Genomic DNA, 53,949 nt, shown 5'->3' with positions numbered 1-53,949 from the left:
CGGTGCGCATCGGCAAGCAGTACCGGATCGCCCGTGAGGACCTGGAGGCGTTCATGGGCGGTGCCGCCGAGCCGGCCGCCGAGACCGCCGGGCGGCGTCATATGGAGGCGTCGAGCATCGTGCAGATCGACGCCATCTCGCCCGAGGAGATGATGAGCCTGGGCAACACGCTGGTGGCCGCCGCCGTGAGCCGTAGCCCCGCCGAGCGGCCCCTGCGCGTCGAAACGATCTACGACGAGGAGAGGGCCAGCATGAAAATCATCATCGTGGGCGGCGTGGCCGACACCGCCGAGATGTTCCGGCTGGTCACCACCCTGGTGAAGGAGCCGGCCTGACCGCCGCCCGGCCGGAGAGGATGGTCGCCGCGTGGTCGTGGCCGAGTGGCGGGCGGCCTGCCGGCGATCGGGTTTCCATCGTTGGCAGGCCGCCCGCCTCAGAGGCCGGCCGGGCAGGTGCGTCACAAGGACAGAGCAGCTGTCGTCCAGGAGTTGCCGAGGACGCCGAACCTCTGGATGGCCGTGGTCTCGTCCTGGAGGGCCTGGGTCAGACTCCGAACGCCGCCGGGTAGCGGATGGTGCCGGTCGGCACAGGCCGGGAGGGGTCGAAGACGAGCGCCATCATGTACTTGTCCTCGACGTCGAAGGGCGGCCGGATGAAGTGGCTGGAGGCCGGGACGAAGCCGAAGCGGGGGTAGTACTCGGCGTGGCCGAGTACGAGCACGAGGTTCTCGCCTTGCTCACGGGCGGCGTCGAGGGCGGCGTGGACGGCGGCCGAACCGGCGCCGCGCCGCTGGTGCTCGGGCCTCACGGCGCACGGGCCCAGAGTGAGGGCCGGAGAGTCGTCGACGTGGCAGCGGGTGAGCAGCGCGAACCCGGCGATGGAGCCGTCGGGCGCCTCGGTGACCCAGGACAGGCCGGGGATCCACGCCTGCGTATCGGCGCGCAGCGCCTCGACCAGGTCGGCCTCGTGAGAGGTGGGGAAGGCGGCGAGGTTGACCTCGCGGATCTGGGCGAGGTCGGCGGCGGTCTCGGGGCGGGTGATCCAGGAAGTGGTCATGGAAGTGTTCGCGTCCGTTTCTGTGCTTGCCTGGGGGCGCAGGACGTAGCCGGTGTACTGGTAGTCAGTGCCGTGCTCGTGGCGCAAGGTGATCTCTTGCAGGGTGGCCGCGACCGCTTCGCGCATCCCGGTCACGGTCAGGTCGGCTGAGCGGGTTCGTTCCGACAGCGGCGTGTAGTACTCCTCGAACCAGTCGCGGTCGGGGAGCGGGCGCAGCGCGGCGACGGCGTATCCGGCAGCGCGCGCCGCGGCGGCGTTCTGGTCTCGGGTGCGCAGCCGGTAGTGCCGGTCCCAGAACGCCCGTGCCTCGGCGGACGGGGAACGGGTGGTCCATTCGCATCCGGTGACGACCAGGGTGCCGCCGCGGGCGAGCAGCCGCCGCCAGGAGCGCAGGGCGGTGTCGAAGCCGATGTGGTGGGCGGATCCTTCAGCTTGCGGCGTTGATGGGATGCGGTCGGTCATGACTGCTGGTCCCTGAACTTGTAGGTGGCGCGCAGATGGCTGGTGATGGCCTTCTGCCGGTTGGTACGCTCGCCGCGTAGCCGGGCATCGGTGCGCGAGGCCGCCCACGCGTTCTCGCGTTGTAGCTTGCGGTAGCTGCCCAGACGGCGCTCGGTCAGCTCGCCCGCCTCGATGGCGGCCAGAACCGCGCAGCCCGGTTCGGCGTTGTGGGAGCAGTCGCCGAAGCGGCAGTCCCGGGCGAGGCGTTCGATCTCGGCGAAGACCTGTTCCAGGCCGTCGGCGGCGTCATAGAGACTGATCCCGCGCAGGCCGGGCGTGTCGATGAGGACACCGCCACCGGGAAGGGGAACCAACTCGCGGCGGACGGTGGTGTGGCGGCCCTTGCCATCCTGCGCCCGTACCTCGCCGGTGGCCAGAATCTCGTCGCCGAGCAGCGCGTTGCCTAGTCTGGACTTGCCCGCGCCGGAGGATCCGAGCAGGACCGTTGTGCCGCTCAGCAGCGCGGTCAGCACATCGATGTTCTGACCGGTGGCCGCGCTGGTGATCAGGATGTCCACGCCCGGTGCCAGCGTGCTCGTTTCGGCGTGCACGGCGGCGGCGTCGGAGGCCAGATCCGCCTTGGTCAAGACGATCAGCGGCCTGGCGCCGCTGTCCCACGCCAGGGCCAGCAGTCGCTCCAGCCGGGCCGCGTCCAGCGGAGCGGTCAGTGAGACGGCGACGACAACGGTGTCGACGTTGGCGGCCAGCACCTGCGCGTGGGAAGTGCGCGACGACGACGAGCGTACGATCGCGCTACGACGCGGTAGCAGGGCCACCAGCCCCGGTTCGCGACCCGGGCGCAGTGCGGCCCAGTCGCCGGTGCAGGGCGCCAGGAGCGGGTCGGGAGAGTACAGCGCCGTGAGGGTGGCCCGCACCGGGCCGGACTCGGTGACCGCGTCACACAGGCCGCGATCCACCCGTGCGATCCGGGCCGGTACCAGGCCGGCCTCGCGGTGTTCGGCGAAGGCGTTGTCGAGTGTTTCCGTCCATCCGTACCGGGTCAGGCCGACGTCGGATGGATCCGTGAAGAGGTTTGGCAACGTGAGACACCTTGCGGGAAGGGGCCCCGACGAGACGCAGACACTACCCTGCCTCGTAAGCCGGACGGCTCACGGCGAGGGTAAGAAGTGGGTCAGACCGGGGCCCGGGACGTGAGGAATGTCCGGGCGCTGCACACGGCAGCGGTCTTCACCGCGGTCATCAAACCTCACCTCCCCCTCATCCGGAAATCCAACACCAACGATCAGCAGCCTAGCACTCCCAGCAGACGCCCTCGCCGAGTTCATCCGCGAACTCATCATCGAAGGCAGCCACGCGGGCCTGGCCGCAGCCAAGGCCCGCGGGGTGCGTCTCGGGCGGCCACCCGCGATGACCCCGAACAGGTCCGGCACGCCCGCGCCCTGCTCGCCCAGCCCGACGCCACCGTCTCCTCCATCGCCCGGCTCCTGGGCGTCAGCCGCTCCACCATCTACACGTACGTCCCCGAACTGAAGCCCGGCGGCGACCGCCGGCTCCAGACCGACGTACCCGAACCACGCGCCGAGCTCAGCCCGCCCACTGATCCTCGACCCGTTGACCTGCGCTGACCTGTCTACGTAGCGAGCCGTCCAGACGATCACAGACCGTGGCTGATCGTTACCGGAGAAGGCTCCTTGTCAGGTTGCCGGCGCGTCCTCGGTGATCCACTGGATCCCATGTGGGATGAGGAAGTCGAGGAAGGCGGTCGGGTGATAGGCCTGGGCGGGTGCGAGTACTCCCGGCTTGGCGGGGTCAGCGATGAGACGGCGGGCGCTTTCGACGGCGATCACCGCGGTCGTGCCGTAAGTGTCGGGGCCCTGGACGATGCCGCGGGCGCGGCGGCCGTCGATACTGGTGGCGTCGAGCACGTAGGTGAAGTGCTGGGTGCGGCGGCTGTCCTCATCGGGTCCTTCCGGCAGGCTTTCGATGATCTCCGGTGTGAGCGGGGTGTTCAGCCGGTCGCCCAACGCGGCCTCGGTCAGGCCCTGGACATGCCGGACGTGGATGTGACGGGGAATGGTCACCACCTCCGGCACAGGGAAGGCCATCACCGGGGTTGCCTCCGACTGTCCCGGCAGCCTGATCGCAGTGTGGCGGGCGGGCATGCCGGGGCGCCAGTCGCCGTTGTCGTAGGTCATGCCTCCCGCCTTGATGGCGTCGATCGTTTCGACCAGCGAGCGCAGCGAGCCGCGCGACATGCCGCCGCCCCCGACGATCACGTGGGTGATGATGATCTCTTCGACCGATTCAAGGTGGTCGGCCAGGATGTGGGCCATGAGGTCTACCGGGACGCAGCCGTCGTTGGCGGCGGGTACGACGGTGACCCCGGCGTTCTCCGCCTCCGTGGTGAAGGTGTCGAAGATTTTCTTGATGTAGAGCTGCTCGCCTGAGGTGTCGACGTAGTGACAGCCGGCGGCGATCGCGGCGCGGACCACGGCTTCACCTGAGGAGGTGAAGGGCCCGGCGCAGTTGATGACGCCGTCGCAGCCGCGGAACGCGCGCACCAGCGCCTCATGGTCGCTCGTGTCGGCCACGCGTCGTTCCGCGTCGGGGAGACCGGCCGCCGAGGCGGCCTCCTCCAGGCGCGCCAGATCACGTCCGGCCAGGACCGTCTCGATGTCGCGTCGTGCCAGTTCGGTGAGCACGAGCTTTCCCTGGTATCCACTCGCGCCATAAACGGCGATCTTCATGTCGTCTCCTCACGATGGGAGCTGCGCGGTCGCTCAGCCAACAGCACAGTAAGGCGCCGACACAAGACGATTGAATGCGTGATGCGCTTCAAAGTTTGCGTCATCGTCTTCGCCGAGGGCATTGGTAGTTACACTGGCTGCGTGGATGTTCTGTCTGATGTGGTGAGTGCGGCGCGGACCGGTCGACCCCACTCGGGCCGGGTGACCAAGTCCGCTCCCTTCGCCGAGCGGTTTCCGCCGGTGCCGGCCGCCGGGTTCCACATCGTTCTCCAGGGAACGTGCTGGCTTCTCCCGTCGCAGGGTGAGCCGATCGTGCTCGGGCCGGGCGACGTGGCGTTCCTGCCGCGCGGATCCGCACACGGTCTGGCCGACGACCCGTCCACCCCGGCAAGCGAGCCGCCCACAACGCTCACCGGAGTCGATGATGACCGCAACGACGAAACGTCAGCCGACCGGCCGCCGACGGTGGTCATGCTCTGCGGCGCCTACCTCCTGGACGGCTCCGGGCCACATCCGCTCCTGAACGACCTGCCCGAGGTCATCCACCTGCCGACGCGGGTAGGGCGCCACAGGGAACTCCGCGCCGCGATCGAACTCCTCGGCGTGGAACTGGACAACGACGCCCGCCCAGGCTCCGACACGATCCTGCTCACTCTGCTGGATCTTCTCCTGCTCTACATCCTGCGCGCGTGGTTCGAACAACAGCGCGTCTCCGGCCACTCCGCCACCGGCTGGGCCGCGGCCCTGCACGACCCCGCCGTCGCCACCGCCCTCCGCGCCATCCATGAAGACCCCAGCCGGCAATGGACCGTCGAGGAGTTGGGCGCGCAGGCACGCCTGTCCCGCGCCGCCTTCGCCCGGCGATTCACCCATCTGGTCGGCCAGCCACCGCTCACCTACCTGACATGGTGGCGGATGACCACCGCCGCCCGGCTCCTGCGCACCTCCGACGCCCCCGTCAACACGATCGCCCAACAGGTCGGCTACAGCTCGCAGTACACCTTCACCCATGCCTTCAAACGCCAGTACGGGTCACCGCCCGGCAGTTACCGGCACCACGCCGGCTGAAGCACGACACCCGCGTCGGGATCTTCGAGGTCTGGCGGCCTATGACACGTTGGTTAACGGCACCCCGAGACACCGCACTGTCGATTGAACTACGACGCGTCGTCGGTGTGAGCGTGCGCGCTGCTCGCATCCGGGGCTCTGCGTAGATCCCGAGCTCGGATTATTACGCTGGATCCGCAAGCTGGGGGAGGTCGCGATCAGTATGGGCAACGAGAACGCGACTGGACGGTCTGAGCTCGAGGACACGCTCGGAGCCGAATGGGAGAGGCACCGGCCCGCGGTTTTCGGCGTGGCCTACCGGCTGCTGGGCAGTGTGGCCGATGCCGAGGACGTGACCCAGGACGTGTGGCTGCGGGCGGCCGGAACAGATCTGCAGGACATCGATGATCTGCGGGCCTGGCTGGTTACGGTGGCCGCACGGCGGTCGTACGACATTCTCAAAAGTGCCCGTTTCCGCCGGGAGACCTATGTCGGGCCGTGGCTGCCGGAACCGCTGCTGACCGGGCCGGACGCGTCCGAGCCGGTCCTCGTCGACGAGTCCGTCGGCTCGGCGATGCTCCTGATCATGGAAGAGTTGAGCCCGCTGGAGCGGGTGGCCTTCGTCCTGCACGATGTCTTCGGCCTCGAGTTCGTCCGGATCGCCGAAGTGCTGGATGTCTCCGTGCCGGGTGCCCGGCAGTTGGCCTCGCGGGGGCGGCGGCGGGTGACCAACGCGAAGCAGTCTTCGCCGCAGGCGTCGAAGGCGGAGCGTGAACGTGTGCTGGCGGCCTTTCGCGCCGCCTACGAGGCCGGGGATCTGGCCGGCCTGGTCAGGCTGCTGCATCCCGACGCCGTCTACGTCACCGATGGCGGCGGCAAGGTCGCCGCGATGCGCAAGCCCGTCTACGGTGGTGAACGCGTCGCTGAGGTGATGGTGCGCGTGGGCCGCCAGTGGCGTCCGGACCGCATCGACCTCGTCGAGGTCGGCGGCGAGCTCGCCCTGGTGTGCCACCGGGAGGGCCGTGTCTACTCCGTGGACACGCTGCAGATCACAGACGGTCTGATCACCGCCTACCGCAGGGTCGTCAACCCGGACAAACTTTCCCACGTCTGAGCTGTCACACCTCGAGGGGCCACCTCGTCTCCCTGACGAGAACCCAAACGGGGCAGACGAAGGAACGCTCGTGAGCAGATGAGATCGATCATGCCGGACTGCACGCGCCCACCTGGTGCGTTCCTCCGACGAGCCGCGATGAGCCCTGCGATACAGATGACCGAGGAGACAATTCCCATGAAAGCGATCGTGGTGACGGACCAGGCTGCGGGAACGGCCGGGATGACGCTGGTGGAGCGGCCCGAGCCGCCGGCGGCGATAAACGACGTCGTCGTCGAGGTTCATGCGTCGGGATTCGTCCCGACTGAGACGGCGTGGCCCTCGACCTGGACCGATCGCCGCGACCGTGACCGAACACCGTCGATTCCCGGGCACGAGCTGGCCGGATTGGTCACCGCGCTCGGGTATGGCACGACGGGGCTGTCGGTGGGACAACGGGTGTTCGGCCTCACGGACTGGTATCGCGACGGCACCCTGGCGGAGTATGTGGCAGTCGAGGCACGCAACCTCGCGCCGCTCCCGGGCGACGTCGACTTCACGGTGGGCGCGAGCCTGCCGATTTCGGGGCTGACCGCATGGCAGGGACTGTTCGAGCACGGCCGCCTCCAGGCGGGGCAGAGCGTCCTCGTGCACGGCGCGGCCGGCGCAGTCGGGTCGATGGTGACGCAGCTCGCACGTGAGTTCGGCGCGTACGTCATCGGCACCGGACGCGCTGCCGACCGTCAGAAGGCACTCGACTTCGGCGCGATGGAGTTCGTCGATCTTGAGAACGACGCTCTGGAAGACGTCGGCGGCGTCGATCTGGTTTTCGATGTCATCGGCGGCGACATCCAGAAGCGATCCGCGGGTCTGGTTCGAGCCGGAGGAACATTGGTGTCCATCGTCGGGCCGCCCGAGGCGCGGCCTGCGGACGGCCTGGCGGTCGACTTCGTCGTCGAGGCCGATCGTGCCCAACTGAGTGAGATCGTCCGGCGGGTGCGTGACGGACGGCTGCGGACGAACATCGGCACCATCGCAACCCTCGACGATGCCGTCGCCGCCTTGAATCCGACCGAGCGGATCAAGGGGAAGACGATCATCCGCGTTCGTCCCTGAGGACTCGGGGCGAGGGGAACCGCCATGACAGCCGGCGACCTGGAGGGTTGGGCGAGGTACGGCTTCAGTGAAGAACTCGTCAGAGCCTTGTTCCACGGACTGCGTGTGGGTCTCTACGTGGTCGACCATACGGGGAAGATCCTCATGGTCAATCCGTATGCCGAGAGGCTGCTCGATCGTCCCGCACGGCAGTGGATCGGGGCCGACTCCCACGACTTGCTGCACCGCAACGCCGACGGAAGCCCGATATCCCGGGAGGACTGCCAGATTTCGGGCGCGTTTTCCGAGGGGGTGTACGTCCGCAGCGAGGAGTCATGGTTCACTCGCGGGTCCGGCGGCCTGGTCCCCTTGGGCGTGATGGTGGCTCCGCTCCCATTGGGCGGGGAGGAGGACATGGGCTCGGTGGTCCTCTTCTACGACCTGTGGCGGCACAAGGCCGTGGAACACAAGCAGGCGTCCGCCCTTGCGTCACTGGAAAAGCTGACCGACCGGTTGTCACTGATGGCCGAGACCAGCACCGTGCTGGCCTCCACGCTGAAGGTGGATGAGGCGCTGCGGCGGCTGTCCCGTCTGCTGGTGCCCCAGCTGGCCGACTGGGCGATGATCGACCTGCTCAGTCCCAGCGGCAACGGGGTGGACAGGGTGGCGGTCGTGGTCAAGCAGGGCCGGAGCTGTGTCAAGTGCAAGCAGTTGGAGGGGCCGCTTCCGGCGTTTCCGGAGACCTCCCAGGCGCCGATGGCGCGAGTGCTGCGTGGCGGCCCCGCGGTGCTGTTGGGCCCTGAGGATCTGGCCGAGCGAATTGACCCGAAGAAGGAGCGCAGCGTCCAGCGGCGGCGGCCGTACGAGGAGTTGGGCGCCCATTCGGTCATCGTCGCGCCGCTGCGAACGCCACAGCGGGTGCTGGGTGCGCTCACCCTGGCCCGGTACGAGACCTCCCCGGTGTACGATTCGGCCGATCTGTCCCTTATCGGCGACATCGCCAGCCGGGCCGGGCTCGCCGTGGACAACGCGGACATGTGCGAAGAGCAGCGCCGGTTCGCCTCCACCACATCGCACGAGCTCAGAACGCCGCTCGCCAGCCTTTGCGCCCGGTTGGACGAGGCGGTGCTCTACCCCGCCGACGTCGACCCGTACGAGACCATCAGGGAGGCCCTGACGGTCACCGATCGTTTGAAAAAGATCGTCGACGACCTGCTGGTGCTGGCTCGGCTCCGCGGCGGCGACCCAGCCGCGTACGAGCCGATCGACGTCGGCGCGCTGGTGACGGACGAGGCGGCGGCTCTGGCGGGCGGCGTTCCGGTCCACGTCGAAGCCGACCGCGATGTGAACGTTCTAGGCAATCGGATCCAGCTGATCCGGGTCATCGACAACCTCCTGGTCAACGCTCGGCGGCATGCCGGCACAACAGTCGAGGTCACCGTGCGACGAGCGGCAGGCTCGGCCGTCATCACCGTGCAGGACGACGGTGCCGGAATCGCGCCGCAGGACCGAGAGCGCGTCTTCGAGCCCTTCGTCCGACTGGACGACAGCCGGCGCAAGGAGCCCGGAGGCAGCGGGCTCGGCCTGGCCATCTCACGCGACATCGCGCATACCCACCACGGCACCCTCACGGTCGAGGACTCGCCACGTGGGGCCAGGTTCGTGCTGTGGCTGCCGCTCATCAGTGGAGGTCCCGCAACGGCAGGGGGGGAAGGCACCTGACCCGCACCAAGAGCCACATTTACAGATTGGTCGGCTGGCTGTGCCTGTTGGCTCATAGCGACGCCGTCACCGAATCCGCGCCGAGCACCGTTCGGCGACGAAGCCGAGGAGAGGTAGCGTAGTGGGCGGCGCCGCGGACACGGTCCAGCCGCGTGGTCGTCGCCGACCACGTAGCAGTCATCGGCGGTGGCCTCGACACCGATGGTGGAGCATGACCTGACCCTTGGCGTCGGTTGACGTTTCGAGTCCTACATCGAGCGATATAACCGACGCGGTAGGCGAGAATCTTATGGAAATACGCCGCATCGGAAAAATAGTGCATAGTGCGGGGATTTCGACCATCCGGTATGGGCTTGTGATCAACCTTCTGGAGATCGGGCGAATAAAATTCGAAGACTACGAGGTAGATAATATTCGCCCCCTCGTAACCTCAAGCCCCCCGCTCGCGTGGCTTATCGCCAGATTGGGGGAGAAGAAGGTCGCTAGATTGCTCGGCGTCACTGAAATCGTTCTGGGCTCGCTGATCGGAGCAAAAGCGATTGCGCCGCGAGCGTCAGCCCTCGGCAGCCTCGCCGCCGTCGGCATGTTCGCCACCACCCTCAGCTTCCTGGCCACGATGCCCGAGGCGTGGCAGGAGACACGCGGGGAGCCGAAGCTGTCTCTCGCGGGGCAGTTCCTGGTGAAGGACGTCGTGCTTCTTGGAGCCTCCTTGCTGACGGCCGCGGACGCCCTGCAAGCCGCCGAGCGCCGGTAGCTCAGGGCCTGGCCGGACACCGATGCGGTGTCCCGGTGAGCGTGAGGCTCTCGGTCCACGTGGACGCGTTCGCCTCGGGCGGGCGGAGCGCTCGATTTTCATGCCTTTACCGCGATTTTCCGGCCCGTGCGTCACATCGTCGTCTTCTGCGGGTATCGGGCGCTGATGAGCACCACACCCATCGCCGACCTCGCGTTGGTGTCCGATCGCCATTCCGCCGGCCTCATCAGCCGGGACGGATCGGCCGAGTGGCTGTGCTTTCCCCGCTTCGACGGGCCGTCCGTCTTCGCCCGCCTGCTGGACGACGAGGCCGGGCACTGGGCGATCCGCCCGGCCGTCCCGTACGAGACGACGCGCCGCTACCTACCGCAGACGATGGTGCTGGAGACCACCTTCCGCACCGGGAGCGGCACGGTCGTTCTCACCGACGCCCTGCTCACCGGGCCGGACGACGGCGGCCACCGGCTCGGCGTCGGTGTGCCGCACCTGCTCGCCCGACGGGTGTCCGGCCTTGGCGGCGAGGTGCCGATGGAGATCGAGTACCGGCCCCGGCCGGAGTACGGCCTGATCTGCCCGATCCTTTCCGTCGTCGACGGCGGCGTGACCGCCCGCGGCGGCGCCGACTGGCTCGTGCTGACCACGCCGGTCCCCCTCGGCATCGGCGACTGCAGCGGATACGGCGTGTTCACGGTGCGAGAGGGCGAGACACGGCACTTCGGGATGCACTGCTCGACGCTGCAGGAGACTCCCGCGCGGGTGTGGGCCCAGGCGGAACTGGCGGCCCGGCTGGACGACACGATCGTCGCCTGGCAGTCGTGGTCCAGCCTCCACCAGGCCTATGACGGCCCGTGGTGCGACCTGGTGCACCACAGCGGGCGGGTGCTGCAGGCGCTGTCCTTCCAGCCCAGCGGCGCGATCGTCGCGGCCGCCACGACATCGCTGCCCGAATGGGCCGGTGGCGAGCGCAACTGGGACTACCGGTACACGTGGGTACGGGACGCGTCACTGACCATGGGCGCCCTGTGGGTCGCGGCCTGCCCCGACGAGGCGAGCGACTTCTTCGCCTTCCTCACCACCGCGGCCCCATCCCTGGACAAGGACCGCGCGCTGCAGATCATGTTCGGCGTCCGCGGCGAGCACGACCTGAGCGAGCGCACCCTTCCGCACCTGCGCGGCTGGCGCGGCAGCCGGCCGGTACGCGTCGGAAACGACGCGTGGAACCAGCGGCAGATCGACGTGTACGGCGAGCTGCTCGATGCGGCCGTGCGCCTCGAACACCAGATCTGCGACATCGACGACGACGTCCGGCGCTTCCTCGTCGCCTGTGCCGACACCGCGGCCGAGCGCTGGATGGAAAAGGACCAGGGCATCTGGGAGATACGCGGGGAGCCACGCGACTTCCTGTACTCCAAGCTCATGTGCTGGGTGGCGCTGGACCGCGGCATCGCCCTCGCCGGCCTCCTGCGGGCGCAGGATCGTATGGAGTCCTGGCGGCGAACCCGCGCCGAGATCCGCGACACTCTGCTGCGCGAGGGCTGGAACGACCGGGTGGGGGCGTTCACGCAGGCCTTCGGCTCCGACGAGCTGGACGCCAGTGCTCTCATGGTGCCGATCACCGGCTTCCTGCCCGCCGGCGACCCGCGGGTGCTGGCCACGATCGACGCGGTCGCGGACCGGCTCACCGACGACCAGGGCCTGGTCTACCGCTACCGCACCGCGGACGGCATCGACGGCCTCGCCGGCGGGGAGGGCACCTTCCTGCTGTGCTCGTTCTGGCTGGCGCAGGCGCTCGCCATGTCCGGGCAGGTCGGCCGGGCCAGGGAGGCATTCGAGCGAGCCGCCGCGTACGCCAACGACGTGGGCCTGCTGTCGGAGGAGGTCGACCCCGGGAGCGGCGAGCTGCTCGGCAACTTCCCGCAGGCGTTCAGCCACATCGGGCTCATCAACGCCGCCTGGGCCATCGACGAGGCCGAACGAACCGCGCGGGCCGGCGGGGCGACCGGCGCGGGCCGCGGGAACGGCAATGGTCGGATGGCGTGAGGTCACCGCCGAGTTCGCCGGCACGGCGCTCCTGCTCGTCGTCAGCGCGATCGTCGCAGCCTTCGCACCCGGCCCGCCGCTCGTCGATACGGTGCCGAGCGAGGACCTGCGGCGGCTCCTGACGGGCGTCCTGACCTTCTACCGTGGCGGCGGGGATCATCTACTCGCCGCTTGGCCGGATCGGCGCCGGCGGCGAGGTGGCCGAGGTGGCTGGGATGGCTGGGGTCAGGCACGGCTCGGCACGGGGCGGTCCAGTTCCGCGAGGCGTTGCAGCGCCGTCGCGTCGTCCTCGGCCACGGGCAGGAAGACGACGAGGTGCTGGGTGACGTCCTCGGTGACGGTCAGCTTCGTGTAGTTGAGGCTGATCCGCCCTGCCCGCGGATGGTCGAAGTGCTTGGTCGCGGAGGCGAACGCCCGGATGGGATGGGCCGACCACATCGAGGCGAACGCGGGACTGGCCGCCAGCAGCGCGTCGACCAGCGCGATGGTCCGCGGGTCGTCGGGGTTCTTGTCGGCCGCGGCCCGGAACTGCCCGAGGATGTCGCGCGCCTCGCGCTGCCAGTCCACCAGCAGCGTGCGCATGCCGGGGCGGGTGAACAGCAGCCAGACGCTGTTCCGCTCCTCGTCCGGCAGGTCGTCCAGCCCGCCGACCAGGCCGGCGTACGCGCGGTTGTACGCCAGCAGGTCCCAGCACGGGCTGATCACGTGGGCCGGGTTGGGTTCGAGTGTCTCCAGCAGGGTCCGCAGCGTCGGGCTGACCGGCATCCGGCGTGCCGGTTCGGCCGGCAGGGGCGCTCCGGCGAGTGCGAAGAGGTGACCGCGCTCGGCCGGTGTGAGCTGCAGCGCGCGCGAGAGGCTCTCGAGCACCTGTCTCGATACGGTGATATCCCGGCCCTGTTCCAGCCACGTATACCAGGTGACGCTCACCCCGGACAGCTGCGCGACCTCCTCGCGCCGCAGGCCGGGTGTGCGCCTGCGGGAGCCGCCGGGAAACCCGGCCGCCTCGGGGCTGAGGGACTCCCGGCGCGAGCGGAGGAAGCCCGCCAACTCCTTACGCCTCGTCATGCCGACCATGAAACCGCAATCGGGCTTGTTCAGCCGGGTGGGATTTATACCAGCATAAGTACAATCTGTACCAGGATAATCGCCCGCCCAATGATGGCCGGGTGAGCACACAGCAAACGGCGACACCAACCGGCCGGACGAGCACCGCGAACAGCGCCTGGGTCAGGCAGGTCACGATCCTCGCGGTCGGATCCTTCGCCATGGGCACCGACTCCTTCGTCCTGGCCGGCATCCTGCCGCAGATTTCCGGGGGACTCGGCCAGACGGTCAGCGCCACCGGCCAGGCCATCACCGTCTTCTCCCTCACCTACGGCGTGACCGCGCCGTTCCTCGCCGCGTTCACCGGCAAACTTCCCCGTAAGCCGCTGATGGCGTTCGCGCTGGCCGTGTTCGTCGCGGCCAACCTCGCCTCGGCCGCCGCGCCGACGCTGGCGCTCCTGCTGGTCGCGCGGGTCGCGGCCGGCGTCGGCGCCGCCCTGTACACGCCGAACGCGAGCGCGGCGGCCGCCACGCTCGCAGGGCCGGCTCATCGCGGCCGTGCGCTCGCGGCCATCCTCGGCGGGTTGACCGTCGGCACCGTTCTCGGCGTGCCCGTCGGAACCTGGATCGGCCAGAGCCTGTCCTGGCAGGCGAGCCTGATCTTCGTCGCGTGCGTGGGCGCGCTCGCGCTGGTCGGCCTGCTCACCGTCCTGCCTGCTCTGCCACTGCCGCCCGCCGTGCCGCTCCGCGCCCGGTTCGCGGTGCTGGCCCACGCCCGGGTGGTGGCGATCGTCGCGTTCATGCTCCTGGAGAGCGCGGCCGCCATCATGGTCTACACCTACATCGCCGACATCCTCGACGACACCGTGCACGCCCACGGGACGACCCTGACGCTGCTGCTGCTCGTCTGGGGTCTCGGCGGCGCCGTCGGCGCGTTCGGCAGCGGGCGGCTCACCGACCGCTGGGGCGCCGACCGCACGCTGACGGTCGCGACCGGCCTGCTCATCGTGACCCTCGCGGCGTTCGCCGTCTCGTCCTCGCTGCCGCTCGCGTTCGTCGTCATGGCACTCAACGGCGCGGCCGGGTGGGCGGTGTCGACGCCGAACAACCACCGGCTCACCGAGTTCGTCCCGCACCTCCCGAGCGTCGTCATCTCCTTCAACTCCTCGGGCATCTACCTCGGCCAGGCGATCGGCGCGGGGCTCGGCGGGGTCCTGCTCGGCGCGATCCCGGTGACCCGGCTGTGCTACGTCGGCGCCGGTATCGCCGTGGTGGCAGCCGTGCTGCACCTGCTCATCGTCCGCAGACCCGCGACGCCGCCGGCGCCCGGCGTTCACACGTGAGCCCTGGCCGGTGATGGGTCACCGGTGGAAGGACCCGTGAAGGGTCAGTCCCCGACCTGCCCGGTCAGGCTCGGGCCTCCGAGTCCGGCGAGCAGTTCGCGCAGCAGGTCGGCGAGCTGATCGCGGCGTTCGGGGGAGAGATGGCCGACGAGGCGGTCTTCGGCCACGAGCAGGTCGGCGACGACGCGGTCGAGCAGGGCGTTGCCCGCGTCGGTGAGGAAGACCGCGCGCGCGTGGTAGCCCGATCCGGCGGTGGTCCGTTCGACCAGCCCGGCCCTGACCGCCCGCTCCACGCGCTGGGTGATCGCGCCGCGCGTCACCATGCACGCCTCGGCCAGCTCGCCCGGGCTCATCCGGTAGGGCGGGCCGGAGCGCCGCAGCGTGGACAGCAGATCCAGGGTCGCGACGTCCACGCCCAGGTTCGCGAGGAGACGGCGGCGCTCATCGCCGAAGACCTTGGCGGCCCACCAGATCCGGGTGACGACCCCGATCGACTCCACCGGGACGCCCGGCAGCTCGCGCCGCCAGGCGTCCTGGATCGCGTCGGCACCGTCGCGCGGCGGCTCAGCGGCCACGTTCGGCCCCGCCGTTCACCTGGATGATCTGCGCGGTGACGTGCCCGCCCCCGGGCGAGGCGAGCCAGTGCACGGTCTCGGCGATGTCCTGCGGCGACCCTGCCCGGCCGGTGTGGGTCTGCCCGACGAGCATCGCGCGGCGTTCGTCGTCCATGGTGCCCCGGAAGAACTCGGTGTCCTCGATGAACCCCGGGGCGACCACGTTCACCGTGATGCCGCGTGGCCCGAGGGCGGCGGCGAGATCGAACGCGTACGGGTGCAGGGCCGCCTTCATCGGGCCGTACGAGGTGCCGCCCGAGCCGCGGAAGGCCGCGATCGAGCTGATGAACACGACTCGCCCGTTCGGGTTCAGCAGATCGCGGAACGCCTCGGTCGGCAGCACCGCCGTCAGCACGTTGGCCCGGAAGTTGCCGGTCCACCGCTCCGCGACGTCGCCGGAACCGCCGTGCCTCTCGATGTTGCCGCCCGCGTTGTTGACCAGCACGTCGATCGTGCCGAAGCGCTCGGCCAGGTCGGCGCGCACCCGCTCGACCTCCGCGGGCTCGCTCAGGTCGGCCGTCAGTGCGGCGCCGCCGATCTCCTTGGCCGTCCTTTCCAGGATGTCGGCGCGGCGGCCGACGATCACCACCTGGTCCCCGCCGGCGGCGAAGCGCGCCGCCACGGCCTTGCCGATGCCGGTGCCGCCGCCACTCACCACTATCGTGCGCGTCATTGCGATCCCCCATGAGTTTAGGTCTAAACTCAGTGTAGCTCGCCGTGGGGAAGGCGTGGCGCGGTGCGGCCGGTCAGCCGCCGAGCCCGAGCCGTACGGCACGGGCGAGGGGGGTGGCGTCGCCGGGGGTCAGCGGCTCGGCCAGGAAGAGCGGGATCTGGGACATGAAGCGAGGCCGGGTGCCGCGGTGGGGCTGAGCGGCGTGGACGAGGTGCGGGTGGCACAGGTAGACGTCGCCGGGCAGTCCGGTGGCGCAGGTCTCGGGCCGGTGCGCGGTCGCCTCGTCCAGCAGCGGGCCGGAGGCGAAGAACTCCAGCCCCTGCTCGCCGTACGGTTCCAGGACGCGGACGGTGTCGAGGTGGGAGCCGACCCTGATGCGGGTGGGCGCGTCGTCCGGTCCGACCTCCGACAGCAGCACCAGCACGAGCATCGTGCGGGACGCGAGGGTGACGGTCCCCCAGGCGTCGGCCGGTCCGGGGTTGTTCTGGTCGATGTGCCAGCCGGTGTCCCCGGCGTCGGAGGGGTGGGGGAAGCGGACCGGCGTGTTGCCGATGGTGCCGCGCGGCGCCCATCCGCCCTTGCCCGCGACGAGGTCCAGCGCCTCGGCCAGGCGCGGGCCGCGCATCGCCTCTCCGAACGGGCCCCGACCCGCCGAGTCGGGGGCGGCCCACACCACCGGCTGCGTCCAGTCCTCCGGCCGGTCGGGGGACAGGCCGATCTGCCGCCACAGCAGATCCCTGATCCGGTCCCCGGTCTCGCGCGGGAACGCCTCCTCCACCTTGAGGAAGCCCTCGGTGACGAAGCGATCGAGGTCGGCATCGGTGAAAACAGCCATGGCCGGACGGTAGCGATCTCCCGCACCGGGTGTCGATCGATTTACCCGGGGCCTCACCCGCCGAGTCCGGACGGCAGGGCGGCGGGCGACTGCGGGTAGTCGTCGACGGTCATGGAGTTGTAGAAGCGTGCGCTCTTGGTGGTGAGGCGGACGAGGGCTCGGCCGGACCCCGCGGGCAGGGCAGAGATTAAACGGGCGCCCTGGGCCAGTCCCAGCACGCCGAGGCGGGACGTGGGAACCAGGGTCTTCGCCGCGCTCAGCGCGACCGCGCGGCTGCCGCGCACATGCTCCGCCATCGCGCGCTCGTAGGCGGGGAAGGCGCGCTCGTGATCGCCGCCCGCCCGCGCCAGCTCCCCGGCGAGAACGTACGCGCCGACGACGGCCAGGCTGGTGCTGCCGCCGACGGCCAGGCCGGGGCAGTAGCCCGCGTCGCCGACGAGCGTCACCCTCCCACGCGACCAGGTGTCCATGCGGAGCTGAGTGATCGAGTCGAAGTAGAACGCCGGCGTGCGGTCGAGCTCGTCCAGCCAGCGGTCCACGTCGGCGTGCATGCCCTCGAACGCACCGCGCAACAGCTCCTTCTGCCGGGGCACGTCGCGGTGGTGGTAGTCGAGCTCGCGCTCGCTCCGGAACAGGAACAACGCCCGTGCGCCGCCGAGGCGCCGCGAGCCGTACATGCCGGCAGTGCGGCCGACACCGGTGTGGATGAGCAGCTCGCCGTCGAGGCCGGAGACGTCGGGCAGGGTCAGCACCCCGAGGTAGGCCCCGATGAAGGCGCTGAAGCGGGACTCCTCGCCGAAGACGAGGCGGCGCACGTTGGAGTGCAGCCCGTCCGCGCCGACGACGAGGTCGAAGCGGCGCGGCGCGGCGTTCTCGAACCGCACCTCGCCGTCAGGCGAGATCGCGGTGATCGAGTCTCCGAAGACGTACTCGACGTCGTCGCGCGTGGCGTCGTAGTAGATCTCACTCAGATCGTCGCGCATGATCTCGACGTGCCGCTCGGAGGTGGCGCTGAAGATCTTCGAGAGGTCCGCCCGGACGGGGCGCCGTGCGCCCTCCCGGTACATGGTCATCCGGTTCGTGCCGGTGGCCCGCTCCTCGACGCGAGGGAGCACGCCCATCTTCTCCGAGATGTTCATCGCGGGCCGGAACAGGTCGACCGCGTGGCCGCCGGTCTTGCGCAGACCCGGCGCGCGCTCGACGACGGTGACGGAGAAACCCTGCCTGGTGAGCCAGTACGCCAGCACCGGACCGGCGACGCTTGCGCCGGAGATGAGAATCCGCATCGGCACGCCTCCTTACTTAACGATAGGTAAGTATAGACGCTTACTTACCTATCGTTAAGTCGATAGGCTCGTGGCATGCCTCGTCCCTCTGACACCAAGCAGCGGATCCAGGAGGTCGCCCGCGAGCTCTTCGCCCGGCAGGGTGTGCAGCGGACCAGCCTGCAGGACATCGCCAACCGGCTGGGCATCACCAAGCCGGCGCTCTACTACCACTTCTCCTCACGTGAGGAACTGGTCCGCAGCATCGTGCAGCCGATCATCGACGAGGAAGAGGCGTTCCTGGTGGGTCAGGAGGCGCTGGGCGAGGTCGAGCCCCGCGCCCTGCTGGAGGGCTACTTCGACTTCCACTACCGCCACCGCGGAGACATCGTGCTCATGCTCAGCGAGCTGACCACGCTCGCCGACCTGGGCCTGATCGACCTCGCGCTGAACTGGCGCGGGCGGCTGGTGAAGTTGCTGTACGGCCCCGAACCCACACTTGAGCAGGCCACCCGGGCCGTGATCGCCTTCGGCGGCCTCCAGGACTGCACGATCCAATTCGCCGACGTGCCGAAGGACGAGCTCCGCCGGGTGGCCGTGGACGGCGCCTGCGCGGCCCTGGGCATCGAGCCGCAGCGTGAGACCCGGCGACGGGCGTGATCACGCCTCGCCCCAGGGCCGCGGGGCGTCATCCCGTGATTTCGCGGATGCGCGATCATCGGCGGATGACGCCCCGTCCGGCTCACCAGGTCTTGCCGGCCTGCTCCCGGACCGCGCGGTTGATCCGGTTGAAGAAGTTGGTCATCGCGACGTTCAAAATGATCGCGGACAGCTGCCCGTCGTCGAAGTGGGCGGCGGCGGCCTCCCAGATCTCGTCGGTCACGCCCGGCGCGCCGTCCTGGATCCGGGTGGCGGCCTCGGTCAACGCGAGCGCCGCCCGCTCCGCCTCGGTGAAGAACGGGGTCTCGCGCCACGTCACCACGTTGTGCAGCCGCTCGTCGGTCTCTCCGCGCTTCTTCGCCGATGCGACCCCGGCGAAGACGCACGGGCTACAGCCGTTGATCTGGCTGGCGCGCAGGTGGACCAGCTCGAGGACGCGCGGGTCGACGCCGGCGGCGTGAATCGCCTTGTAGAGGTGCTGGACCGCCGTGGTCACGTCGGGATTCGCCGGGCTCTTCATGCGTGCTTCCATCGGTGGTGCTCCTTCATCGGTTACCTCGGCCCGTCCGGGCCCGTCATCCCCATGACGGAGCGGATTCGAGGAAGGTAACAAACATGTCCGACACCAGCCCGGCGGACCTGGTGACCAAGACGTTCGAGGCCCAGCGCGACCGGCTGCGCGCGGTCGCCTACCGCATGCTCGGATCGCACGCCGACGCCGAGGACGTGGTCCAGGAGGCCTGGCTGCGGCTCTCCCGCCAGGACACGGCGGCCATCCACAACCTCGCCGGCTGGCTGACCACGGTGGTCGGCCGGATCAGCCTCGACGTCCTGCGATCGCGCCAGGCCCGCCCCGAGGCGTCCTACGACGACCGGCTGCCCGAGCTCGTCGTGACGGTCGACGCCGCCCCCGCGCCGGAGGACGACGTGGCGCTCGCCGACTCGGTCGGGCTCGCGCTCCTCGTCGTCCTCGAGTCGCTCGGGCCGAGCGAGCGGCTGGCGTTCGTGCTGCACGACATGTTCGCGGTGCCGTTCGACGAGATCGGCCAGATCCTCGGCAAATCCGCCGCCGCCGCCAAAATGCTCGCCAGCCGCGCCCGCAGGAAGGTGCAGACGACCGAGCACCCGACGGCCGCCGGACGGGAGCAGCGCGAGGTGGTCCAGGCCTTCCTGGCGGCGGCACACCGCGGCGACTTCGAGGGGCTGCTGCGCGTGCTCGACCCCGAGGTGAAGCTGACCGTCGACACCCCCGGCGGCGTGGTCGTCGTCCTCGGCGCCACCGAGGTCGCCGCCGGCGCGCAACGCCGTGTGGCCGCCGGCGCGGCAGCGCGGGGACGGGCGGCGCTCGTCAACGGCCTTCCCGGGTTCGTGTCGTGGCGCGAGGACGGCACCCCGCTGTCGGTCATGGCGTTCACCGTCGTCGACCGTCGGATCACCCGCATCGCGGTCGTGATCGACCCGGCCAGGCTCGCGGCGTTGGACCTGCCGGAGCCGGCGTGAGCCGTCGCAGAGACCGGCTCCGCACCCGGTCCGCGTTCTCCAGGCACTCCCGCGCTGGCGAGCGGCGTGCCTGTCCGGCCGGCGCCCCTACTGGGCTCTCAGCTTCCGGAAGAAGTCCCGGATGTCGGCGACCAGGAGGTCCGGAGCCTGCAGCGAGGCGAAGTGCCCACCCCGGGAAAACCGCGACCAGTGGACGACGGTGTTCGACAGCTCCGCCAGCCCGCGGATCGCCCGGTCGCCGAGGAAGTTCGCCACCCCCGTCGGCACCGGCGAGGGCGCGGGGCGCCGGCCCCACGCCTCCGACGCGGTCTCCAGGTACAGCCGGGCGGCCGATCCCGCCGTCCCGGTCAGCCAGAAGATCGTGACGTTGGTCAGAACGGTGTCTCGGTCGACGGGGGTTCGCTCGGTGCGGGTGGGGTCCCAATCCACGAACCACTCCAGGTTCCACGCCAGCTGGCCGGCCGGGGAGTCGTTGAGCGCGTACGCGAGGGTCTGCGGCCGGGTGGACATCTGGGTGGCGTAGCCGGAGTGGGGGTACCACCACGACTGGTTCCGCCTGGCCTGTTCGCGTTCGTCGTCGGAAAGCTTTTCCAGTTCGCCGGGGCCGACGGGTGTCGAGGCGGTGGCCAGCGCGTTGACATGGACGCCGATCACGCGCTCCGGCGCGATCCGGCCGAGCTCCGGGGAGACGATGCTGCCGAAGTCGCCCCCCTGCGCGCCGAAACGCTCATAGCCCAGGCGTCGCATGAGCTCGGCCCAGGCACGGGCGACGCGGCCGGCCCCCCAGCCGGTCTCGCGGGTCGGGCCGGAGAACGCGAAGCCCGGCACCGAGGGCGCGACGACATGGAAGGCGTCCGCCGGGTTCCCGCCGTGCGCCCGCGGGTCGGTCAGCGGCCCGAGGACGTCCAGTAAGTCGTACACCGTGCTCGGCCAGCCGTGCGTGACGATCAGCGGGGTGGCGTCCGGCTCGGGGGAGCGTACGTGCAGGAAATGAATGGTCTGGCCGTCGATCTCGGTGGTGAACTGCGGGACCTTGTTGAGGCGGGCCTCGTGCTCGCGCCAGTCGTAGCCGGTGCGCCAGTGGTCGGCCAGCTCCATGAGGTAGTCCTTGTTCACCCCGTAGGACCAGCCGACGCCGGGAAGCTCGTCGGGCCAGCGGGTGCGGGCCAGACGGGCGGCCAGGTCGTCGAGATCGGCCTGCGGGATGTCGATGCGAAACGGTTCTGAAGTGCTCACGGCACACAGCCTCCCGCCTGTGTAGGACAGCTCCGGTCCTACACATCCGTCACCATTGACGCATGTTGGAAACCCCGGCCCGCCTGCTCCGTCTGCTGTCGTTGCTGCAGACCCACCGCGACTGGCCGGGCACCGAACTCGCCGAACGCCTGAACGTCACCACCAGGACGGTGCGACGCGACGTCGAAAGGCTGCGCGAGCTGGGATATCCGGTGCACGCCACGATGGGCCCCGCGGGTGGTTACCGGCTCGAGGCCGGCACCTCACTGCCCCCGCTGTTGCTGGACGACGACGAGGCGGTGGCGGTGACCGTCGGGCTGCGCACCGGCGCGGCGAGCAGTGTCAGCGGGATCGAGGAAGCGTCGCTGCGTGCGCTGACCAAGGTCGAGCACGTCCTGCCGTCGCGGCTACGCCACCGGGTCGAAACGCTGGAGGACGCCATGATCACGATCCCGCCGCGCGGCGGACCCACCGTGGACGCGGACGTCCTCACCGCTGTCTCCACCGCGATCCGCGCCGCCGAGACGCTCCGCTTCGACTACGTCGGCCACCACGGGGTGCGGTCGACCCGAACCGCCGAACCCCATCGCCTGGTCTCCTGGGGCCGCAGGTGGTACCTGGTCGCCTGGGACGTCGGCCGAGGCGACTGGCGCACCTTCAGAGCCGACCGGATGTCGCTGCGCACACCCAACGGGCCCCGCTTCACCCACCGTGAGCCACCCGACGGCGACGTGGCGGCCTACCTCCGCAGGACGATCGGCCGTGACATCTGGCCGTACCGCTCCCGGCTGACGGTGCACGCCCCCGCTTCGCGGATCGCCGGACGCGTCGACGGCGTCGTCACCCCCATCGACGACGACACCTGCCTGCTCGAACTGGCCTCCGACTCACTCGACCTGGTCGCGCTCGTGGCGGGCATGCTCGACGTCGACTTCGACGTCGAGTCGCCCCCGGAACTCGCCCGGCACCTTCGTAAGTTATCCGACCGCTTCGCCAGTGCGGCGGCGCGGCGGTGACAGGACGTCCGCCGCGACGGGCCCCGGTCTGACTAAGGTCAGGCTGCGGTCAGACGAGGGCGAGCTGGCGGGTGGGGGAGCGGCGCCGCCGCCACCGCCGGGCGTCCCTGCCGATGCCGTAGGTCTCGGCGAGGACGCGCACCTGCTCGGCGATCCGCTGCCGGTAGCCGTCCTCGGCGACCTGGCCCCTGCCGTACAGCGCCTGGTAGCGCGGCACGAGACCGGGATGCTCACGCTCCAGCCACCCCATGTACCACTCCCGGGCGCCGGCGGGCAGGCGCAGCACGACGGGCGTCACGCTGACCGCGCCCGCCTCGGCCGCCCGCCGTACGGTCGCCAGCAGGTGATCGGAGGAGTCGGTGATGAGCGGCAGGATCGGCGCCATCAGCACACCACAGGGAATGCCGGCCTCGTTCAGTGTCGCGCAGATCTCCAGGCGCCGCTGCGGGGTCGCGGCCCCCGGCTCGACGGCACGGCGCAGACGGTCGTCGACGAAGCCGACCGACACCAGGGCGCCGACCTGGGTCACCTTCGCCGCCTCGCGTAACAGGTCCAGATCACGCAGGACGAGGGGGCTCTTGGTGAGCACGGTGAACGGGTTGGCCGCGTCGGCGAGCGCCCGGATGACGCCGGGCATCAGGCGGTAGATCTCCTCGGCCGGCTGGTAGCAGTCGCCGGTGAGGCCCAGCGCGACCGCCTCGCCGCTCCAGCGGGGGGAGTCCAGCTCGCGCCGCAGGCGGCGGGCCAGGTCGGTCTTGACGACGATCTTCGTGGAGAAGTCGCCGCCCGGGTCCAGGCCGAGGTAGCGGTGGCCGCGCCGGGCGGTGCAGTAGCCGCAGCCCGCCTCGCAGCCTCGATAGGGGCTCGCGCCCCACACGAAGGGCAGCTCGGCTGCCTCGGGCACCCGCTCGAGCGCCGCGCGGGCCGGCACCTCATAGCAGGTGATGCCGTCGAAGACGCGGGTGACGGCCTGCCGCTCGATGCGCGGACGGGCGGGCCCCTCACCGACGAGCGACTGCTGCACAGACTCTCCCGGCTGTGGCACGGACTGTCCAGAGTGTGGCATGGGGGGTCCGGGCTGCTGCGGGGTCTGTCCAGGGTGGTGCACCGTCTGCTCGGGTTGCCGCGCCTGCTGTTGCCCGGGCTGCCGCACCGTCTGCTGCTGCCCGCGGGGCTGCGCAACGGGCTGGTCCTCCGCGCGGGAAGTGGCGTCGCGACGCATGGGGTTCAGTAGAACACGCATTCGACCCTCGCGCCAAGTGTCCACGCCCGTGCGCGCCGCCCGCGCTCGGCCCTCGGCGGTCAGCGCGGCGCGGCGGTCAGGGCTCGGCGGAGGCGGCGGCGTGACAGGCGCCGTACCCGTCGGCGCGCGCGACCACGCGGCCCGACCGCACCCGGACGGCCGCCTCGGTCGCGTCGCTCACGGCGGCCACCCCGGCCGCCGCCGCCACCGCCCCCTCGTCGTCGTGCACCACGCGCAGGCGCGGCCAGGCCGGCGCGGGCAACACCTGCCGCAGGCACGCGCGCAGGCCGGCGAGGATCAGCCGGGCGAGCGGCCCCAACTCGCCGGGATCGCCGGTGACCAGGACCGCGGTGACCTCGCCGCCGGGCGGCGTGGCCCGCACCGCCTCCTCCACGGCCTCCAGACGGTGCAGCCCGAGGACCGCCACCACGCCGTCACGCGTGAGCGGGACCGGCTCGCCCCGCACCGCGTCCACCGCGAGCGGCGGCGACCAGGGCTGGTCGGCGGGGCGTGCGCGGGGCACGAAGGGCAGGTGAGGGGGGTCCCACCGGTCGCCGAGATCGAGGTCCGCCAGCGCGGCGCACGCCGCGACGATGTCGAACGGCTCGGCGAACCCCGGCGCCGCGTCGGCCATCTGGCTCGCGCCGTGCAGGGTGGTCAGGGCCGTCTCCGCGATCCGCACCCGGCGCCGCGTGGAGACGTGCCCGTCGAGTCGCTCAAGCGCGAGCCCGAGCACGATCGCGTTCAGCTTCATGAGCTGCGCGAACGGCTGGCGGACCCGTTGGTCGGCGAGCACCTCCGGCATCAGGTCCATGCCGAGCCTGGCCGGGCCGTCGGTGGCCAGTGGAAGCCGGGAGACCCAGGCGCGGGCGAACGCCGCGAGCGCCTCCCGGGCCGTGGCCACGCCGGGTGTCCCTGCATCGGCTGTCCCGGCATCGGCTGTGTCGGTGGCGGGCGTCTCGCCGGACCCGGGGGACAGCCGCCGCGCGCCGTCCGGTCCGGCCTCCCGCTCGGCCAGGCCGGCCAGCACCGAGAAGTACAGGGCCCGCTTGCCCGGGAAGTTGGAGTAGACGGCGCCGCGAGTGAGTCCGGCCCGGTCGGCGATCGCGTCCACCTTGGCGTCGCGGAACCCCCGCTCGGCGAACTCGTCGCGGGCGGCGGCCAGCACCCTGGCCCGGTTGCGTGCCTGAAGCTCGGCCCTGGTGAGGCGTCCCATCCCTCTCCTCGTCCGCATACGCCCGCTTGCCGTACGGGCGGACCCAAGATACCGTCACACACTCAAATGATAAGAACATCTGGACTTAACATCTGGAGTTGCCGGTGATCGCACTGCCCGAGGTGGACCTCACCGACCCCGAGGTCCTGCGCGACCCCTTCACGGCCTACGGACAGGCGCGCGAACGTGCGCCGCTCGCCCGCCTGCTGATCCCCGGCCTCGGCCCGATATGGGCTCTCACCAGGCACGACGGCGCACGGGCGATGCTCGGTGACGCCCGTTTCGAACTCACCGCCGACAGCTTCATGCGCCCTCAGGTCCCCGACGACTGCCTGCCGTACATGCGGACCATGAGCGAGATGAGCGGTCCCGAGCACGCGCGGCTGCGCAAACTGGTCGCTCCGGCCTTCACCCCCCGGCGGGCCGCCGAGTTCCGGCCCCGGATCGAGGCCATCGTCGACGCCCTGCTCGACGACCTGCCCGCCCAGGCGGACGGCGAGCCGGTCGACCTGCTGCGGCACTTCGCCCGGCCGCTGCCGATGGACGTCATCTGCGCGCTGGTCGGCATCCCCGAGCAGGACCGCCCGCGCTGGCGCGAATGGGGCGCCACCGTCGCCGCCGGGGCGGGCCAGGACTTCGCGCGGGCCATCCCGGGCATCATCGCGGGCGCCAGGGACGCCGTCGCCGCCGCCCGTGCCGATCGTTCCGGCGAGCCCGAGGGTGTGCTGGGCGAGTTGGTGCGCGTTCAGGCCGAGGACGGCGACCGGCTGAGCGACACCGAGATCGTCACCCTTGTCTGGCATCTGGTCCTCGCCGGGCAGACGCCGACCACCCTCATCGCCAACTCCGTGGCCGCCCTGCTGTCCCACCCCGCCCAGCTCGCGGCCGTACGCTCCGACCCCGGCCTGATGCCGGGGGCCGTCGAGGAGCTGATCCGCTGGTGCGGCCCCACATTGCTGGCGATCCCGCGCCACGTCCGCCAGGACGTCGACCTGTACGGCGCGACCGTGCCCAAGGGCGCCAAGGTCACCGCCCTGATCGCCGCGGCCAACCGCGACCCGCGGGTGTTCGCCGACCCCGACCGCCTGGACGTCACCCGGACGCCCGGCGCCGGCCACCTGGGGTTCGCCCACGGCCCGCACTTCTGCCTCGGCGCGTCCCTCGCCCGCGTGCAGACCCAGGTCGCGCTCATCGCGCTGCTGCGCCGTTTCCCCGGCCTGTCCATGGCCGCCCCGCCCGACGAGCTGCGCGCCCCCGACCCCGGCACGTGGCGGCTGACCGCGCTGCCGGCGACCCTGTGAAACACGACCCGCGGGCTCACCATCGGGTCAGGCGACGGGGACCCAGGTGAACCGGCCGTCGGAGCGGCGCTCGGCGCGCCCGAAGACCACGTCGGCGAAGTGACCGCCGTAGCCGACGGTGTCCGGGCGGCTCAGCTCTTCGACCAGGCGGCGGCGGTGCTCGGCGGACTCGCCGGGGTCGTGGTCGATGCCGCAGGACCATTCGGGGTGGGTCACCTGGACGGGGGAGTGGAGCGCGTCGCCGAACGCGATGAGCCGCCGGCCGCCGCCGGTGATGGTGTAGGTGGTGTGGCCGACGGTATGCCCGGCCGCGAAGGAGGCCCGGACGCCGGGGAAGATCTCCTCGCCGTCCGCGGCCGGGTGAACGCGGGAGGCGAAGGCGGCCAGGCGCTCCCCGGTCGCCCCGCCCTCGGCGGCGAGGTCGCGCCGCTCCCACTCCGGCGCCGCGACGAAGTGGGTGGCGTGCGCGAAAGGCGGTGCGGCGGCGCCGGGCGCGGCGCTCCAGGCCCAGCCCAGGTGGTCGGTGTGCAGATGGGTGATGGCGACGGCGTCGATCCGGCGCGGCTCCCGGCCGAGCCGCCGCAGGCTGTCCAGCAGCCGGCCGCCGTACAGGTCGCCCAGGAACGGGTTGGCCGGGTCGTCGGGGTGGGACTCGGGCCCGAATCCGGTGTCGATGAGCAGCGCGCGCTCGCCTCGCTCCACCAGCAGCGCGCCGATGCCCGCGACCAGGAAGCCGCCGTCGTCGAGGTGGTCGCGCTCGGCCGCCCAGTCGGCGGGGGTGGCGGCGGGCAACCAGCCGCGCGGCTTGAGCCGGACCAGCCCGTCGGGGACATAGCTGATCGTCAGATCGCCCAGGCGAAGCGTGCGGATGCGCGGCGCGCTGCTCAGCCGCGCCCGATCGAAAACGGTGGTCATGACCCCTGCCTCACGCTCGGTTGATCGCCGCCGGGCGGCGACGTGAGCAAAAGCTACAACTAGAATGATTCTAATTGCAATGATTTGAGTTGCAGTAGAATCCTGCCGTGACCACCGAGCGCGAGACCCGAGCCCGAACCGATCGAGAGCTGTGCGGGCTGATCAACGGTCTCGCCAAGCAGATCGAGGCCCACCTGCGGGTCCGCGCGGCCACCCTCGGCCTGACCGCCTCGCAGGGTGCCGCCCTGCGCGAGCTGACCCGCCCCATGACCCTGCGCGAACTCGCCGAACGGATGAGCTGCGAGCCCTCCAACGCCACCTTTGTCGCCGACCGGCTCGAAGAGCAGGGCTATCTCGAACGCCACCCGCACCCCGGCAACCGCCGCGCCAAGCAGCTCGTCCTCACCCCCGAGGGCACCGAGCTCCGCGAACGCCTCCTCGGTCTGCTCTCCGAGGACTCCCCGCTGGCCCCCCTGGCCTCCGAAGAGCAGGACGTCCTGCGGCGTCTGCTCGCCCGCGCCGCCATCCGCTGAGGCCTCCCAGGCGGGAACGCCCAGCTGATCAGGGGCCCGGCGATGCGGGCGGCGCCGACCAGGAGGAACGACAGGGCCGTTCCGGCGGTTCAGCCGGGGGTGCCGGCCAGCACGGCGCCGATGAGGCGATGCCGACGCCTGGTCAGAACGGTCGGATGCTCCGGGGATATCGGCACGGCCGAAAATACCGTGCGATCCCAGAATCGCCGAAGTAGCATCGCCCCTCATGAGCATTTCCCGGGAACGTCCGCCCTTCGCCGCCGACGAACGCACCCAGCTCGTCGGCTGGCTCGACATGCAGCGCGCGATCGTCCAGTGGAAGTGCGAAGGGCTGTCGGAGGAGGACGCCTACCGGCCGGTGCTGCCCACCTCGCCGCTCATGACCGTGGCGGGCCTGGTGTCGCACCTGCGCTGGACCGAGCACGGCTGGTTCGAAGTGCTCTTCCTGGGCCGCTCCGCCGACGGCAACCCGCAGTTCGACGAGAGCGTGGAGAATGCCGACATGCGGATCGAGGGCGTCCCGCTGGCGCGGCTCCTCGACGAGTACGAGCGCCAGTGCCGGATCTCGAACGAGATCGTCGCGGCCCACTCGCTGGATGATGTGGGCAAGCACCCCGACTACCGCTCGGCGGCGGGGAGCCTGCGCTGGATGCTGATCCACATGGTCGAGGAGACCGCCAGGCACGCCGGTCACCTGGACACCATCAGAGAACTGATCGACGGCGAGAAGGGTTACTACTGACCGCCCCCCTGAGACCGTCCGCACCACAGAGAGCCATCCGCCGCGATCCGCTCCTCCAGCCTCGCCACAGCCGGGAGTCGATCCAGGGTGCGGGTGGAACGCCCGCCTGAACATCGCCTCGACCGCACCCGCGTGGCCCCGGAGGAACCCGCCCCGCTCGCGCCTGCAGCGCATCCGTGGTCGACAAGCCTGGAGCGCCTGGTCGGCCGACCCATGGCTTTGCGGAGCCTTGCCACGTAAAATTGGGACAAGCGTACCGTTTTTATCGAAGAGGTTCCCATGGCCTGGCTCCTGCTCGTCGGCGCGATCGCCTCGGAGGTCCTGGCCACCTCCGCGCTCAAACTCAGCGACGGCCTGACCCGCTGGGGCTGGACCATCGTGGTCGCCACCGGATACATCGCCTCGTTCCTCCTGCTGGCCTGGGCACTCAAGCTCCGCATGCCCGTCGGCATCGCGTACGCGGTGTGGGCGGGCACCGGGACCGCGGCGATCGCGCTGATCGGCGCACTGTTCCTCGGCGAGCACATGAACCCCGTCAAGGCCGCCGGCATCGCCCTGATCATCGCCGGGGTCGCCGTGCTCAACCTCTCCGGCGCGCACTGACCGGGCGACACCGATCGTTTGACCCGGCAGCGCGCGCCCGCTAAGGGTGATCCGGACGGCTCCCGCCCGACGGCGGAGCCCCGACGATCCAGGGGAGGATCACGGCGTGCCCGATCAGGACCGGCCCGCACCCGTCCCGCCGGCGGCCCCCGCACGCGGCGTCGCGATGCGGGCCGTCTCACCTCAGCCGCGGCGCCCGCAGGAGCGCGCCGTACGCCGCAGGGAGGCGTTGCTGGACGCGGCCGTCGACCTGCTCGGCGACGGCGGCTTCGCCGCCGTGACGCACCGCGCCGTCGCCCGCCGGGCAGGTCTTCCCCTGGCCGCCACCTCCTACTACTTCACCAGCCGCGACCAGTTGCTGGCCGAGGCGTTCGCCCTGCTGGTCGAGCGCGAACTCGCCCGCATGCGGGCGACGGTGGACCACCTCGCGGGCCGTACTCCGCTCGCGGTCGCCGAGACCCTCACCGGCGTGTACGCCGCCGACCGGCTGCGCCAGCTCGGCCTGTGGGAGCTGTACCTGCAGGCGGGCCGCGACCCGGCGCTGCAGGCCATCGCCCGCGCCTGGACCGACGGTTGCGACGACATCGTCGCCGCGGTGCTGGAAGGCGCCGGCTACCCCTGCGGGCCCGGGGAGGTCCGCTTCGTCGCCGGTCTGCTGTCGGGACTGTGGGTGGAAGAGGTCGTCGAGGCCCGCCCCGACGGCAGGCAGCGGGCCCGGGAGGCGGTGGCCCGCGCGCTGGCCGCGCTCGGCCCGCCCGCTAGGGTCGGCCCATGATCTTCCATCTCGCGCTGGCCGCCGACTGGGACGCGGCCGTCATCACTGGCGAATACCGCGTCTCGACCCTCGGCCGGACCCTGGAGGAGGAGGGCTACATCCACGCCTCGGCCGACCTGGCCCAGGCACGCGGCGTGGCGGGCCGCTACTACGGCCACGTCACCGAGCCCCTGGTGCTGCTGGAGATCGACGAGGACCGGCTCGGCTGCCCGGTCAGGCGGGAGGTGCCCGAGGGGGCGGACGAGGCGTTCCCCCACATCTACGGGCCGATCCCGGTGACCGCCGTCACGGCCGTCACGCCCTTCTCCCACTGAGCGTCCGGCACGGGCGTCCGGCACGGGCGTCCGGAGCCGGGTGTCCGATACGTTCAAGACGGCGGACCGGCCCGCCTCCTACCGTGGCCGTCATGGCACCAACGTTCGATCTCATCGGCCTGGTCGTGACCGACATGGCCGCCTCCCTGTCCTTCTACCGCCGGCTCGGGCTGGACATCCCGCCCTCCGCCGACACCGAACCCCACGTCGAGGTGACCCTTCCCGGCGGGCTGCGCCTGGCCTGGGACACCACCGCCACCGTCCGTTCGTTCGACCCCTCCTGGTCGCCCGCGAGCGGCGGGCCTCGCATGGGGCTCGCCTTCCGCTGCGACGGCCCCGAGGAGGTCGACCGCCTGTACGCGGACCTGGTCGAGGGCGGATACGAGGGACACCTGCCGCCGTGGGACGCGTTCTGGGGGCAGCGCTACGCGACGGTGCACGACCCCGACGGCAACGGCGTGGACCTGTTCGCCGCCCTGCCCACCGGCTGACGGGGCCGCCTCGGCAGGTCAGCAGCTCAGCGGGTCAGCGCGCCGAGGGTCAGGCCGGTCAGCGACCTCACCTCACGAGACAGGTGGGCCTGGTCGGCGTACCCGGCCACGGCGGCCACCGTGGCCGCCGGCGTGCCCCCGCGGGCCAGGTCCACCGCCCGGTTCATCCGCAGGATGCGGCCGAGCGTCCGCGGCCCGTATCCGAACGCGTCCAGGCACCGGCGGTGCAGCCGCCGCTCGCCGATCCCCGCGTCGGCGGCGATCCGTGCGACCGGCAGGCCCGCGCGCACGCCCTCGACGACGGCGCCGACGAGAGCGGAGTCGACGGGGCGGGGCGCCGCGCCCAGCCGGCGCGCGGCCTCCTCCTCCAGCACCGCGGCCAGAAGAGGGCCCGCATCGGCGGCCTCGCCCGCCCGCTCCGTCAGCCGCCGCGCCTCGGCGCCCGGCCACAGGCCGGCCAGTGGCACCCTCAGGTCGCGCAGTTCGTGTGCCGGGACCCCGAAGACCATCGGGCCGGTGCCCGGGCCGAAGCGCAATCCCACGTAGCGGGCGCCGGGCCGGTCGGTCACCACGTGCGCGGCGGTGTCCGGGCCCGCCACCAGCAACGCGCCGTCCGCCCAGATCACGTCCATGCACGCGTCCGGCAGCACACGCCGCTCGGCGGTCGCGGAGCCGGGGGATGCGCTCCACCACAGCACCGCGTCCGGCACACGCGACACCCTCTCCCGGTACATGCCCGGCATTATCCCGTGCGCGCGGCGATCAGCGGGGGTTGCCCGCCCGCAGCCAGCCGACGTAGTCGGCCACGGCGCGGTCGAGGTCGTACTCGGGGGCGTAGCCGGTGTCCTCCCGCAGCCGGGAGATGTCGAGACAGGCGTCTATGGCGGGCACTCCAGGGGAGCGCCCGGGACGCAGCACGGGGGCCGCCCCAGGTACGGCCCTGCCGATGGCGGCGGCGACCTCCTGGTTGGCGACCGCCCGGCCGCCGCCGACGTTGTAGGTGCGGTGGCGCAGCGTCGCGGTCGTCTGCAGGAGCGCGAGGGCCCGCCCGCAATCCCGCGCGTAGCACATGTCGATCACGTCCCCCGCGTAGGAGGGTGCCGCCTCGCCTGGCACGCCGCCCTCACCGGTGGCCTGGGCTTCCCCTGCGCGGGCGGGGGAGGCGGGGGAGGCGCTCGCGCCGCCGTCCGCCGCCGCGTGCCGCGCGGCGGCATGAACGAGCCGGGGAGCGGCGAAGAACGGCGAGGACGGCCTGCCCAACGGGCCCCAGATCGCCCCGATCCGGGCGGCGACCACGTCCAGCCCGGATGACGCGGCGACGTCGGCGACGACTTCTGCGATCTTCTTGCCGGCCGGGATCGGATGCGGGCTCGCGACCGGCAACGGCGCGTCCTCGCGGAGGGCCGGGTCCGCAACTCCCGCGTACACGCCGATCGTGCTCGCGACGACGACGCGGCCGACGCCCCACTCGCGCGCGGCGCGCAGCACGGTGAACAGCCCCGCCGTGTTCGCCGACAGTTCGTCCAGCGGCGCCGACGCGCCCATCCCCGCCGCGGCCAGGTGCACGATGCCGGTGACGCGGTGACGCCTGCCGACCGCCAGGACGCTGTCGAGGTCGGTGCAGTCCATCCGCTCCACCACGGCCCGCCCGTCCCGCACCTCCCGATCGCGCACGAGGGCCGGCGGCGGTCCCGCCGCCCGCTGGCCGAGCACACAGCGTTCGCCGAGGTCGAGCAGGGCCCGCACGGTGTGCGCGCCGATGAAGCCGCGGCCGCCCGTCACAAGGATCATCCGGATCCCTCCAAGTCGATAGCAAGCTAATGATCAGCGTAACAGTGAGATCACTAGCAGGCAAACGAATCGTAGAATGGCCAGGTGACCGAAGTGCTGAGGCTGCTCACGCGGGCGCAGAAGCTGTTAAGGGCGGCGGCGGACGAGGCCATGAGCCGCCATGGCGTGCGTGTGGGCCAGAACCTCGTGCTGGAGGTCCTTTGGGAGACCGACGGGCTGACGCCGGGGGAGCTGGCGGCCCGCCTGCAGGTCACCACCCCGACCGTCGTCAACACCGCCACCCGGATGGAGGCGGCCGGACTGCTCGTGCGGCGCCGCGACCCGGTGGACGGCAGGCTCGTCCGGCTGCACCTGACCCCGAAGGCCCGCGCCGCGCAACAGCCGATCGCCGAGGCCAGGCGCCTGCTGGCCGAACACGCCACCGCGACCCTCACCGACGAGGAGCGGCGCCACCTGAACAGCGCACTGAAGAAGATCATCGAACGGATGACCGCATCCGCACCACCCCCCGGCCCCGGTGAGGACGGGGAGTGAGGAACACCCGCGTCCAGCTCCGGCGGGGGAGGACGCCATCAGCGCGGCAGCGTCACGAGCCCCATCTCGTAGGCGGAGATCACGAGCTGGACCCGGTCTCTGGCGCCCAGTTTGGTGAGCAGCCGTGACACGTGCGACTTGGCCGTGGCCACCGTGATGAAGAGGTCCTCCGCGATCTCGGTGTTCGACCGGCCGCGTCCGATCAGGGTCAGCACTTCCCGTTCCCGCTCGGTGATTCCCTCGATAGGCCGCGGGGAGCGCCCGGGGGCAGCGCCGGGGCGCCCGACGAAGTCCGCGATCAGACGGCGCGTCACACTCGGCGCGATCAGGGCGTCGCCGGCGGCGACCACGCGGATCGCCGTGAGGATGTCGTCCAGCGCCATGTCCTTGACCACGAAGCCGCTCGCGCCGGCCCGGAGCGCGCCGTAAACGTGGTCGTCCTCGTCGAAGGTGGTCAGGACGAGGACGCGGGTCGTCGCCGCGCCGGCCGTGATCCGGCGGGTCGCCTCGATCCCGTCCATGCCGGGCATCCTGATGTCCATCACCACCACGTCGGGGCCGAGGTCGCCGACGAGCCGGACCGCTTCGGAGCCCGTGGCGGCCTCACCGACGACCTCCAGGTCGGGGTGGTCGGCTATGAGCACGCGCAGCCCGGACCGCACCAGCGGCTGGTCGTCGGCGAGCAGGATCCTGACCGTCATCGGGCCTCCACCGCGACTCCGGCGGGTTCGGGCAGCGGCAGCCGGGCTGCTACCCGGAAACCGCCCTCGGGGCGCGGCCCGGCGCTGAGGTGGCCGCCGAGCAGGCCGACCCGCTCCCGCATGCCGACGATGCCGAAGCCCTGAGTCGGCCGGGCTGCCGATCCGTTCAGGTGGCGCCGCACCCGTCGTCGACGACCTCCACGGACAGCTCCTCATCCCCGAAGTCGATGGCCACCCGGCAATAGCCGGTGTCCGCGTGGCGGATCACGTTGGTCAACCCCTCCTGCACGATGCGGTAGGCGGCCAGATCGATGTCGGCCGGCAAAGGACGTTGCTGCCCGCTGCGGCGCACGTCGACGCGTACCCCCGCGTCCCCGGTCGCCGCCGCCAGTTGTTCGACGTTCGCCAGGCCAGGCGAGGGGGCGAGCGGTGAGCGCTCCGACCCGATCGCGCCCCCGTCGGCCTGACGCAGCGCCACAAGCGTGCGCCGAAGGCTCGACAGGGTCTGTCTGCTGGTGGCCTCGATGGTGCGCAGCGCCTCGCCGGCCTCCGACGGCTGGGTCTCGATGACCCGGCTCCCCACACCGGCCTGGATGGCGATGATGCCGATGCTGTGCGCGACCATGTCGTGCAACTCCCGCGCGATCCGCAGCCGTTCCGCGGTCACGGCCTCGGCCACCTCCTGCGAACGCAGCGCCGCCGCGTGCTCGCGACGCTCGCGGGTCAGCAGACCGGCCATGCAGGCCGCGGACATGGCCAGGAGGGCGATCACCCCGTTGCCGATCAGGTCCCCCCCGTACGTGAAGCCGCCGATCAGCAGAAGCTGCACGGTGAAAGACGCGGCCACGGCGACGATCGAGGGCCGGCGTGCGCAGGTGGCGACGACGAAGCCCAGGACGAGGTCCACCGCCAGAAGCGACAGGAACTGGCCCTGATACGACGCCGCCAGGCTCTCATAGGCGGAGCCCGGTGGGCCCACCACCACGGCGGTGGATCCGATGAGCGTCATCGCCAGAGCCGACAGCGGCATCCGCCGCACCATGCCGGCGAGCAGGCTCACGGCGAGCAGGGAACCGGCGGCGTGGACCGTGCCCGGCGCCTGCGGCGCGCCCCACACCAGCAGACCCACCATGAGGAGGTAGGAGGCGCCCCCCGCCCACGCCATGGCCTTCGTTCTCGTCATCGGCGGTGTGCCCTGCCGGGAGCAAGGCCGCGGTAGGCGACGCGCGCAGCCAACGGGGTGGCCGTTACGGGGTCCATGCCGCGAGACTAACCGGGCCGCCGCCCACGCGGCATCGGCCCGGGGACGTACGCCCACGGGCCAACCCGGCCCGCACGAGTGCCGCCCACGGCGCCCTTGGGCGCGCACGCGCTGCAGACGCGCCGGAACGGCGTCGCCGGCAACACCCCTGGGAGCGACCGGGGGAGCAGTCGTCACCCTTCGCCGACGCCCTTGGCCATGACGTACTTGCGCAGGCCCGGGTCACGCGGATGGACTTCGTACTCGCCCGTGCCGTCGAATCCGAGCCGCCGGTAGACGCGTTCGGCCGAATCGTTGCCCGAGACGACCCACAGCTCCACCCGGGAACGTCCTGTTTCGCGCGCCCAGGCCACCACCTCCAGTGCCAGCCGCTCGGCGATCCGCCCTCCTCTGAGCCGGGGACACACCCACATGCCGAATAGTTCCACGGCCCCGGCCCGGTCTGCCGGGACACGCCCCGCGGCCACCCCCACAGGCACGTCCACGTCGAAGGCGGCCACCTTGACACCGTCCTCGGTCCACGCGCGCCACCGCGCCTCGTCGTAGGCCCGCTCCTCCTCCAGGTCCCCGTGGAAGATGCCGGGCGCGTCGGCGAGTGCCGCCAGACGCATACGGCGCCAGGTACGCCAGTCCTCACCGCTGAGACGGCGTATGACAACCGGGCTCATGCTCGTGCCCCCTCGCTCTTTCTCGGAAGATCCTCCTTCTGCCATGGTCGAGATCCGGGCCGGCCTGGACAACGGGCCCGGACATGATCGATCCGTACGCCGAGAGGGAAGAATGAGCATTCGCGTGGGTGGCGTGGTCATCGACGCCAACGACCTCGACGGGCTGGCCGGGTTCTGGAGCCGGCTGCTGGAGCGGGACATCACCCGTCGTGAGGACGACTGGATCAGCCTCGGTCCCGATCTGGCCCTGCAGCGGGTCCCCGAACCCAAGACCGTGAAGAACCGCATCCACCTGGATCTGGTCACCGACGACTTCGCCGACGCGGTCGCCCGCGCCGCCGCGCTCGGAGCCACCCCGGCAGGGGAGATGCATGAGGATCTCTGGCAGGTCTGGCGGGATCCCGAAGGCAACGAGTTCTGCGTGTGCGTGTCCTGAGCGGACCTGTCGCGGACCTGTCGGGCCGGTTCGCGCTGGACATGAACAGCCGCCTGGAGCTGGAGCCGACAGCCACGGCCGCGGCGGTGCCCGGCCCGCGCGGCCGGTAAGGCGATGCATCGTCACTGTCTGGGTGCTTCGGATCGGGCTTGTGTGATCATGGCCGGATGGACGTTCGTTTCCTTGGCATCGCTGATCTGGTCGAAGCCCCGTCCACGGCGGTCGTGGTCGACGTCATGCGTGCCTTCACAGTGGCTGCCTGGGCCTTCGCCCGGGGGGCGGAAAAGATCGTTCTCGCTGAGTCGCTGGACGAAGCCCTGGCGCTCAAGGCTCGCCACCCGGATTGGGTGGCGCTCAAGGACGGTCCGCCCGCGGCCGGGTTCGACGCCGTCAACTCGCCGGGCCTGCTGCGGTCCGTTGACCTTGGCGGGCGGACCGTTGTGCAGAAGACCACGGCAGGGACGGTCGGCGCCCTTGCGGTCAAGGAGGCGTCGCTCGTGCTGTGCGCCGGCTTCGTGGTGGCGGAGGCGACGGCTCGGCTCTTGCGGACACGCGAGTGCGGCAGCGTCACGTTCGTGGTCACCGGCGACGACGGGCGCGCCGATGAAGATTTGGCGTGCGCTCAATACATCGCCCAGAGGGCCACCGGGGCCGGGGCGGATGCGGTTGAGTTCCTCCGCCGCGCCGGTGAGTCACGCGCCGCTGCCGAGTTGGCGGAGGGCGTGCGTCAAGGAGCCCATCCTGATGATGTCGCGCTCTGTCTCGAACTCGACCGGTTCCCCTTTGCCATGGTGGCGGCCTTGGAGGACTTCCTCATGGTCCTCCGCCCGTGCGCCGTGCCCTCGCTGACCGACGAGGCTTCGATCTGATCGCTGGTGAGGTCCGGCCCTCGCCACCGCCGGGAACGCGGCAGCCGCAGCGCCCCCCTGACTCGGTCACAGACTCGGTCACAGACTCGGTCACAGACTCGGTCACGGGCGAGAACGATCACGCCGCCCTGAGGGCACGGCGTCAGCGGCCACGACGCACACGGGCCTCGTCCCACACCGGCTCGGCGCTCTCGTACACGGTCCCGTCGGCGCCGAAGACGAGGAAGCGGTCGAAGTCGGCGGCGAACCAGCGGTCGTGGGTGACGGCCAGGACCGTGCCGGAGAAGGACGCCAGCCCCTGCTGCAGGGCCTCGGCGCTGGCCAGGTCGAGATTGTCGGTCGGTTCGTCCAGCAGCAGCAGGGTCGCACCGGACAGTTCAAGCAGCAGGATCTGCAACCGCGCCTGCTGCCCGCCGGACAGGGTCTCGAACCGCTGCCCGGCGGCCGGCGCGAGCTCATAGCGGGCCAGCGCGGCCATCGCGTCGTTGAGCGTGAGCGCATACTCGGACGTCACCAGCTCGGCGGGGGTGCGTCCGTGCAGCTCGGGCCGGGCGTGGGTCTGCACGAAGTGGCCGGGCACCACCCGCGCGCCCAGCCGTACGGAACCGCTGTAGCGCACCGAGGTGAGCGCGCCCGGGGTGACCGCACCGTCCGCGGCCTCGGCCAGCAGCCGCAGGAAGTGCGACTTGCCCGAGCCGTTCGACCCGAGGACGCCCACGCGCTCGCCGTACCAGATCTCCAGGTCGAACGGCCGCATCAGCCCGGTGAGCTCCAGGCCCTCGCAGACGACGGCGCGTTTGCCGGTCCGGCCGCCGCGCAACCGTATCCGCACGTTCTGCCGCCTGGGCGGGCGCTCGGGCGGGCCCGCCTCCTCGAACCGCTCCAGCCGGGTGCCGGCTGCCCGGTAGGCGGACGAGAGCGCGTCGTTGTTGGCCGCCGTCTGCCGGAGGGTCTGCACCAGACGCCTGAGCTTGGCGTGTTCCTCGTCCCAGCGGCGGCGCCGCTCCTCCAGCCGGTCGATGCGGTCACGGCGGCCCTGGGCGTAGGTGGCGAAACCCCCGCCGTGCACCCACACGCCGCGCGATTCCACCGTGACGATCCGGTCCGTGGCCTCGGCCAGCAACCGCCGGTCGTGGGAGACCAGCAGCACCGTCTTCGAGGTGGCACGCAGCCGTCCTTCCAGCCATTGCTTGGCGGGCACGTCCAGGTAGTTGTCCGGCTCGTCCAGCAGCAGCACCTGGTCCGGGCCGTGCAGCAGCGCCTCCAGCACGATTCGCTTCTGCTCCCCGCCCGACAGCGTGCCCACCGGCCGTCGCCGGACCACGTCGTAGGGCAGGCCCAGCGCCGCGGTCGCGCAGGTGTCCCACACCACCTCCATGTCGTAGCCGCCGGCGTCGGCGTAGTCGCCGATCGCCTGCGCGTAGGCCAGCTGCGCCGACTCCTCGTCACAAGCCGCCACCGCCGACTCCGCCCGCCCCAGGGCCGCCGCGGCGGCCCTGACCCGCTCCGGAGCCACGGACAGCAGCAGGTCGTGCAGGGTCCTGTCGTCGCGGACACCGCCGATGAACTGCCGCATCACCCCCAGCCCGCCCGAGTGGCCCACCCGGCCGTCGTCCGGGCGCAGGTCCCCGGCGATCAGCCGCAGCAGGGTCGTCTTGCCCGCGCCGTTCGGCCCCACCAGCCCGGCCTTGACGCCGTCGCCGACGCGGAACGACACCTCGTGCAGGAGCAGCCGCCCGTCCGGCAGCACATAGGTGAGCCGGTCCACCTCCACATGTCCCGCCACCGTCGTTCCTCCCACCCCTCCGGACCAACGTTCGGGTCACCGGATCAATGATCCGGCACTCGATCGCCATACTAGACTCGCCTCGGACGAGGAGGAGGACCGGAAGTGGTGGGGAAAGGCTCGGGATCGGCCGGAGACGTGTGGCTGCGACCGCCCGCGCGGGCGGCGCGCGAGGCGCCCCCGCTCAGCCGGGACCGCATCGTGGAGGAGGCCGTCGCCCTCCTGGACGAGGAAGGCGCCGACCGGCTGACCATGCGCCGGCTCGCCGAGCGCCTCGGCACCGGTTCGACCACGTTGTACTGGCACCTGAAGACCAAGGACGACGTCCTCGACCTCGTCCTCGACGCGATCTTCGCGGCCGTCGAGATCCCCGGCGAAGACGGCGGGCACTGGCGCGCCGCCGTCACCGCGCTGATCGGCGGGTGGCGCGCCGTCCTCCTGGAGCACCCCTGGTCGGCCGCGCTGCTGGGCCGCCCGATGCTCGGCCCCAACGTGCTCGCCCGCAGCGAGTTCCTGTACGCCACTCTCGTGAAGGCCGGGGTCGTCGAACCCCACCTGACCGCCGCGGCGTACGGGCTGTCCAACTACGTCATCGGAAGCGCGCTCATGCAGGCGACCTGGACGGCCAGGGGACAGCAGGCCGCCGGACAGGCCGCCCGTGAGCAGTTCCAGGCCAAGAGCGACCGCTATCCCGTCCTCGCCGCCCATGGCCCCCTGGTCGCGGACGGAGACTGGGACACCAGCTTCGCCATCGGCCTCGACTGGTTCCTGGACGGCATCCAGGCCGGCATCCAGGCCGGCGCGGCCACCGGCGAGGCGCCGCGTACGGACACCTGACGCGGCCTGCTACCCCCGCACTCTTCGACGCCGGGATCCGGGGTTCGGGGGAAACCCGGGCGTGTGGGTCAGTCGCACAGGACCCGGGTCAGGCGCCGGGAGGCGAACCAGACTCCCGCCCCGGCCAGCACGACCAGGTAGGCCGCGTGCCCCAGCAGCCCCCACCCCAGCATGCCCATGCACAGGCCGCGCACCAGCTCCACCGCGTGGTAGAGCGGCGTGAGCTGGATCAGCACCTCGACCCCGACCGGGTAGTCCTGCACGGGGGAGAACGTCCCGGAGAACAGGAACAACGCGAACTGCCCGGTGCCCATCAGGTCGAAGTCCTGCCAGCCGCGCATCAGCGTGCTGACGGCCATCCCCAGCCCGCCGAAGGCCAGCCCCACCAGCACGGTCGCCGGAAACGCGGCCAGCGCCCAGCCGGGCTCCGCCAGCCCCATCACCACCATCACCACCAGGAAGATCGCGGTGTAGAGCGAGCCCCGGGCGATCGCCCACACCAGCTCGCCCACCGCGATCTCGATGGGCCGCACCGGCGTCGCCAGCACCGCCTCGAACGTCTTCATGTACTTCAACTTGAAGAAAAAGTTGAACGTCGTCTCGGCCAGCGCCCCCGACATCGCCGACACCGCCAGCATCGCCGGCGCGACGAACGACGCGTACGACATGGTCCGCCCGCCCACCGTCAGCTCACCGATCAGCGCGCCGACGCCGACACCGATCGACAGCAGATACAGCAGCGGCTCGAAGAAGCCCGACAGCAGCACGATCCAGTACGACGGCCCGGAGCGCAGCGCCCCCACGTTGCGGCCGATGACGGCGCCCACCCGGCCGAGGGAGACCCGGGACACCACCAGCGTCGTCACCATCAGTCCTCCAGCCTCCGGCGGAACGCCCGCACCGCCAGGAAAAGACCCGCCACCGCCCACACCAGCAGATATCCGGCATGCACCGGAACCGGCCAGGCCGGGGCCGCGCCGAGCGTCGCCGCCCGGCACAGCTCCACCGCATGCCACAACGGCGAGGCGTACGCCAGCGGGCGAAACACCGCCGTGAGCTGCTCGACCGGGAAGAACACCCCCGCGAACAACGTCGAAGGGATCACCACGAACCGGAACAGCAGCGAGAAATAACTGTCGTGATCGATCGTGGCGGCGAACGCCGTCACCGGCGCCGCCACCGACACCGTCAGCAACGCGCACACCAGCGGGGTGACCAGCGCCCACGGCGAATGCAGCCCGCCGAAGAACACCACGACGACCAGGAAGGCCACGACCGCGATCGTCACCCGGAAGACCAGGTAGAGCAGATGGCCCCGGACCATGTCCGCCGGCCCGACCGGCGTGGCCCGCATCGCGTGATGGGCCCGGACCCACTTGAAGTCGCCCAGCACCGAATAGGTCGACTCGCCCACCGCGATCTGGAAGGCCGTCGACGCGAGCACACCCGGCACGATCCACGGCAGGTAATCGACCCCCTGCACCCTGCCGACATAACCCCCGACACCGATGCCGATGCTCACCAGGAACAGCACCGGCAGCACGAACGAGGAGAACACCGACGCCTGCCACAACCGCCGGTAGAGGGTCAGGTGCCGCTCCAGCACCGCGATCGTCGGATGCACTCCATGGGTCACGGCCATCTCAGTCCACCAACGTCCGGCCCGTCAGATGGAGGAACACATCCTCCAGCGTCGACCGCCGCACCAGCACGCTCGACGGCTCCAACCCGCGCCGCTGGATCTCGGCCAGCGCGGCGTCGCCGTCGTCCACGTAGACCAGCACCCGGTCGGGCAGCGGATCGACCCGCTTGCCCACCCCCTCCAGCGCCGCCGCGTACCGCGGCCCCGCCTCCGGCATGCCGGGGAAACGCAACTCGACCACCTCGGCCGTCGAATAGGTCGCGATCAGCGCCCTCGGCGACCCCTCCGCCACGATCCTGCCGCCGTCCATCACGACCAGCCGGTCGCACAACTGCTCCGCCTCGTCCATGTAATGCGTCGTCAGCACCAGGGTGGTGCCCCGCTGCTTGAGCCGGAACAACCGCTCCCACAACAGGTGACGGGCCTGCGGGTCAAGCCCCGTCGTCGGCTCGTCGAGCAGCACGAGATCAGGATCGTTCACCATCGCCCGCGCGATCGTCAGCCGCCGCTTCATGCCCCCCGACAGCGGCTCCACCTTCCCGCCCGCGCGGTCGCCGAGCTGCACGAACTCCAGCAACTCGTCGGCCCGCCTGCGGCTCTCCGCCCGCGACAGCCCGAAATAGCGGGCGTACGTCACCAGGTTCTCCCGCACGGTCAGATCGGGATCGAGGTTGTCGAGCTGGGGACACACCCCCAGACGCGCGCGGATCCTCGGCCCGTCGTGCACCGCGTCCATGCCAAGGATCCGCAGCTCCCCGGCGGTCGGCGTGGACACACACCCGATCATCCGCATGGTCGAGGACTTGCCGGCCCCGTTGGGCCCGAGGAAACCGAACGCCTCTCCCGGCGCCACGTCGAGGTCGATCCCGTCGACGGCGGTGAACTCCCCGAAGCGTTTTACCAGGCCACGCGCGTAGATCAGAGGTTGATCAGCCACGATCCGAGACCCTAACCAACGGCCCCGACACTTCCGCAACAGGTTATCCGCGCCGCCCGGCCGGGCCCTGCCCCGCCTCCCCGGCGACGCCGCGGACACCGTCACGCCGCACCTGATCCACCAGGACCCGCCCCAGGCCCGGCCCTGTATCCGGACGCCCCCCGGTGGCCGTACGCTGACTTGCGTGAACACGTTCGAGCTGGGCACCGACGGCCCACGAGTGATCCTCGTCGGCATCGACGGCTCGGAAACCTCCCTGCGCGCCGCCGCGTACGCCTGGGGGCTCGCCCGCCGCCAGGGCTCGCATGTCGTCCTCGTCTACGTCACCAACCCCGGAACGATCAGCACGATGATGCCGGCCGCGTCGGCCTCGGTGATCGAGGCGGGGGAGGAGGTCGCCGCGGACCTGCGCACACAAGTGGAGCGCTTCGCCCAGACCGCCCACTCACGCGTCGACTACACCTTCCGCACCGAGTACGGCGACGCCGCCGGCGTCCTCGCCAAGATCGCCGACGAGATCAGGGCGGACGCGGTCGTGGTGGGAGCCTCCACACAGGCCGGCCACCGCTTCATCGGCTCGGTCGCGCTCCGTCTGGTCCGCACCGGCCGGTGGCCGGTCACCGTCGTCCCCTGACCCACCGCACATCCACTGGGCCCCGGCTCAGCGACGCTCCGGGCCCGACACGTCCAGCGCCCGCAGGCCCTCCAGCACCCGCAGCAACGTCGCCTCGTCCGGACCGTCCGCCCGCGCGCCCACCGGATGCCGCCGCCCCCGCCGCGGCAGCGCCCCCGCCAACGCCCCCGTCGACGCCGCAGGCCGCCCGCGCGGCGCGGAATCGGCGGCCGGAGCAGCCGCCGCCCCCGGCGGACGCGCCCCCTCCACCGGCGAGATGGCCAGCTCACACCATACGATCTTGCCGCGATCCGGCGCCGAATAGTGGCCCCAGCGCCGGGCCAGGCTGCCGACCAGCGCGAGCCCCCGGCCGCTCTCGCGCAGCTCGCCTCCCCCCTCGCCATGCGGCACCGGCTCGCGCTCGCTGACGTCCCACACCTCGATGAACAGGCTGCGCAGCCCCGGCGCCACCCGGACCCGCAGCGCCACCGTACGCAGGGCCACCGGGAACATCGACGAGGCCACCGGCGGGCTGACCACGGCGTCCGTCGCCCGCACCGCGTTCGTCACCAGTTCGGAGACGACCAGCTCCGCCGTCTCGGCCAGATCCGCGAGCTCCCACCCCCGCAACTGGCACCGCACGAACGCGCGCGCCCGGCGCGGGGCGGTCGCGGCCGACCCGAACACCTTGTAGGCCGTCCTGCGGCCCTCCTGCGAAGGGAAGGGAGAGATCAGCATCGCGCCGGCCGGACCTGGACGAACCGGCCGGCGAGGACCGGGACGGCCGGTCGGGGAAAACCCATGCCTCCGATCATCTGTCATGAACGGCTGCAAAGTGACGGGCTTCACGGCATTCGCCTAACTTTCTCCTGCCGCTCACCCATCGGACACCGCCGTACCTGACACAAGATGACAGGAACACGCGGCACGCTGGACATATGAACGGACACGCCACCGGCACCTTCGACATCACCAACTGGACCGACCTGGCCAGCGAGGAGAAGGAAGGCGCCACCTTCGGCCGCAACCACATCACCAAGACCTTCCACGGCGACCTTGTCGGCACCAGCACCACCGAAATCCTCACCGTCGTCACCCCTGACGGGCCCGCCGCCTACGTCGGCGTCGAACACGTCGAAGGCACCCTCCACGGCCGCAAGGGCACCTTCGTACTCCAGCACAGCGCGGCCAGCCACAACGGCGAACAGTGGATGAAATGGCAGATCGTCCCCACCAGCGGCACCGGCGAACTGGCCGGCCTCACCGGCGAGGGCACCATCCGCGCGGAGGACGGCCACCACTACCTCCTCGACTACACCCTCCCCGAGGCCTAATCGGCCCCCATCCGGGTAGCCGCCGGTCCATGGTGAAATCCGCTGACCGGCGGCCCGCGGACGACCCCGCCGCCGCGCCTGCCACCCCCCGAACTCCGGTACCCCGCGTCGCCGTCATCGCGCACCGCAAGAAGACCGTCGGCGGCGGCCTCGACGAGCTCCGCAAGCTCATCACCGGCTACGACGTCGACGACCTGCTCTGGTATGAGGTCCCCAAGAGCAAGAAGGCCCCCAAGAAGGTCCGCCAGGCCCTCAAGGACGGCGCCGAGCTGTTCTTCCTCTGGGGCGGCGACGGCACCGTGCAACGCTGCGTCGACGCCCTCGCCGGCAGCGACGCCGCCGTCGCCATCGTCCCCGCCGGGACCGCCAACCTCCTGGCCCGCAACCTCGGCATCCCCGAAGACCTCCCCGAGGCCGTACGGATCGGCTTCGAGGGCCGCCGCGCCAAACTCGACCTCGGCAAGATCAACGGCGAGCACTTCGCGGTCATGGCAGGCGTCGGCTTCGACGCCGAGATGATCGCCGACGCCGACCGAGGCCTCAAGGACCGCCTCGGCCGCTTCGCCTACATCTGGACCGGCCTGCGCCATGTCGGCGGCGCCGTGACCCCCATGAAAATCAAAATCGACGACAACGACTGGTTCGAGGGCGACGCCAGCTGCGTACTCGTCGGCAACGTCGGCACCGTCACCGGCGGCATCGACGTCTTCGAAGACGCCCGCTACGACGACGGCTGGCTCGAAGTCGGCGTCTCCACCGCGGAAGGCCCCATCCAATGGGCCCGCGCCCTCGGCCGCATGAGCGCCGGCAACGCCGAGAAATCCCCCTTCGTCCGCATCACCCGCGCCAGGAAGGTATCGGTCAAACTCCGCACTCCCATGGCGTACGAACTGGACGGGGGAGCCCGCGACCGGGTCAAGCGCATCACGGTCAAAGTCGTGCCCCAGGCCGTCACCGTGTGCCTGCCCGACACCACCGCCTGACCAGGCGGGTCCCGGACGCTCCGCGCCCGGTCCAGGGACGACGCCAACCGTCCGAACTGGCCGGGCGCCTCACCGTCGCCAGGCACCCGCCGATCACCCTGTCTCTCTCAGCCGGCGTGAAGGATCCGAAAGCGACCGGGTTCCGCCGGATCTCGATCAACGACCTGGATCGGCGTCCACGCCCATTGCCACACGCTGATACCTGGCATGCGGGAGAACCGGATCCGCCCCCGGGTGCCTTCGACCGCGACGCGCGGCCAGGATCCGGCGGTGCGCGCCCGGTCCACGCCCTGGGAACGCAGCACATCGGCGAGGACGGCGACCGCGTCGTACCCCTCGAAGGCGACGAAGGAGGGCGCTTCGGCCAGCCGCTCGCGGAGGGCCGTCTCGACTCGTGCACCGAGTGGGCTGAGGCGCTCGGGCAGGTAGCGCAAGAACGGGATCGCGGCGCCGTCGTCGCCCAGCAACATCGCCCATTCGGCGAACTCCGGTTGCCCGGCCGGAGCACCGATCATGATCTCGGCGAGGCGCTGGTCGCGGCGGACAGACGTGACGATCGGCACCGCCGGCTCCGGATGGCCCACCAGAAGAAGGAGGGCTGTCGCGCGACTGTCGACGAGTTCGTCGCACACGGCCGTGGGGGTACGCCCGCGCACGTCGAGTTCGATGACGGTGCCGCCGCGTGGAGCGAGGTAGTCCCGCAGAATACGGGCCCCAGCCGCCCAGTAGACACTCGGCTCGGCTGCTACGACGATGCGCCTGTGGCCCGCGCGGAGGAGGAAGTCCGCGTAGATCCCCCAACCGTGGGACTGCGCCGGGGCGAGGCGCGCGACCCATTCCGTCGGCTGTTCGGTGAGCGCGTCGAGAACCGCCGACGAGCAGAGGAACGGCAGGCCGTGGGCGTCGGCCCTGGCGGCAGCGGCACGGGCGACGACGCTGTGATATTCCCCCGCCAAGGCAGCCACGCCCAGGCGCGTCAATTCATCCACGGCCGCCGCGGCCCTGTGCGGATCAGCCGTGCTGTCTCGCACCACCAGCTCGAGTGGTCGTCCGACGATCCCGCCGGCGTCATTGACTTCGCGAACGGCCAACTCGAGTCCAGCGAGCAAGTGCCTGCCTGCCTCGACCCAACCAGGCCGAGTCAGCGGAACGAGAGCGCCGATCTGGACGCACGATCCGTCGGCCCGCTCCGCTCCAGGTGGCGACGGTGGCCTGTTCATGCGCTGGCGTCTCCCATGTAACAACTCGTTGCACTATGCCCGGATCGCAGAGCGGCAAGGCCCGATCGTACGCGCTCATCCCGTCTCGCCCTAGCGGACGCATCCGGATGACCATGCCTGACGTTGCATCCACCACCGCCAACCGGTGCGGAGGAAAGGCCAAGGATCGTGTTTCCCGAGGCCGGTGCCCTCCGCCGCCCCCGGTTCGACGACGTCGCCACCGAAGTCACGGCGAAGGGTTTCCACCATGACGCTTTTTCAGCCGGCCATGCCGGCGAACATGCCGGGTTCATAGGAGCCGCCCGGATTGCGCACGATCACGTTGAGCCGGTTGTTGGCGTTGATCATGGCGATCAGGGACACCAGTGCGACGATCTGGTCGTCGTCGTAATGCTTACGCACCCGGTCCCAGGTCTCGTCGGACACACCGTGGTGCGCGTCGGCGATCCGGGTGCCCTCCTCGGTGAGCGCCAGCGCGGCCTGCTCGGCCTCGGTGAACACAGTGGACTCGCGCCAGGCGGCGACCAGGTGGAGCCGGACCGCGCTCTCCCCGGCGGCCGTGGCGTCCTTCGTGTGGTAGTCGATGCAGAAACCGCAGCCGTTGATCTGGCTGGCGCGCAGCATCACCAGGTCCTGCGTGGCCTGGGGGAGTGGCGACTGCTGGATCGCCAGGGCGACGTTGTAGATCCGCTTGGCGATCCTGGCGCCGAGCTCGTTGGTCATCAGATCGATACGGGGTTCCATGGCGTGGTCCTCACTCGCGACGTGGCGTACCGCGCCGATCGGCGGCGCGGCGTCCTGACGAGCAAGAGATCCCGGCGACCCGATCCCTGTGACAACGCGGCCCTGTGACGTGTGTCACCGAACACGGCTGTCACACAGCGGTGAGGACCGGCCTCCTATGCATGGCACAGTCGAGAACCGACAGACAGGAACCGGCGATGACCGAACGCGACGAGCGACCGACGAACGCAGCAGGGCCCCTCGCTCGTGACAGCCGCATGGACTCCTTCGTGGACCCGGCCACGGAGGTGTTCGTCGCTCATCGCAACCTGTTGTTCACCGTCGCCTACGAGATGCTCGGTTCGGCCGCCGACGCCGAGGACGTGCTGCAGGACACCTGGCTGCGATGGGCGGGCGTCGACCTTGGCGCGGTGCGGGATCAGCGTGCCTACCTGGTGCGGATCGCCACCCGCCAGGCCTTGAAACGGTTGCGTACGCTTGGCCGGCGCAGGGAGTCCTACGTCGGGCCGTGGTTGCCCGAGCCGTTGCTGACGGCGCCGGATGTGGCCGAGGACGTCGAGCTGGCCGACAGCGTCTCGATGGCGATGCTGCTGGTGCTGGAGACGCTGTCGCCGACCGAGCGGGCGGTGTTCGTGCTGCGCGAGGTGTTCGATCTGGACTACGACGAGATCGCCGATGCAGTCGGCAAGAGCCAGGCCGCGGTCCGCCAGATCGCCCACCGCGCACGCGCGCACGTCGCCGCCCGCCGGCCCCGCGACGTCGTCTCCCCCAACGCGACCCGCGACGCGCTCCACGCCTTCCAGCAGGCGGTCGAGACCGGCGACCTGCAACGCCTGCTCGACATCCTCGCCCCCGACGTCGTCCTCCTGAGCGACGGCGGCGGACTCAAGCAGGCCGCGTCGGCGCCCGTCGTAGGGGCCGGCACGGTGGCCCACGTGCTGAGCAGGATCACCCCCGCGGCGTCGCTGCAACCGGCACACGTCAACGGCCACCCCGCCCTGATCGTCCGGCTCGACGGCGACATCGACACCGTCATCACGGTGCGCATCGACGACGGCCTCATCACCGGGCTCTACGCCGTACGCAACCCCGAAAAACTGTCGCACATGGAGCGGGAGACCACGATGAGCCGCTGAGCCCGGCGCCCCGCCGGCAAAGCGGCCACCCAGAGCGACTGCGACGACGACCGTGACGCACATCACAGCACCTCGCGCCGAACCCCCACGACCCGGCACAGTACCCACCAACGATGGACGACACGGACCTCCGGCTGCTGCGACTGGTCGCCACCGGTGACGACCATGCCTTCGAACAGCTCTACACCCGGCACGCCCACGCCCTGCTCGCCTACGCCGAAGGACTGCTACGCGACCGCGGCGCCGCCGAGGAGGCCCTGCAGGAAACCTTCATCGCCGTCTGGCGCTCGGCCGGATCCTACGAAGGCCGCTCCACCGTCCGCACCTGGCTGTACGGCATCTGCCGCCGCCAAGCACTCAAACGCATGAACGGCGGCCGCCCCGCCCCACGCCCCCTGGACGAAGCCGCCCACCTCCCATCCACCGAACCCGACCCCGAAGTCGTGGCCCTCGCCCGCGCCGACACCGCCGCCGTCGCCGCCGCGCTCACCGCACTGCCCGCCACCCACCGGGAAGTCCTCACCCTCGCCCTGTCCGCCGGCCTGTCCCACACCGAGATCTCCCACATCCTGGACATCCCCGTCGGCACGGTCAAAAGCAGGCTGTTCACCGCCCGCGCCGCCCTGGCCAGAGCCCTGCCCGTAGATGTCGAGGGGAGACCACGATGACCCACCCCACCCACCACCTGCCCGCCTACACCGCAGGCCACCTCACCGGCGACGACACCGCCGCCGTCGCCGCCCACCTGGCCACCTGCCCCGCCTGCGCCACCCAGGCCCGCGCATGGCACCGCACCGCCACCGCCGTACAGGACGACACCGCACACGTCGCCCCACCGGCCCCGGACCTGCTCGCCGCCATCCGCCGCCGCCTGACCACCACCCCCAACCCCCCCGGCGCGCGGCACGTCCCCGCCTACCGGGGCGACATCGGCACCCGGCCCCTCCACCGGGCACTCGGCATCCTCACCCGCCAGCGAACCCTGATCCGATGGCCCGTCTGGACACTCGCAGCCGCACTCATCGCCGGCGGCGCCATCCTGGCCGCGCTCGCCCCCACCGGCCACGCCGCACAGGTCCTCGCCATGACCGTGCCGCTCGCGGCAGCGCTCGCCGTCGCCGGAGCCTGCGGAACCGACAACGACCCGCCCGCCGAACTCGCCGCCGCCCTGCCCACCCCACCCCGCGTGGTCCTGCTCGCCCGGCTCACCCTCGTGCTCACCGCCACCGTCACCGCCGGCCTGCTGGCCACCCTCGCACTGTCCGCACTCACCCCCGGCGGGGGAGCGGCCGGACTGGTCACCGCCTGGTTCGGCCCCCTCGTCCCCCTGTCGGCCACCAGCTTCGCCCTCTCCGTCCTCTACCGGCCCTCCGCCGGCGTCACCACCGCCCTCGCCCTCTGGCTGGCCCGCGCCCTGTCGACCGGCCAGACCGCCGCGACCGGCCTCAGCCCCGCCGTACTCCGCCTCGTCGACCCCCTGTGGACACCCGGCCCCGCCGTACTGACCTCCGCCGCCGCCCTCGTGGCCGCCACACTCCTGCTCAGCCCGCGCCTGCCCCGATCCCAGCACACCGGACACATCTGGCGATGAACCTTCACGCCCCCGCCGGTACCAACTCCCCGTGAAGCACCTACCCCTGTGGCGGCACGAACTGCGCCGCGCGGGCTGGACCGCATGCGCGGCCCCCGCCGCCGCGCTCGCCGCCACCCTCGCCCTCACGGCGACCGCCGCGGCCTTCGGCACCGCACGCCCCCAACTCGAACGCATCCTGCTCACCGGACTGGAAGCGCTCATCCCGCTGTCGGCCGGCATGGCCGCCGTCGCCGTCGTCTCCCGCGACCCCAGCCGCGAACTCCAGCTCACCCTCCCCACCCCGTACACCACGACCCTCGGCCGCCGCCTGGCCGTCCTCGGCGGCCTCAGCGCCGCCCTGTCCATCGCCTACTCCGCCACACTCGCCATCGGCGGCTGGTGGAACGGGCCCGGCCTGCCGTACGCGCCCCTCGTCTGGGCCGCCCCACTCCTGTGGCTCACCGGGCTCGCCCTCCTGGTCGCCGCACTCGGACGCAGCGTCGTGCTCGCCACCACGACCGTCGCCGCCGTATGGCTCGGCGAACAACTGTTCGCCACGTCCTTCGCCACCACCCCCGGGCTCCGCCCGTTCTTCCTCTTCATGACCACCCGCATCGGCGTCCCCACCGACTGGGACGCCAACCGCGCGGCGCTGGCCACCTCCGGGGCCCTGCTCGCGGCCCTCGCCATGATCCTGCTGCGCCGCCCCGAACGCCTGCTCACCGAGGAGGAGACATGACCATCGCGCGACAGACGTGGGCGGTGACCCGCTACGAGTTCCGCATGCAGATCCGCAAACGGTCCCTGTGGATCACCACCGCCGCCCTCGCCGTCGTCCTCACCCTCACCCAGGGCGACCGCGGACCACGCCACCTGCCGCCCGGCACACCACCCCGCGAGGTGATGGCCGGCTGGGCCCTGCTGATGTCCATCCTCCTGCCCATCGGCTTCGGAATGGTGCTCGCCGACCGCCTCACCCGCGACCGCCGCCTCGGCCTGGCCTCCCTGCTCGAAAGCCTCCCGACCGGCCGGGGCGCACTCGTCGCCGGCAAGTACCTCGGCGGGCTGACCTCCACCGCGGTCCCCGCCGCGCTGGTCCTCCTCACCGCAGCCGCCGGCGAGACCGCCAACCGGCACGACCCCGCCCTGTTCGCCTGGGCTGCCGCCGCCTTCGCCCTGATCACCCTCCCCGGGCTGGCCTTCGTGGCCGCCTTCGCCCTCGTCTGCCCGCTGCTGACGACCGCTCCGCTGTTCCGGGTGCTGTTCGTCGGCTACTGGTTCTGGGGCAACATGCTCAACCCCGACCTGTTCCCCTCACTGACCGGGACCCTGCTGACCCCCCTGGGCGACTACCCGGCGACCTGGCTGACGGGGGAGCGGGCCCTGTACGCGGGCGCCGACGGCTGGCTGGAGTTCCTGCGCCCCCACCCCGGCGGCACGGCGACAATCCTGGCCATCGCCCTGCTCCTCCTGCTCAGCGTCCCGCCCCTCGCCCTGGCCCCACCACTGCTGCGCCGCCGAAACCTGTCCGCCTGACCTCCCGAAAGACACCCCGCATGGACATCCAGATCTCCGGGCTGCGCCGCACCTTCGGCAAGGTCACCGCCCTTGACGGACTCGACCTCGCCGTCCCCGGCGGCATGTACGGCCTGCTCGGCACCAACGGTGCAGGCAAGACCACACTCATGCGCGTACTCGCCGGAGTCCTGCCGCCAACCGCCGGCACCGTACGCGTCGGCGGCCACGACCTCACCACCAGAAGCGGCCGCCTGGCCGTACAACGCCGCCTCGGCTACCTGCCCCAGGACCTGGGCCTCTACCCGGACCTGTCGGCCCAGGAGTTCCTCGACTACGTCGGCCTGCTCAAAGGACTCGACGACAGCGCCGCCCGCCGCCGCCAGATCGGGGAGCTCCTCGACATGGTCGGCCTGACCGGCGCCGCCACCCGTAAGCTCCGCGGCTTCTCCGGCGGCATGCGCCGCCGCGTCGGCATCGCGCAGGCCCTGCTCGGCGACCCCGCCCTGGTCGTGGTCGACGAGCCCACCGCCGGCCTCGACCCCGAGGAGCGCATCCGCTTCCGCACTCTCCTGGCCTCCATCGCCGCCGGCCGCACCGTCCTGCTCAGCACCCACATCGTCGAGGACGTCGCCCAGACCTGCCGTGACACCGCCGTCATGGCCCGCGGCCGGGTCGTCTTCAACGGTCCGGTCGCCGACATCGTCCAGCAGGCCGAAGGCGTCACCTGGGAACTGGTCGGCCAGGGACCGCCACCCGCCACCGGCGTCGTCGTCTCCGCCGTCAGCCGCTCCGACGGCACCCACTACCGTCTCGTCAGCCCCGCCCGGCCCGACCCCCGCGCCGTACCGGTCCAGCCCTCGCTGGAGGAGGGGTACGTCGCGCTCATGCACGCGGGCACGAGCGGCTGAACAGCGGGGGAGAGGGGAATGGTCACGCTGAGTAGTCGCCGGATCCACCACTCGCACCGAGGGCGCCGCACCGGCACCGGATCCTCCTCGCGCGCACCGGCCCTGCGCAGGCACGCCCACGCGCCGACCCCTCCAGGGCAGCCGTGCCGGAGGGGTCGGCTGGCGAACCGGGTTGTCCCGGCCGCCCGCGAATGATCACTTATAGACAACAGGGGGAGTAGTCCGCTGACCGCTGAGCCCGTCGTCGGCCCCGATGTCCTCCGGCGCCACGCCCGGCCGGACGAGCAGCACGACCGGCCCGATCCTGTGCCGCGATCCCGAAGCGCACGAGCACCGTCGCCCGGCCCGGCCTGGGGAGACGGTGACGACGACCGCCGCACTCAACCGCTCGCGATCGTCCGCCGGTACGCGGCCACGAACCGGTAGGAGGAGTGGCCGGAAGTAGCCAACTTGACATAATGTTTATTATCGAGCAACGCCGAAAGGGGCTCGAAGGGCGGTTGGCCTGGAGTTTCGGAACGGCCTTCAAAGTGCGCATGACACCATCTCTGCGCTGTCGCCGCGACGAGGCCGTCAGTCGATCTGCTCGGCCAGTGCGACGACGATGCCCTCGGGGCCGCGGATGTAGCAGAGCCGGTAGGCGTCCTGGTACTGCGCCACCTCGCCGACGAGTTCGGCGCCGTGGGTGCGCAGGCGGGCGATGACGTCGTCGATGTCGTCGACGGCGAACATGATGCGGCGAATGCCCAGCGTGTTCGCCGGGGCGTCCTCCGGCACGCCGCTGATCGCCGCCGGCGTGTGATACTTCGCCAGCTCGATCCGCCCGTGGCCGTCCGGGGTCTGCATCATCGCGACGTCGACTCGTTGGTCGTCGAGCCCGACGAGACGTGCCGCCCAACGCCCCTCGATCAGCGCCTTACCCTCCAGCTCCATGCCGAGTTCTACGAAGAACGCAATGGCGGCCTCAAGGTCGTCGACGACAATGCCGACGTTGTCCATCCGCTGAATCGTCATGATGGTCCTCCTCTGTCGCGCGGGCCCGTCGTGGCCACTGGCGTACCTGAGACGGAGCCGGTGCCACATTCTCGACATCCGGGTCCCAAGATCTTGCTTCTGGCCGTCACCACCGGGCGCGCACCACTCCTCTGGTACGACAAATCCTCTGGTACGACAAAGCCCACCGAGGGACAAAGATGCCCATTCGGTCCTATACCGGACAGAAGGTGAATTCTGTTCGGTATAGGAGGACGGTCATGTCCGGTCTCTTTGTCGGTGACTCCGCGGCTGCTGGATCGGCTGCTGTTCGCACCGCACGAGGATGCCGGTCATGCGGTGCGAACGCCTTGGCTATCTATCCGCGGCCCGGGCAGGCGCTCGCTCCGGCGATCTCGATCCCCTCGGCCGATCCAGGCCGCCGGCGCGCCGCTCCCCCGTTTGCCGGCCTGGTCAGGGAGCGACGAGGCGGTGGCCCTGACCGAGGTGCCGCCTGAAGAACCGTAGCGAGCTGTCGGTCTCGAACTCGGGGATCTCCCCATGCTTGCCGGGATTGGCGTGCAGCGTCTTCTCGACCGAGGCCAGGGCGTCGAACAGTGCCAGGCCCTGGGCCCGCGGCACCCGCTCGTCGTCCCACTGCAGCAGGAACTCCACCGGGACGGTGATCCGCGCCGCGGCCTCGGCCGATGCCAGCGCCCCGCCCAGGCCCAGCACCGCCGCACGGACCCGGGGTTCGGCCGCGACGAACGGAACGCCGAGCCCGCACCCCAACGACACACCCCAGTAGCCCACCGGGCCGACGCCCACGTGCTCAAGTCGCTGGAGCGCGGTCAGCGCCGCCCGCCACTCCGGGACGGTCTGGCGAGCCACGAGCGCCTGGAAACCGGCGATCAGCGGAGCCGGCTCCTCCCCGGCCGCCACGCGAGCCTGGTTCTCGGTCGCGATCTTGTCGTACCTCTCGTCCTTCGGCCGGTCGCCATGGCCGGGCACGTCCACCGCGGCCACCGCGAAACCGCACTCGACCACGAAGCGGCGCGCCCGGGCCACGACGTCGGGGGCCTTCTTGTGCCGGCCGCCGCCGTGTCCCATCAGGATGAGGGGCCGAGCGCCGGCGGCGCCTTCCGGCGTCC

The 53,949-nt window shown here is 71.2% G+C and carries 62 protein-coding genes (2 of these 62 only partly in view); 34 read left to right on the top strand and 28 right to left on the bottom strand.

Annotated features, from left to right (window positions below):
• On the top strand, positions 1–335 hold the 3' portion of the coding sequence (locus HHX35_RS23815; protein ID WP_182900951.1) for a helix-turn-helix domain-containing protein. 97 nt of this gene lie to the left of the window's left edge; only the last 335 of its 432 coding nucleotides appear in the window; the start codon falls outside the window, past its left edge; its stop codon occupies positions 333–335.
• Positions 336–543: 208 nt separating this feature from the next.
• On the opposite strand, the gene HHX35_RS45175 is transcribed toward HHX35_RS23815, so the two are convergent.
• Positions 544–1,056 (bottom strand): GNAT family N-acetyltransferase, encoded by a 513-nt coding sequence (locus tag HHX35_RS45175; protein WP_220505831.1) that lies wholly within the window; start codon positions 1,054–1,056, stop codon positions 544–546.
• A gap of 458 nt (positions 1,057–1,514) precedes the next feature.
• A complete protein-coding gene (rsgA, locus tag HHX35_RS23805) occupies positions 1,515–2,597 on the bottom strand; it encodes a ribosome small subunit-dependent GTPase A (protein ID WP_182900950.1) in 1,083 nt (360 codons plus the stop codon).
• Positions 2,598–2,684: 87 nt separating this feature from the next.
• Between rsgA and HHX35_RS44730 the strand changes: the two genes are divergently transcribed.
• Positions 2,685–3,143, top strand: a complete 459-nt coding sequence (locus HHX35_RS44730; protein WP_310739260.1) for a helix-turn-helix domain-containing protein — start codon at positions 2,685–2,687, stop codon at positions 3,141–3,143.
• A 69-nt stretch (positions 3,144–3,212) separates the two neighbouring features.
• On the opposite strand, the gene HHX35_RS23795 is transcribed toward HHX35_RS44730, so the two are convergent.
• Positions 3,213–4,265, bottom strand: coding sequence for a trans-acting enoyl reductase family protein (locus tag HHX35_RS23795; RefSeq protein ID WP_182900949.1), 1,053 nt, complete (start codon positions 4,263–4,265; stop codon positions 3,213–3,215).
• 81 nt (positions 4,266–4,346) lie between these two features.
• On the opposite strand from HHX35_RS23795, the gene HHX35_RS23790 reads away from it, so the two are divergent.
• The 6 genes from HHX35_RS23790 to HHX35_RS23765 all read left to right on the top strand — a co-directional run bounded on the left by HHX35_RS23790 (position 4,347) and on the right by HHX35_RS23765 (position 12,016).
• A complete protein-coding gene (locus HHX35_RS23790) occupies positions 4,347–5,333 on the top strand; it encodes an AraC family transcriptional regulator (RefSeq protein WP_220505830.1) in 987 nt (328 codons plus the stop codon).
• A 202-nt stretch (positions 5,334–5,535) separates the two neighbouring features.
• Positions 5,536–6,426, top strand: coding sequence for an RNA polymerase sigma factor SigJ (gene sigJ, locus HHX35_RS23785; protein ID WP_182900948.1), 891 nt, complete (start codon positions 5,536–5,538; stop codon positions 6,424–6,426).
• A 177-nt stretch (positions 6,427–6,603) separates the two neighbouring features.
• On the top strand, positions 6,604–7,521 hold the full coding sequence (locus HHX35_RS23780; RefSeq protein WP_182900947.1) for an NADP-dependent oxidoreductase: 918 nt from the start codon (positions 6,604–6,606) through the stop codon (positions 7,519–7,521).
• A gap of 24 nt (positions 7,522–7,545) precedes the next feature.
• A complete protein-coding gene (locus HHX35_RS23775; RefSeq protein ID WP_182900946.1) occupies positions 7,546–9,222 on the top strand; it encodes an ATP-binding protein in 1,677 nt (558 codons plus the stop codon).
• 289 nt (positions 9,223–9,511) lie between these two features.
• Positions 9,512–9,976 carry a YkgB family protein gene (locus HHX35_RS23770; protein ID WP_259405311.1) on the top strand — a complete coding sequence of 155 codons (465 nt, stop codon included), beginning with the start codon at positions 9,512–9,514 and terminating at the stop codon, positions 9,974–9,976.
• Positions 9,977–10,102: 126 nt separating this feature from the next.
• Positions 10,103–12,016: a glycoside hydrolase family 15 protein gene (locus HHX35_RS23765; protein WP_220505773.1), complete on the top strand. Its 1,914-nt coding sequence runs from the start codon at positions 10,103–10,105 to the stop codon at positions 12,014–12,016.
• 225 nt (positions 12,017–12,241) lie between these two features.
• Here the strand turns inward: HHX35_RS23765 and HHX35_RS23760 are convergent, their stop codons facing one another.
• Positions 12,242–13,081: a helix-turn-helix transcriptional regulator gene (locus HHX35_RS23760; protein WP_220505772.1), complete on the bottom strand. Its 840-nt coding sequence runs from the start codon at positions 13,079–13,081 to the stop codon at positions 12,242–12,244.
• Positions 13,082–13,182: 101 nt separating this feature from the next.
• Here HHX35_RS23760 and HHX35_RS23755 point away from each other — a divergent pair, with 101 nt between their 5' ends.
• Positions 13,183–14,403, top strand: coding sequence for an MFS transporter (locus HHX35_RS23755; RefSeq protein WP_220505771.1), 1,221 nt, complete (start codon positions 13,183–13,185; stop codon positions 14,401–14,403).
• A gap of 44 nt (positions 14,404–14,447) precedes the next feature.
• Here the strand turns inward: HHX35_RS23755 and HHX35_RS23750 are convergent, their stop codons facing one another.
• The 4 genes from HHX35_RS23750 to HHX35_RS23735 all read right to left on the bottom strand — a co-directional run bounded on the left by HHX35_RS23750 (position 14,448) and on the right by HHX35_RS23735 (position 17,811).
• Positions 14,448–14,978, bottom strand: a complete 531-nt coding sequence (locus HHX35_RS23750) for a MarR family winged helix-turn-helix transcriptional regulator (RefSeq protein WP_182900943.1) — start codon at positions 14,976–14,978, stop codon at positions 14,448–14,450.
• On the bottom strand, positions 14,968–15,690 hold the full coding sequence (locus HHX35_RS23745) for an SDR family NAD(P)-dependent oxidoreductase (RefSeq protein ID WP_182900942.1): 723 nt from the start codon (positions 15,688–15,690) through the stop codon (positions 14,968–14,970). Before HHX35_RS23745 ends, HHX35_RS23750 begins: the two co-directional genes overlap by 11 nt.
• 73 nt (positions 15,691–15,763) lie before the next feature.
• Positions 15,764–16,525 (bottom strand): phytanoyl-CoA dioxygenase family protein, encoded by a 762-nt coding sequence (locus HHX35_RS23740; protein WP_182900941.1) that lies wholly within the window; start codon positions 16,523–16,525, stop codon positions 15,764–15,766.
• A 53-nt stretch (positions 16,526–16,578) separates the two neighbouring features.
• Positions 16,579–17,811 carry an FAD-dependent monooxygenase gene (locus HHX35_RS23735; RefSeq protein WP_182900940.1) on the bottom strand — a complete coding sequence of 411 codons (1,233 nt, stop codon included), beginning with the start codon at positions 17,809–17,811 and terminating at the stop codon, positions 16,579–16,581.
• A 75-nt stretch (positions 17,812–17,886) separates the two neighbouring features.
• On the opposite strand from HHX35_RS23735, the gene HHX35_RS23730 reads away from it, so the two are divergent.
• The gene (locus tag HHX35_RS23730) at positions 17,887–18,450 is read left to right on the top strand and encodes a TetR/AcrR family transcriptional regulator (protein ID WP_182900939.1); all 564 of its coding nucleotides are present in this window, start codon (positions 17,887–17,889) and stop codon (positions 18,448–18,450) included.
• An 82-nt stretch (positions 18,451–18,532) separates the two neighbouring features.
• On the opposite strand, the gene HHX35_RS23725 is transcribed toward HHX35_RS23730, so the two are convergent.
• Positions 18,533–18,982 (bottom strand): carboxymuconolactone decarboxylase family protein, encoded by a 450-nt coding sequence (locus HHX35_RS23725; RefSeq protein WP_182900938.1) that lies wholly within the window; start codon positions 18,980–18,982, stop codon positions 18,533–18,535.
• 83 nt (positions 18,983–19,065) lie between these two features.
• Here HHX35_RS23725 and HHX35_RS23720 point away from each other — a divergent pair, with 83 nt between their 5' ends.
• Positions 19,066–19,950, top strand: coding sequence for a sigma-70 family RNA polymerase sigma factor (locus HHX35_RS23720; protein WP_182900937.1), 885 nt, complete (start codon positions 19,066–19,068; stop codon positions 19,948–19,950).
• 87 nt (positions 19,951–20,037) lie between these two features.
• On the opposite strand, the gene HHX35_RS23715 is transcribed toward HHX35_RS23720, so the two are convergent.
• The gene (locus HHX35_RS23715; RefSeq protein ID WP_182900936.1) at positions 20,038–21,186 is read right to left on the bottom strand and encodes an epoxide hydrolase family protein; all 1,149 of its coding nucleotides are present in this window, start codon (positions 21,184–21,186) and stop codon (positions 20,038–20,040) included.
• Between the two features lie 62 nt (positions 21,187–21,248).
• Between HHX35_RS23715 and HHX35_RS23710 the strand changes: the two genes are divergently transcribed.
• Positions 21,249–22,202: a YafY family protein gene (locus HHX35_RS23710; protein WP_182900935.1), complete on the top strand. Its 954-nt coding sequence runs from the start codon at positions 21,249–21,251 to the stop codon at positions 22,200–22,202.
• 49 nt (positions 22,203–22,251) lie between these two features.
• Here HHX35_RS23710 and HHX35_RS23705 read toward each other — a convergent pair whose 3' ends face one another.
• Positions 22,252–23,226 (bottom strand): radical SAM protein, encoded by a 975-nt coding sequence (locus HHX35_RS23705; RefSeq protein WP_310739259.1) that lies wholly within the window; start codon positions 23,224–23,226, stop codon positions 22,252–22,254.
• A gap of 33 nt (positions 23,227–23,259) precedes the next feature.
• On the opposite strand from HHX35_RS23705, the gene HHX35_RS23700 reads away from it, so the two are divergent.
• Positions 23,260–23,436 carry a hypothetical protein gene (locus HHX35_RS23700; RefSeq protein WP_182900933.1) on the top strand — a complete coding sequence of 59 codons (177 nt, stop codon included), beginning with the start codon at positions 23,260–23,262 and terminating at the stop codon, positions 23,434–23,436.
• A gap of 85 nt (positions 23,437–23,521) precedes the next feature.
• On the opposite strand, the gene HHX35_RS23695 is transcribed toward HHX35_RS23700, so the two are convergent.
• Positions 23,522–24,661 carry a TetR/AcrR family transcriptional regulator gene (locus HHX35_RS23695; protein WP_182900932.1) on the bottom strand — a complete coding sequence of 380 codons (1,140 nt, stop codon included), beginning with the start codon at positions 24,659–24,661 and terminating at the stop codon, positions 23,522–23,524.
• A 104-nt stretch (positions 24,662–24,765) separates the two neighbouring features.
• Between HHX35_RS23695 and HHX35_RS23690 the strand changes: the two genes are divergently transcribed.
• The gene (locus HHX35_RS23690) at positions 24,766–25,962 is read left to right on the top strand and encodes a cytochrome P450 (protein ID WP_182901055.1); all 1,197 of its coding nucleotides are present in this window, start codon (positions 24,766–24,768) and stop codon (positions 25,960–25,962) included.
• Between the two features lie 27 nt (positions 25,963–25,989).
• Here HHX35_RS23690 and HHX35_RS23685 read toward each other — a convergent pair whose 3' ends face one another.
• Positions 25,990–26,877, bottom strand: coding sequence for an MBL fold metallo-hydrolase (locus HHX35_RS23685; RefSeq protein WP_182900931.1), 888 nt, complete (start codon positions 26,875–26,877; stop codon positions 25,990–25,992).
• Between the two features lie 107 nt (positions 26,878–26,984).
• On the opposite strand from HHX35_RS23685, the gene HHX35_RS23680 reads away from it, so the two are divergent.
• The 6 genes from HHX35_RS23680 (at position 26,985) to HHX35_RS23655 (ending at position 30,335) form a co-directional block, all read left to right on the top strand.
• Positions 26,985–27,410 (top strand): MarR family winged helix-turn-helix transcriptional regulator, encoded by a 426-nt coding sequence (locus tag HHX35_RS23680; RefSeq protein ID WP_182900930.1) that lies wholly within the window; start codon positions 26,985–26,987, stop codon positions 27,408–27,410.
• A gap of 226 nt (positions 27,411–27,636) precedes the next feature.
• The gene (locus HHX35_RS23675; RefSeq protein ID WP_182900929.1) at positions 27,637–28,152 is read left to right on the top strand and encodes a DinB family protein; all 516 of its coding nucleotides are present in this window, start codon (positions 27,637–27,639) and stop codon (positions 28,150–28,152) included.
• A 279-nt stretch (positions 28,153–28,431) separates the two neighbouring features.
• Positions 28,432–28,755 (top strand): multidrug efflux SMR transporter, encoded by a 324-nt coding sequence (locus HHX35_RS23670; RefSeq protein ID WP_182900928.1) that lies wholly within the window; start codon positions 28,432–28,434, stop codon positions 28,753–28,755.
• Positions 28,756–28,861: 106 nt separating this feature from the next.
• Positions 28,862–29,530 carry a TetR family transcriptional regulator gene (locus HHX35_RS23665; RefSeq protein WP_220505769.1) on the top strand — a complete coding sequence of 223 codons (669 nt, stop codon included), beginning with the start codon at positions 28,862–28,864 and terminating at the stop codon, positions 29,528–29,530.
• Positions 29,527–29,844, top strand: a complete 318-nt coding sequence (locus HHX35_RS23660) for a DUF952 domain-containing protein (protein WP_182900927.1) — start codon at positions 29,527–29,529, stop codon at positions 29,842–29,844. Before HHX35_RS23665 ends, HHX35_RS23660 begins: the two co-directional genes overlap by 4 nt.
• A gap of 92 nt (positions 29,845–29,936) precedes the next feature.
• On the top strand, positions 29,937–30,335 hold the full coding sequence (locus HHX35_RS23655) for a VOC family protein (RefSeq protein WP_182900926.1): 399 nt from the start codon (positions 29,937–29,939) through the stop codon (positions 30,333–30,335).
• Between the two features lie 26 nt (positions 30,336–30,361).
• On the opposite strand, the gene HHX35_RS23650 is transcribed toward HHX35_RS23655, so the two are convergent.
• A complete protein-coding gene (locus HHX35_RS23650) occupies positions 30,362–31,069 on the bottom strand; it encodes a helix-turn-helix domain-containing protein (protein WP_182900925.1) in 708 nt (235 codons plus the stop codon).
• A 28-nt stretch (positions 31,070–31,097) separates the two neighbouring features.
• Positions 31,098–32,126 carry an NAD(P)-dependent oxidoreductase gene (locus HHX35_RS23645; RefSeq protein ID WP_182900924.1) on the bottom strand — a complete coding sequence of 343 codons (1,029 nt, stop codon included), beginning with the start codon at positions 32,124–32,126 and terminating at the stop codon, positions 31,098–31,100.
• Between the two features lie 84 nt (positions 32,127–32,210).
• Here HHX35_RS23645 and HHX35_RS23640 point away from each other — a divergent pair, with 84 nt between their 5' ends.
• Complete coding sequence (locus tag HHX35_RS23640) at positions 32,211–32,660, top strand: MarR family transcriptional regulator (RefSeq protein WP_310739258.1); 450 nt, start codon at positions 32,211–32,213, stop codon at positions 32,658–32,660.
• A 38-nt stretch (positions 32,661–32,698) separates the two neighbouring features.
• Here the strand turns inward: HHX35_RS23640 and HHX35_RS23635 are convergent, their stop codons facing one another.
• From HHX35_RS23635 to HHX35_RS23625, 4 genes are all read right to left on the bottom strand, one after another.
• A complete protein-coding gene (locus HHX35_RS23635; protein WP_182900923.1) occupies positions 32,699–33,361 on the bottom strand; it encodes a response regulator transcription factor in 663 nt (220 codons plus the stop codon).
• Positions 33,358–33,543, bottom strand: a complete 186-nt coding sequence (locus HHX35_RS42695) for a hypothetical protein (RefSeq protein WP_220505768.1) — start codon at positions 33,541–33,543, stop codon at positions 33,358–33,360. The genes HHX35_RS23635 and HHX35_RS42695 overlap by 4 nt, the downstream gene beginning before the upstream one ends.
• The gene (locus HHX35_RS23630) at positions 33,528–34,544 is read right to left on the bottom strand and encodes a sensor histidine kinase (protein WP_220505767.1); all 1,017 of its coding nucleotides are present in this window, start codon (positions 34,542–34,544) and stop codon (positions 33,528–33,530) included. Before HHX35_RS23630 ends, HHX35_RS42695 begins: the two co-directional genes overlap by 16 nt.
• Positions 34,545–34,795: 251 nt before the next feature.
• Positions 34,796–35,290 carry a GNAT family N-acetyltransferase gene (locus HHX35_RS23625; protein ID WP_182900922.1) on the bottom strand — a complete coding sequence of 165 codons (495 nt, stop codon included), beginning with the start codon at positions 35,288–35,290 and terminating at the stop codon, positions 34,796–34,798.
• 112 nt (positions 35,291–35,402) lie between these two features.
• On the opposite strand from HHX35_RS23625, the gene HHX35_RS23620 reads away from it, so the two are divergent.
• From HHX35_RS23620 to HHX35_RS23615, 3 genes are read left to right on the top strand one after another with little or no spacing between them, the layout of a single operon-like run.
• Positions 35,403–35,726 carry a VOC family protein gene (locus HHX35_RS23620; protein WP_139572483.1) on the top strand — a complete coding sequence of 108 codons (324 nt, stop codon included), beginning with the start codon at positions 35,403–35,405 and terminating at the stop codon, positions 35,724–35,726.
• Positions 35,714–35,836, top strand: coding sequence for a hypothetical protein (locus HHX35_RS43700; protein WP_259405310.1), 123 nt, complete (start codon positions 35,714–35,716; stop codon positions 35,834–35,836). The genes HHX35_RS23620 and HHX35_RS43700 overlap by 13 nt, the downstream gene beginning before the upstream one ends.
• Before the next feature lie 57 nt (positions 35,837–35,893).
• Positions 35,894–36,595, top strand: a complete 702-nt coding sequence (locus tag HHX35_RS23615; RefSeq protein WP_182900921.1) for a 2-phosphosulfolactate phosphatase — start codon at positions 35,894–35,896, stop codon at positions 36,593–36,595.
• A gap of 142 nt (positions 36,596–36,737) precedes the next feature.
• Here HHX35_RS23615 and HHX35_RS23610 read toward each other — a convergent pair whose 3' ends face one another.
• Positions 36,738–38,381 (bottom strand): ABC-F family ATP-binding cassette domain-containing protein, encoded by a 1,644-nt coding sequence (locus HHX35_RS23610; protein ID WP_182900920.1) that lies wholly within the window; start codon positions 38,379–38,381, stop codon positions 36,738–36,740.
• 105 nt (positions 38,382–38,486) lie between these two features.
• Between HHX35_RS23610 and HHX35_RS23605 the strand changes: the two genes are divergently transcribed.
• The gene (locus HHX35_RS23605; protein WP_182900919.1) at positions 38,487–39,218 is read left to right on the top strand and encodes a TetR/AcrR family transcriptional regulator; all 732 of its coding nucleotides are present in this window, start codon (positions 38,487–38,489) and stop codon (positions 39,216–39,218) included.
• A 68-nt stretch (positions 39,219–39,286) separates the two neighbouring features.
• Here HHX35_RS23605 and HHX35_RS23600 read toward each other — a convergent pair whose 3' ends face one another.
• The 3 genes from HHX35_RS23600 to HHX35_RS23590 are packed head-to-tail and all read right to left on the bottom strand — an operon-like array spanning position 39,287 to position 41,797.
• Positions 39,287–40,087 (bottom strand): ABC transporter permease, encoded by an 801-nt coding sequence (locus tag HHX35_RS23600; protein ID WP_182900918.1) that lies wholly within the window; start codon positions 40,085–40,087, stop codon positions 39,287–39,289.
• Entirely contained in the window at positions 40,087–40,860 is a 774-nt protein-coding gene (locus HHX35_RS23595; protein ID WP_182900917.1) for an ABC transporter permease, read from the bottom strand. Before HHX35_RS23595 ends, HHX35_RS23600 begins: the two co-directional genes overlap by 1 nt.
• Position 40,861: 1 nt before the next feature.
• Entirely contained in the window at positions 40,862–41,797 is a 936-nt protein-coding gene (locus tag HHX35_RS23590) for an ABC transporter ATP-binding protein (RefSeq protein WP_310739257.1), read from the bottom strand.
• A gap of 184 nt (positions 41,798–41,981) precedes the next feature.
• On the opposite strand from HHX35_RS23590, the gene HHX35_RS23585 reads away from it, so the two are divergent.
• On the top strand, positions 41,982–42,431 hold the full coding sequence (locus HHX35_RS23585) for a universal stress protein (protein ID WP_139572477.1): 450 nt from the start codon (positions 41,982–41,984) through the stop codon (positions 42,429–42,431).
• Positions 42,432–42,458: 27 nt separating this feature from the next.
• Here HHX35_RS23585 and HHX35_RS23580 read toward each other — a convergent pair whose 3' ends face one another.
• Positions 42,459–43,148, bottom strand: a complete 690-nt coding sequence (locus HHX35_RS23580; RefSeq protein WP_182900916.1) for an ATP-binding protein — start codon at positions 43,146–43,148, stop codon at positions 42,459–42,461.
• Positions 43,149–43,348: 200 nt separating this feature from the next.
• Between HHX35_RS23580 and HHX35_RS23575 the strand changes: the two genes are divergently transcribed.
• Positions 43,349–43,744 (top strand): DUF3224 domain-containing protein, encoded by a 396-nt coding sequence (locus HHX35_RS23575; RefSeq protein ID WP_182900915.1) that lies wholly within the window; start codon positions 43,349–43,351, stop codon positions 43,742–43,744.
• 29 nt (positions 43,745–43,773) lie between these two features.
• Complete coding sequence (locus HHX35_RS23570) at positions 43,774–44,727, top strand: diacylglycerol kinase family protein (protein ID WP_182900914.1); 954 nt, start codon at positions 43,774–43,776, stop codon at positions 44,725–44,727.
• Positions 44,728–44,834: 107 nt separating this feature from the next.
• Here the strand turns inward: HHX35_RS23570 and HHX35_RS23565 are convergent, their stop codons facing one another.
• A complete protein-coding gene (locus HHX35_RS23565) occupies positions 44,835–45,947 on the bottom strand; it encodes an ABC transporter substrate-binding protein (protein WP_182900913.1) in 1,113 nt (370 codons plus the stop codon).
• 258 nt (positions 45,948–46,205) lie between these two features.
• Positions 46,206–46,691 (bottom strand): carboxymuconolactone decarboxylase family protein, encoded by a 486-nt coding sequence (locus tag HHX35_RS23560; protein ID WP_182900912.1) that lies wholly within the window; start codon positions 46,689–46,691, stop codon positions 46,206–46,208.
• A 257-nt stretch (positions 46,692–46,948) separates the two neighbouring features.
• Between HHX35_RS23560 and HHX35_RS23555 the strand changes: the two genes are divergently transcribed.
• The 6 genes from HHX35_RS23555 to HHX35_RS23530 all read left to right on the top strand — a co-directional run bounded on the left by HHX35_RS23555 (position 46,949) and on the right by HHX35_RS23530 (position 51,826).
• Positions 46,949–47,827 carry an RNA polymerase sigma-70 factor gene (locus tag HHX35_RS23555; RefSeq protein ID WP_220505824.1) on the top strand — a complete coding sequence of 293 codons (879 nt, stop codon included), beginning with the start codon at positions 46,949–46,951 and terminating at the stop codon, positions 47,825–47,827.
• Between the two features lie 113 nt (positions 47,828–47,940).
• Entirely contained in the window at positions 47,941–48,495 is a 555-nt protein-coding gene (locus HHX35_RS23550) for an RNA polymerase sigma factor (protein WP_182900910.1), read from the top strand.
• Entirely contained in the window at positions 48,492–49,418 is a 927-nt protein-coding gene (locus HHX35_RS44725) for an anti-sigma factor (RefSeq protein WP_182900909.1), read from the top strand. The genes HHX35_RS23550 and HHX35_RS44725 overlap by 4 nt, the downstream gene beginning before the upstream one ends.
• A 31-nt stretch (positions 49,419–49,449) precedes the next feature.
• On the top strand, positions 49,450–50,139 hold the full coding sequence (locus tag HHX35_RS23540; protein WP_182900908.1) for a hypothetical protein: 690 nt from the start codon (positions 49,450–49,452) through the stop codon (positions 50,137–50,139).
• Positions 50,136–50,936: an ABC transporter permease gene (locus HHX35_RS23535; protein ID WP_182900907.1), complete on the top strand. Its 801-nt coding sequence runs from the start codon at positions 50,136–50,138 to the stop codon at positions 50,934–50,936. Before HHX35_RS23540 ends, HHX35_RS23535 begins: the two co-directional genes overlap by 4 nt.
• Before the next feature lie 20 nt (positions 50,937–50,956).
• The gene (locus HHX35_RS23530; protein ID WP_182900906.1) at positions 50,957–51,826 is read left to right on the top strand and encodes an ABC transporter ATP-binding protein; all 870 of its coding nucleotides are present in this window, start codon (positions 50,957–50,959) and stop codon (positions 51,824–51,826) included.
• Between the two features lie 573 nt (positions 51,827–52,399).
• Here HHX35_RS23530 and HHX35_RS23525 read toward each other — a convergent pair.
• Both HHX35_RS23525 and HHX35_RS23520 read right to left on the bottom strand, forming a co-directional pair.
• Positions 52,400–52,825, bottom strand: a complete 426-nt coding sequence (locus HHX35_RS23525; RefSeq protein WP_220505765.1) for a VOC family protein — start codon at positions 52,823–52,825, stop codon at positions 52,400–52,402.
• A gap of 447 nt (positions 52,826–53,272) precedes the next feature.
• Positions 53,273–53,949 carry the 3' portion of a dienelactone hydrolase family protein gene (locus tag HHX35_RS23520; RefSeq protein ID WP_182900904.1) on the bottom strand. The gene runs 79 nt beyond the window's last position, so the window shows 677 of its 756 coding nt (coding positions 80–756); its start codon lies beyond the right edge, outside the window; the stop codon is at positions 53,273–53,275.

The sequence above is a fragment of the Microbispora sp. H10830 genome (genome assembly GCF_014161375.1).
Classification (GTDB): domain Bacteria; phylum Actinomycetota; class Actinomycetes; order Streptosporangiales; family Streptosporangiaceae; genus Microbispora; species Microbispora catharanthi.
This window is presented reverse-complemented; position numbering and strand designations above follow the sequence as displayed.

What these genes read in the sequence shown, in the direction of transcription:
- HHX35_RS45175 (WP_220505831.1), bottom strand. Translation starts at nt 1,056, where the DNA reads ATGACCACTTCCTGGATCACCCGCCCCGAGACCGCCGCCGACCTCGCC.
- HHX35_RS44725 (WP_182900909.1), top strand. Translation starts at nt 48,492, where the DNA reads ATGACCCACCCCACCCACCACCTGCCCGCCTACACCGCAGGCCACCTC.
- HHX35_RS23595 (WP_182900917.1), bottom strand. Translation starts at nt 40,860, where the DNA reads ATGGCCGTGACCCATGGAGTGCATCCGACGATCGCGGTGCTGGAGCGG.
- HHX35_RS23720 (WP_182900937.1), top strand. Translation starts at nt 19,066, where the DNA reads ATGTCCGACACCAGCCCGGCGGACCTGGTGACCAAGACGTTCGAGGCC.
- HHX35_RS23650 (WP_182900925.1), bottom strand. Translation starts at nt 31,069, where the DNA reads ATGTACCGGGAGAGGGTGTCGCGTGTGCCGGACGCGGTGCTGTGGTGG.
- HHX35_RS23600 (WP_182900918.1), bottom strand. Translation starts at nt 40,087, where the DNA reads ATGGTGACGACGCTGGTGGTGTCCCGGGTCTCCCTCGGCCGGGTGGGC.
- HHX35_RS23575 (WP_182900915.1), top strand. Translation starts at nt 43,349, where the DNA reads ATGAACGGACACGCCACCGGCACCTTCGACATCACCAACTGGACCGAC.
- HHX35_RS23570 (WP_182900914.1), top strand. Translation starts at nt 43,774, where the DNA reads ATGGTGAAATCCGCTGACCGGCGGCCCGCGGACGACCCCGCCGCCGCG.
- HHX35_RS23535 (WP_182900907.1), top strand. Translation starts at nt 50,136, where the DNA reads ATGACCATCGCGCGACAGACGTGGGCGGTGACCCGCTACGAGTTCCGC.
- HHX35_RS23530 (WP_182900906.1), top strand. Translation starts at nt 50,957, where the DNA reads ATGGACATCCAGATCTCCGGGCTGCGCCGCACCTTCGGCAAGGTCACC.
- HHX35_RS23615 (WP_182900921.1), top strand. Translation starts at nt 35,894, where the DNA reads ATGGACGTTCGTTTCCTTGGCATCGCTGATCTGGTCGAAGCCCCGTCC.
- HHX35_RS23775 (WP_182900946.1), top strand. Translation starts at nt 7,546, where the DNA reads ATGACAGCCGGCGACCTGGAGGGTTGGGCGAGGTACGGCTTCAGTGAA.
- HHX35_RS23685 (WP_182900931.1), bottom strand. Translation starts at nt 26,877, where the DNA reads ATGACCACCGTTTTCGATCGGGCGCGGCTGAGCAGCGCGCCGCGCATC.
- HHX35_RS23560 (WP_182900912.1), bottom strand. Translation starts at nt 46,691, where the DNA reads ATGGAACCCCGTATCGATCTGATGACCAACGAGCTCGGCGCCAGGATC.
- HHX35_RS23725 (WP_182900938.1), bottom strand. Translation starts at nt 18,982, where the DNA reads ATGGAAGCACGCATGAAGAGCCCGGCGAATCCCGACGTGACCACGGCG.
- HHX35_RS23620 (WP_139572483.1), top strand. Translation starts at nt 35,403, where the DNA reads ATGAGCATTCGCGTGGGTGGCGTGGTCATCGACGCCAACGACCTCGAC.
- HHX35_RS23795 (WP_182900949.1), bottom strand. Translation starts at nt 4,265, where the DNA reads ATGAAGATCGCCGTTTATGGCGCGAGTGGATACCAGGGAAAGCTCGTG.
- HHX35_RS23695 (WP_182900932.1), bottom strand. Translation starts at nt 24,661, where the DNA reads ATGGGACGCCTCACCAGGGCCGAGCTTCAGGCACGCAACCGGGCCAGG.
- HHX35_RS23740 (WP_182900941.1), bottom strand. Translation starts at nt 16,525, where the DNA reads ATGGCTGTTTTCACCGATGCCGACCTCGATCGCTTCGTCACCGAGGGC.
- HHX35_RS23630 (WP_220505767.1), bottom strand. Translation starts at nt 34,544, where the DNA reads ATGACGAGAACGAAGGCCATGGCGTGGGCGGGGGGCGCCTCCTACCTC.
- HHX35_RS23710 (WP_182900935.1), top strand. Translation starts at nt 21,249, where the DNA reads ATGTTGGAAACCCCGGCCCGCCTGCTCCGTCTGCTGTCGTTGCTGCAG.
- HHX35_RS23580 (WP_182900916.1), bottom strand. Translation starts at nt 43,148, where the DNA reads ATGCTGATCTCTCCCTTCCCTTCGCAGGAGGGCCGCAGGACGGCCTAC.
- HHX35_RS23565 (WP_182900913.1), bottom strand. Translation starts at nt 45,947, where the DNA reads ATGAACAGGCCACCGTCGCCACCTGGAGCGGAGCGGGCCGACGGATCG.
- HHX35_RS23790 (WP_220505830.1), top strand. Translation starts at nt 4,347, where the DNA reads ATGCGCTTCAAAGTTTGCGTCATCGTCTTCGCCGAGGGCATTGGTAGT.
- HHX35_RS23770 (WP_259405311.1), top strand. Translation starts at nt 9,512, where the DNA reads ATGGAAATACGCCGCATCGGAAAAATAGTGCATAGTGCGGGGATTTCG.
- HHX35_RS23645 (WP_182900924.1), bottom strand. Translation starts at nt 32,126, where the DNA reads ATGATCCTTGTGACGGGCGGCCGCGGCTTCATCGGCGCGCACACCGTG.
- HHX35_RS23655 (WP_182900926.1), top strand. Translation starts at nt 29,937, where the DNA reads ATGGCACCAACGTTCGATCTCATCGGCCTGGTCGTGACCGACATGGCC.
- HHX35_RS23550 (WP_182900910.1), top strand. Translation starts at nt 47,941, where the DNA reads ATGGACGACACGGACCTCCGGCTGCTGCGACTGGTCGCCACCGGTGAC.
- HHX35_RS23675 (WP_182900929.1), top strand. Translation starts at nt 27,637, where the DNA reads ATGAGCATTTCCCGGGAACGTCCGCCCTTCGCCGCCGACGAACGCACC.
- HHX35_RS23525 (WP_220505765.1), bottom strand. Translation starts at nt 52,825, where the DNA reads ATGGACAACGTCGGCATTGTCGTCGACGACCTTGAGGCCGCCATTGCG.
- HHX35_RS23635 (WP_182900923.1), bottom strand. Translation starts at nt 33,361, where the DNA reads ATGACGGTCAGGATCCTGCTCGCCGACGACCAGCCGCTGGTGCGGTCC.
- HHX35_RS23760 (WP_220505772.1), bottom strand. Translation starts at nt 13,081, where the DNA reads ATGACGAGGCGTAAGGAGTTGGCGGGCTTCCTCCGCTCGCGCCGGGAG.
- sigJ (WP_182900948.1), top strand. Translation starts at nt 5,536, where the DNA reads ATGGGCAACGAGAACGCGACTGGACGGTCTGAGCTCGAGGACACGCTC.
- HHX35_RS23625 (WP_182900922.1), bottom strand. Translation starts at nt 35,290, where the DNA reads ATGAGCCCGGTTGTCATACGCCGTCTCAGCGGTGAGGACTGGCGTACC.
- HHX35_RS23745 (WP_182900942.1), bottom strand. Translation starts at nt 15,690, where the DNA reads ATGACGCGCACGATAGTGGTGAGTGGCGGCGGCACCGGCATCGGCAAG.
- HHX35_RS23660 (WP_182900927.1), top strand. Translation starts at nt 29,527, where the DNA reads ATGATCTTCCATCTCGCGCTGGCCGCCGACTGGGACGCGGCCGTCATC.
- HHX35_RS23730 (WP_182900939.1), top strand. Translation starts at nt 17,887, where the DNA reads ATGCCTCGTCCCTCTGACACCAAGCAGCGGATCCAGGAGGTCGCCCGC.
- HHX35_RS23555 (WP_220505824.1), top strand. Translation starts at nt 46,949, where the DNA reads ATGGACTCCTTCGTGGACCCGGCCACGGAGGTGTTCGTCGCTCATCGC.
- HHX35_RS23670 (WP_182900928.1), top strand. Translation starts at nt 28,432, where the DNA reads ATGGCCTGGCTCCTGCTCGTCGGCGCGATCGCCTCGGAGGTCCTGGCC.
- HHX35_RS23780 (WP_182900947.1), top strand. Translation starts at nt 6,604, where the DNA reads ATGAAAGCGATCGTGGTGACGGACCAGGCTGCGGGAACGGCCGGGATG.
- HHX35_RS23735 (WP_182900940.1), bottom strand. Translation starts at nt 17,811, where the DNA reads ATGCGGATTCTCATCTCCGGCGCAAGCGTCGCCGGTCCGGTGCTGGCG.